The 53866-nt window shown below is 70.6% G+C and carries 58 protein-coding genes and 1 tRNA gene (1 of these 59 cut by a window edge); 29 read left to right on the top strand and 30 right to left on the bottom strand.

Annotated elements, in window-relative coordinates; genetic code table 11:
- Nucleotides 1-12: 12 nt before the first annotated feature.
- Entirely contained in the window at nucleotides 13-2205 is a 2193-nt protein-coding gene (locus tag K6T50_RS12520) for an elongation factor EF-2 (RefSeq protein ID WP_222606921.1), read from the bottom strand.
- A 166-nt stretch (nucleotides 2206-2371) separates the two neighbouring features.
- Here K6T50_RS12520 and K6T50_RS12525 point away from each other — a divergent pair, with 166 nt between their 5' ends.
- A complete protein-coding gene (locus tag K6T50_RS12525; protein WP_222606922.1) occupies nucleotides 2372-3136 on the top strand; it encodes a DUF5781 family protein in 765 nt (254 codons plus the stop codon).
- Between the two features lie 195 nt (nucleotides 3137-3331).
- Here K6T50_RS12525 and K6T50_RS12530 read toward each other — a convergent pair whose 3' ends face one another.
- Nucleotides 3332-3988, bottom strand: a complete 657-nt coding sequence (locus K6T50_RS12530; protein WP_225935317.1) for a GNAT family N-acetyltransferase — start codon at nucleotides 3986-3988, stop codon at nucleotides 3332-3334.
- A gap of 138 nt (nucleotides 3989-4126) precedes the next feature.
- Here K6T50_RS12530 and K6T50_RS12535 point away from each other — a divergent pair, with 138 nt between their 5' ends.
- From K6T50_RS12535 to K6T50_RS12550, 4 genes are all read left to right on the top strand, one after another.
- Nucleotides 4127-4849, top strand: a complete 723-nt coding sequence (locus K6T50_RS12535) for a ribulose-1,5-bisphosphate 5-phosphatase (protein ID WP_222606923.1) — start codon at nucleotides 4127-4129, stop codon at nucleotides 4847-4849.
- Entirely contained in the window at nucleotides 4846-5502 is a 657-nt protein-coding gene (locus tag K6T50_RS12540) for a ribulose-1-phosphate aldolase (protein WP_222606924.1), read from the top strand. The genes K6T50_RS12535 and K6T50_RS12540 overlap by 4 nt, the downstream gene beginning before the upstream one ends.
- A 137-nt stretch (nucleotides 5503-5639) precedes the next feature.
- The gene (locus K6T50_RS12545) at nucleotides 5640-5789 is read left to right on the top strand and encodes a zinc ribbon-containing protein (protein ID WP_222606925.1); all 150 of its coding nucleotides are present in this window, start codon (nucleotides 5640-5642) and stop codon (nucleotides 5787-5789) included.
- Nucleotides 5790-5888: 99 nt separating this feature from the next.
- Nucleotides 5889-6224: a DUF7344 domain-containing protein gene (locus K6T50_RS12550; protein WP_222606926.1), complete on the top strand. Its 336-nt coding sequence runs from the start codon at nucleotides 5889-5891 to the stop codon at nucleotides 6222-6224.
- Nucleotides 6225-6316: 92 nt separating this feature from the next.
- Here K6T50_RS12550 and K6T50_RS12555 read toward each other — a convergent pair whose 3' ends face one another.
- The 9 genes from K6T50_RS12555 to K6T50_RS12595 all read right to left on the bottom strand — a co-directional run bounded on the left by K6T50_RS12555 (nucleotide 6317) and on the right by K6T50_RS12595 (nucleotide 16897).
- Nucleotides 6317-6955 (bottom strand): 30S ribosomal protein S7, encoded by a 639-nt coding sequence (locus tag K6T50_RS12555; RefSeq protein WP_222606927.1) that lies wholly within the window; start codon nucleotides 6953-6955, stop codon nucleotides 6317-6319.
- A complete protein-coding gene (locus K6T50_RS12560) occupies nucleotides 6955-7383 on the bottom strand; it encodes a 30S ribosomal protein S12 (protein ID WP_073306653.1) in 429 nt (142 codons plus the stop codon). The genes K6T50_RS12555 and K6T50_RS12560 overlap by 1 nt, the downstream gene beginning before the upstream one ends.
- Before the next feature lie 227 nt (nucleotides 7384-7610).
- On the bottom strand, nucleotides 7611-8567 hold the full coding sequence (locus K6T50_RS12565; protein WP_222606928.1) for a mechanosensitive ion channel family protein: 957 nt from the start codon (nucleotides 8565-8567) through the stop codon (nucleotides 7611-7613).
- An 82-nt stretch (nucleotides 8568-8649) separates the two neighbouring features.
- Entirely contained in the window at nucleotides 8650-9075 is a 426-nt protein-coding gene (locus tag K6T50_RS12570) for a NusA-like transcription termination signal-binding factor (RefSeq protein WP_222606929.1), read from the bottom strand.
- Nucleotides 9076-9077: 2 nt separating this feature from the next.
- A complete protein-coding gene (gene rpoA2, locus K6T50_RS12575; protein ID WP_222606930.1) occupies nucleotides 9078-10325 on the bottom strand; it encodes a DNA-directed RNA polymerase subunit A'' in 1248 nt (415 codons plus the stop codon).
- Nucleotides 10318-13269 carry a DNA-directed RNA polymerase subunit A' gene (locus K6T50_RS12580; RefSeq protein WP_222606931.1) on the bottom strand — a complete coding sequence of 984 codons (2952 nt, stop codon included), beginning with the start codon at nucleotides 13267-13269 and terminating at the stop codon, nucleotides 10318-10320. The genes rpoA2 and K6T50_RS12580 overlap by 8 nt, the downstream gene beginning before the upstream one ends.
- A gap of 2 nt (nucleotides 13270-13271) precedes the next feature.
- Nucleotides 13272-15101, bottom strand: coding sequence for a DNA-directed RNA polymerase subunit B (gene rpoB, locus K6T50_RS12585; protein ID WP_222606932.1), 1830 nt, complete (start codon nucleotides 15099-15101; stop codon nucleotides 13272-13274).
- Nucleotides 15102-15104: 3 nt separating this feature from the next.
- Nucleotides 15105-16670, bottom strand: coding sequence for a DNA-directed RNA polymerase subunit B'' (locus tag K6T50_RS12590; protein WP_222606933.1), 1566 nt, complete (start codon nucleotides 16668-16670; stop codon nucleotides 15105-15107).
- Complete coding sequence (locus K6T50_RS12595; RefSeq protein WP_222606934.1) at nucleotides 16667-16897, bottom strand: DNA-directed RNA polymerase subunit H; 231 nt, start codon at nucleotides 16895-16897, stop codon at nucleotides 16667-16669. The genes K6T50_RS12590 and K6T50_RS12595 overlap by 4 nt, the downstream gene beginning before the upstream one ends.
- Before the next feature lie 290 nt (nucleotides 16898-17187).
- Here K6T50_RS12595 and K6T50_RS12600 point away from each other — a divergent pair.
- From K6T50_RS12600 to K6T50_RS12610, 3 genes are all read left to right on the top strand, one after another.
- Nucleotides 17188-17260, top strand: a tRNA-Asp gene (locus K6T50_RS12600).
- A gap of 256 nt (nucleotides 17261-17516) precedes the next feature.
- Nucleotides 17517-17948: a group I intron-associated PD-(D/E)XK endonuclease gene (locus tag K6T50_RS12605; protein ID WP_225935318.1), complete on the top strand. Its 432-nt coding sequence runs from the start codon at nucleotides 17517-17519 to the stop codon at nucleotides 17946-17948.
- 77 nt (nucleotides 17949-18025) lie between these two features.
- Nucleotides 18026-18982 (top strand): GAF domain-containing protein, encoded by a 957-nt coding sequence (locus K6T50_RS12610; RefSeq protein WP_222606935.1) that lies wholly within the window; start codon nucleotides 18026-18028, stop codon nucleotides 18980-18982.
- A 42-nt stretch (nucleotides 18983-19024) separates the two neighbouring features.
- Here the strand turns inward: K6T50_RS12610 and K6T50_RS12615 are convergent, their stop codons facing one another.
- Together K6T50_RS12615 and K6T50_RS12620 are read right to left on the bottom strand one after the other, a co-directional pair.
- Entirely contained in the window at nucleotides 19025-19162 is a 138-nt protein-coding gene (locus tag K6T50_RS12615) for a hypothetical protein (protein WP_222606936.1), read from the bottom strand.
- Between the two features lie 49 nt (nucleotides 19163-19211).
- The gene (locus K6T50_RS12620) at nucleotides 19212-20372 is read right to left on the bottom strand and encodes an ATP-binding protein (RefSeq protein WP_425601386.1); all 1161 of its coding nucleotides are present in this window, start codon (nucleotides 20370-20372) and stop codon (nucleotides 19212-19214) included.
- A gap of 123 nt (nucleotides 20373-20495) precedes the next feature.
- Here K6T50_RS12620 and K6T50_RS12625 point away from each other — a divergent pair, with 123 nt between their 5' ends.
- Nucleotides 20496-20969 carry an Ig-like domain-containing protein gene (locus tag K6T50_RS12625; RefSeq protein WP_222608919.1) on the top strand — a complete coding sequence of 158 codons (474 nt, stop codon included), beginning with the start codon at nucleotides 20496-20498 and terminating at the stop codon, nucleotides 20967-20969.
- A gap of 114 nt (nucleotides 20970-21083) precedes the next feature.
- On the top strand, nucleotides 21084-21998 hold the full coding sequence (locus K6T50_RS12630; protein WP_222606937.1) for a hypothetical protein: 915 nt from the start codon (nucleotides 21084-21086) through the stop codon (nucleotides 21996-21998).
- Nucleotides 21999-22013: 15 nt separating this feature from the next.
- On the opposite strand, the gene K6T50_RS12635 is transcribed toward K6T50_RS12630, so the two are convergent.
- Entirely contained in the window at nucleotides 22014-22319 is a 306-nt protein-coding gene (locus K6T50_RS12635; RefSeq protein WP_222606938.1) for a HalOD1 output domain-containing protein, read from the bottom strand.
- Between the two features lie 341 nt (nucleotides 22320-22660).
- On the opposite strand from K6T50_RS12635, the gene K6T50_RS12640 reads away from it, so the two are divergent.
- Complete coding sequence (locus K6T50_RS12640) at nucleotides 22661-23686, top strand: VOC family protein (protein WP_222606939.1); 1026 nt, start codon at nucleotides 22661-22663, stop codon at nucleotides 23684-23686.
- Complete coding sequence (locus K6T50_RS12645; RefSeq protein WP_222606940.1) at nucleotides 23686-24357, top strand: alpha/beta hydrolase; 672 nt, start codon at nucleotides 23686-23688, stop codon at nucleotides 24355-24357. Before K6T50_RS12640 ends, K6T50_RS12645 begins: the two co-directional genes overlap by 1 nt.
- Before the next feature lie 28 nt (nucleotides 24358-24385).
- On the opposite strand, the gene K6T50_RS12650 is transcribed toward K6T50_RS12645, so the two are convergent.
- Both K6T50_RS12650 and K6T50_RS12655 read right to left on the bottom strand, forming a co-directional pair.
- The gene (locus tag K6T50_RS12650) at nucleotides 24386-24562 is read right to left on the bottom strand and encodes a hypothetical protein (RefSeq protein WP_222606941.1); all 177 of its coding nucleotides are present in this window, start codon (nucleotides 24560-24562) and stop codon (nucleotides 24386-24388) included.
- 149 nt (nucleotides 24563-24711) lie between these two features.
- Nucleotides 24712-25350: a helix-turn-helix domain-containing protein gene (locus tag K6T50_RS12655; RefSeq protein WP_222606942.1), complete on the bottom strand. Its 639-nt coding sequence runs from the start codon at nucleotides 25348-25350 to the stop codon at nucleotides 24712-24714.
- A gap of 95 nt (nucleotides 25351-25445) precedes the next feature.
- Here K6T50_RS12655 and K6T50_RS12660 point away from each other — a divergent pair, with 95 nt between their 5' ends.
- From K6T50_RS12660 to K6T50_RS12685, 6 genes are all read left to right on the top strand, one after another.
- The gene (locus tag K6T50_RS12660) at nucleotides 25446-26384 is read left to right on the top strand and encodes a Phenylacetic acid catabolic protein (RefSeq protein ID WP_222606943.1); all 939 of its coding nucleotides are present in this window, start codon (nucleotides 25446-25448) and stop codon (nucleotides 26382-26384) included.
- Between the two features lie 2 nt (nucleotides 26385-26386).
- Nucleotides 26387-26728, top strand: a complete 342-nt coding sequence (gene paaB / locus K6T50_RS12665) for a 1,2-phenylacetyl-CoA epoxidase subunit PaaB (protein WP_222606944.1) — start codon at nucleotides 26387-26389, stop codon at nucleotides 26726-26728.
- A complete protein-coding gene (paaC, locus tag K6T50_RS12670; RefSeq protein WP_222606945.1) occupies nucleotides 26725-27591 on the top strand; it encodes a 1,2-phenylacetyl-CoA epoxidase subunit PaaC in 867 nt (288 codons plus the stop codon). The genes paaB and paaC overlap by 4 nt, the downstream gene beginning before the upstream one ends.
- Entirely contained in the window at nucleotides 27592-28089 is a 498-nt protein-coding gene (gene paaD / locus K6T50_RS12675; RefSeq protein ID WP_225935319.1) for a 1,2-phenylacetyl-CoA epoxidase subunit PaaD, read from the top strand.
- Nucleotides 28089-28277, top strand: a complete 189-nt coding sequence (gene paaE, locus K6T50_RS12680) for a 1,2-phenylacetyl-CoA epoxidase subunit PaaE (protein WP_222606946.1) — start codon at nucleotides 28089-28091, stop codon at nucleotides 28275-28277. Before paaD ends, paaE begins: the two co-directional genes overlap by 1 nt.
- A 76-nt stretch (nucleotides 28278-28353) precedes the next feature.
- On the top strand, nucleotides 28354-28611 hold the full coding sequence (locus tag K6T50_RS12685) for a hypothetical protein (RefSeq protein ID WP_222606947.1): 258 nt from the start codon (nucleotides 28354-28356) through the stop codon (nucleotides 28609-28611).
- Nucleotides 28612-28651: 40 nt separating this feature from the next.
- On the opposite strand, the gene K6T50_RS12690 is transcribed toward K6T50_RS12685, so the two are convergent.
- The 4 genes from K6T50_RS12690 to K6T50_RS12705 all read right to left on the bottom strand — a co-directional run bounded on the left by K6T50_RS12690 (nucleotide 28652) and on the right by K6T50_RS12705 (nucleotide 32531).
- A complete protein-coding gene (locus K6T50_RS12690; protein ID WP_222606948.1) occupies nucleotides 28652-29242 on the bottom strand; it encodes a flavin reductase family protein in 591 nt (196 codons plus the stop codon).
- 112 nt (nucleotides 29243-29354) lie between these two features.
- The gene (locus tag K6T50_RS12695) at nucleotides 29355-29837 is read right to left on the bottom strand and encodes a MaoC family dehydratase (RefSeq protein WP_222606949.1); all 483 of its coding nucleotides are present in this window, start codon (nucleotides 29835-29837) and stop codon (nucleotides 29355-29357) included.
- 106 nt (nucleotides 29838-29943) lie between these two features.
- The gene (locus K6T50_RS12700) at nucleotides 29944-31677 is read right to left on the bottom strand and encodes an alpha-amylase family glycosyl hydrolase (protein ID WP_222606950.1); all 1734 of its coding nucleotides are present in this window, start codon (nucleotides 31675-31677) and stop codon (nucleotides 29944-29946) included.
- A gap of 80 nt (nucleotides 31678-31757) precedes the next feature.
- On the bottom strand, nucleotides 31758-32531 hold the full coding sequence (locus K6T50_RS12705; protein WP_225935320.1) for a protein-L-isoaspartate O-methyltransferase family protein: 774 nt from the start codon (nucleotides 32529-32531) through the stop codon (nucleotides 31758-31760).
- Nucleotides 32532-32690: 159 nt separating this feature from the next.
- Here K6T50_RS12705 and K6T50_RS12710 point away from each other — a divergent pair, with 159 nt between their 5' ends.
- Nucleotides 32691-32984 carry a MarR family transcriptional regulator gene (locus tag K6T50_RS12710; RefSeq protein ID WP_222606951.1) on the top strand — a complete coding sequence of 98 codons (294 nt, stop codon included), beginning with the start codon at nucleotides 32691-32693 and terminating at the stop codon, nucleotides 32982-32984.
- Nucleotides 32985-33072: 88 nt separating this feature from the next.
- On the opposite strand, the gene K6T50_RS12715 is transcribed toward K6T50_RS12710, so the two are convergent.
- The 4 genes from K6T50_RS12715 to K6T50_RS12730 form a co-directional block, all read right to left on the bottom strand.
- On the bottom strand, nucleotides 33073-33396 hold the full coding sequence (locus K6T50_RS12715; protein ID WP_222606952.1) for a hypothetical protein: 324 nt from the start codon (nucleotides 33394-33396) through the stop codon (nucleotides 33073-33075).
- Between the two features lie 92 nt (nucleotides 33397-33488).
- Nucleotides 33489-34805, bottom strand: coding sequence for an oligopeptide/dipeptide ABC transporter ATP-binding protein (locus K6T50_RS12720; RefSeq protein WP_222606953.1), 1317 nt, complete (start codon nucleotides 34803-34805; stop codon nucleotides 33489-33491).
- The gene (locus tag K6T50_RS12725) at nucleotides 34802-36022 is read right to left on the bottom strand and encodes an ABC transporter ATP-binding protein (RefSeq protein WP_222606954.1); all 1221 of its coding nucleotides are present in this window, start codon (nucleotides 36020-36022) and stop codon (nucleotides 34802-34804) included. Before K6T50_RS12725 ends, K6T50_RS12720 begins: the two co-directional genes overlap by 4 nt.
- The gene (locus K6T50_RS12730) at nucleotides 36019-37215 is read right to left on the bottom strand and encodes an ABC transporter permease (protein ID WP_222606955.1); all 1197 of its coding nucleotides are present in this window, start codon (nucleotides 37213-37215) and stop codon (nucleotides 36019-36021) included. The genes K6T50_RS12725 and K6T50_RS12730 overlap by 4 nt, the downstream gene beginning before the upstream one ends.
- Nucleotides 37216-37573: 358 nt before the next feature.
- Between K6T50_RS12730 and K6T50_RS12735 the strand changes: the two genes are divergently transcribed.
- Nucleotides 37574-38527, top strand: coding sequence for an ABC transporter permease (locus tag K6T50_RS12735; RefSeq protein WP_222606956.1), 954 nt, complete (start codon nucleotides 37574-37576; stop codon nucleotides 38525-38527).
- A 48-nt stretch (nucleotides 38528-38575) separates the two neighbouring features.
- Here the strand turns inward: K6T50_RS12735 and K6T50_RS12740 are convergent, their stop codons facing one another.
- From K6T50_RS12740 to K6T50_RS12755, 4 genes are all read right to left on the bottom strand, one after another.
- Nucleotides 38576-39514 carry a class I SAM-dependent methyltransferase gene (locus K6T50_RS12740; protein WP_222606957.1) on the bottom strand — a complete coding sequence of 313 codons (939 nt, stop codon included), beginning with the start codon at nucleotides 39512-39514 and terminating at the stop codon, nucleotides 38576-38578.
- 98 nt (nucleotides 39515-39612) lie between these two features.
- Nucleotides 39613-40269: a protein-L-isoaspartate(D-aspartate) O-methyltransferase gene (locus tag K6T50_RS12745; protein WP_222606958.1), complete on the bottom strand. Its 657-nt coding sequence runs from the start codon at nucleotides 40267-40269 to the stop codon at nucleotides 39613-39615.
- A 57-nt stretch (nucleotides 40270-40326) separates the two neighbouring features.
- The gene (locus tag K6T50_RS12750) at nucleotides 40327-41403 is read right to left on the bottom strand and encodes a hypothetical protein (protein ID WP_222606959.1); all 1077 of its coding nucleotides are present in this window, start codon (nucleotides 41401-41403) and stop codon (nucleotides 40327-40329) included.
- A gap of 143 nt (nucleotides 41404-41546) precedes the next feature.
- Nucleotides 41547-42200 (bottom strand): HVO_0476 family zinc finger protein, encoded by a 654-nt coding sequence (locus K6T50_RS12755; protein WP_222606960.1) that lies wholly within the window; start codon nucleotides 42198-42200, stop codon nucleotides 41547-41549.
- Between the two features lie 183 nt (nucleotides 42201-42383).
- Between K6T50_RS12755 and K6T50_RS12760 the strand changes: the two genes are divergently transcribed.
- Nucleotides 42384-43328 carry an ATP-grasp domain-containing protein gene (locus K6T50_RS12760; RefSeq protein WP_222606961.1) on the top strand — a complete coding sequence of 315 codons (945 nt, stop codon included), beginning with the start codon at nucleotides 42384-42386 and terminating at the stop codon, nucleotides 43326-43328.
- A 64-nt stretch (nucleotides 43329-43392) separates the two neighbouring features.
- On the opposite strand, the gene K6T50_RS12765 is transcribed toward K6T50_RS12760, so the two are convergent.
- A complete protein-coding gene (locus K6T50_RS12765; protein ID WP_222606962.1) occupies nucleotides 43393-43770 on the bottom strand; it encodes an Hsp20/alpha crystallin family protein in 378 nt (125 codons plus the stop codon).
- Between the two features lie 104 nt (nucleotides 43771-43874).
- On the opposite strand from K6T50_RS12765, the gene K6T50_RS12770 reads away from it, so the two are divergent.
- From K6T50_RS12770 to K6T50_RS12795, 6 genes are all read left to right on the top strand, one after another.
- Entirely contained in the window at nucleotides 43875-44510 is a 636-nt protein-coding gene (locus tag K6T50_RS12770; RefSeq protein WP_222606963.1) for an IS6 family transposase, read from the top strand.
- Nucleotides 44511-44608: 98 nt separating this feature from the next.
- Nucleotides 44609-46525 (top strand): histidine kinase N-terminal 7TM domain-containing protein, encoded by a 1917-nt coding sequence (locus K6T50_RS12775; RefSeq protein ID WP_222606964.1) that lies wholly within the window; start codon nucleotides 44609-44611, stop codon nucleotides 46523-46525.
- An 88-nt stretch (nucleotides 46526-46613) separates the two neighbouring features.
- Nucleotides 46614-47672 carry a type I glyceraldehyde-3-phosphate dehydrogenase gene (gene gap, locus K6T50_RS12780; protein WP_222606965.1) on the top strand — a complete coding sequence of 353 codons (1059 nt, stop codon included), beginning with the start codon at nucleotides 46614-46616 and terminating at the stop codon, nucleotides 47670-47672.
- Nucleotides 47673-47830: 158 nt separating this feature from the next.
- Entirely contained in the window at nucleotides 47831-48955 is a 1125-nt protein-coding gene (gcvT, locus tag K6T50_RS12785) for a glycine cleavage system aminomethyltransferase GcvT (RefSeq protein ID WP_222606966.1), read from the top strand.
- A gap of 194 nt (nucleotides 48956-49149) precedes the next feature.
- On the top strand, nucleotides 49150-49524 hold the full coding sequence (gcvH, locus tag K6T50_RS12790) for a glycine cleavage system protein GcvH (RefSeq protein WP_222606967.1): 375 nt from the start codon (nucleotides 49150-49152) through the stop codon (nucleotides 49522-49524).
- A 136-nt stretch (nucleotides 49525-49660) separates the two neighbouring features.
- Nucleotides 49661-50689 carry a hypothetical protein gene (locus K6T50_RS12795; RefSeq protein ID WP_222606968.1) on the top strand — a complete coding sequence of 343 codons (1029 nt, stop codon included), beginning with the start codon at nucleotides 49661-49663 and terminating at the stop codon, nucleotides 50687-50689.
- 9 nt (nucleotides 50690-50698) lie between these two features.
- Here K6T50_RS12795 and K6T50_RS12800 read toward each other — a convergent pair whose 3' ends face one another.
- Nucleotides 50699-50896 carry a hypothetical protein gene (locus K6T50_RS12800; RefSeq protein ID WP_222606969.1) on the bottom strand — a complete coding sequence of 66 codons (198 nt, stop codon included), beginning with the start codon at nucleotides 50894-50896 and terminating at the stop codon, nucleotides 50699-50701.
- 197 nt (nucleotides 50897-51093) lie between these two features.
- Between K6T50_RS12800 and gcvPA the strand changes: the two genes are divergently transcribed.
- Together gcvPA and gcvPB are read left to right on the top strand one after the other, a co-directional pair.
- Complete coding sequence (gene gcvPA, locus K6T50_RS12805) at nucleotides 51094-52434, top strand: aminomethyl-transferring glycine dehydrogenase subunit GcvPA (protein ID WP_222606970.1); 1341 nt, start codon at nucleotides 51094-51096, stop codon at nucleotides 52432-52434.
- Nucleotides 52431-53866: the 5' portion of an aminomethyl-transferring glycine dehydrogenase subunit GcvPB gene (gene gcvPB, locus K6T50_RS12810; RefSeq protein WP_222606971.1), read on the top strand. The gene runs 127 nt beyond the window's last position; 1436 of the gene's 1563 nt are visible here — the first part of the coding sequence; its start codon is at nucleotides 52431-52433; the stop codon falls past the right edge of the window. Before gcvPA ends, gcvPB begins: the two co-directional genes overlap by 4 nt.

Below are 53866 nucleotides of genomic sequence, written 5' to 3' on the forward strand. Positions count from 1 at the left end.
GTCGGCGCTAGCTCAGATGTAGTCGATCGACTGCGGCAGCTCGAGCTTCATGCCCTTGCGCTCGCGGATCTCCATGATCTTCTCGCGCTGGAGGTTGTCCACGAGTACGCGAAAGCCCGCGTTCTCCGTGTTCCAGGAGGCGCGGCCCTCGGTGGCCGAGCGGATGTCGCTGGAGAAGCCGATCATCTCCTCGACGGGCGCGATGCCCTCGATGACCATGAGGTCGCCCTCCTGGTACATGTCGTCGACGCGGCCGCGGCGGCCCTGGATCTCGCCGGAGGCGTCGCCCATGTGCTCGCTGGGCACGTCGATGCGGACGTCCTGGATCGGCTCCAGGAGGCGCACCTCGCCGTCGATGAGCGCGCGATGGACGGCGTCGCGGACGGCGGGGATGACCTGCGCCGGACCGCGGTGGATGGTGTCCTCGTGCAGCCGCGCGTCGTGCAGGCGAAGCAGCGCGCCCTGCACGGGCTCGGCGGCGAGGGGACCGTCGTCGAGCGCCTCCTCGAGGCCCTCGATGACCAGCTCCATCGTCTCGTTCAGGTGCTGGATCCCCTTCGTGTCGTCGATGAGGATGTTCGTCCCGTGGATGTGCTCGACGTTCTGGGACGTGTCCTTGTCCATGCCGGCCTCCTGCAGCGCCTCGCGGCGCTCCAGCTCGGGCATGCTCATCGACGCCTCGCCGAGCTGGATCGTCTCGACGATGTCGTCGGCCAGCGGCTCGACGGTGATGTAGAACTTGTTGTGGCGGTTCGGCGAGACGCCCTCGACCTCGCGGGAGGCCTCCTGCGGCTGCTCGCGGTAGACCACGATGGGCTCGCCGGTCTGGACCGGGATGCCCTGGTTCTTCTGGATGCGCTGGGTGATGACCTCGAGGTGGAGCTCGCCCTGCCCGGAGATGAGGTGCTCGCCGGTGTCCTCGTTGATCTCCACGCGGATGGTCGGGTCCTCCTTGGCGACCTGCTGGAGCGTCTTGATGAGCTTCGGCAGGTCGTCCATCGACTTCGCCTCCACGCTCTTGGTGATGACCGGCTCGGAGATGTGCTCGATCGACTCGAACGGCGTCATCTCCTTGTCGGAGATCGTAGAGCCCGCGATGGCGTCCTTCAGGCCGGTGACGGCCGCGATGTTCCCGGCGGGGACGCCGCGGTCGAGCTCCTCGCGCTCGCCGCCCATGTAGATCCCGACCGACTGGACGCGGTTCTTGCCCGCGGTGCCGGAGACGTACAGCTCCTGGCCCTTCTCGAGCGTGCCCGAGAAGACGCGGCCCGTCGCGATCTCGCCGGCGTGGGGGTCCATCCCGATGTCGGTCGCCATGAACACGATGTCGCCGTCGCGGTTGACCGTCCGCATGTCCTCGGCGATGTCGGACTCGTCGTCGCCGCGCCAGATGCGCGGGATACGGAACGGCTGCGCCTTCAGCGGGTTCGGGAAGTGCTCGGCGACCATGTCGAGCACGACGTCCGAAAGCGGCGTCCGCTCGTGGAGCTCCTGGCGCTTGTGGTCCTGCTCAAGCTCGATGATGTCCGCGAACGACATGCCGGTGCGCTGCATCGACGGGAGCGAGACGCCCCACTTGTACAGCGCCGAGCCGAACCCGACGGTGCCCTCCTCGACGGAGACCGTCCAGTCCTCGTCGATGTCGTCCATCTCCTCGGTCATCCCGCGGATGAGCTCGTTCACGTCCGCGATGACGTCCTGGAGACGCTGCTGCATCTCCTCGGGCCCCTCCTGGAGCTCGGAGATGAGGCGGTCGACCTTGTTGATGAACAGCGCCGGCTTGACGCCCTCGCGGAGCGCCTGCCGGACGACCGTCTCCGTCTGGGGCATCGCGCCCTCGACGGCGTCGACCACGACGAGCGCGCCGTCGACGGCGCGCATCGCGCGGGTCACGTCCCCGCCGAAGTCGACGTGGCCCGGCGTGTCGATGAGGTTGATGAGATGGTTGTCCTCCTCGTACTCGTGGGTCATCGAGACGTTCGCCGCGTCGATGGTGATCCCGCGCTCCTGCTCGTCCTCCTCGGTGTCCATCACGAGCTGGGTCGCCTCGTCGGCGTCGGCGATCATGCCCGCGCCCGCGAGCAGGTTGTCCGTCAGTGTCGTCTTCCCGTGGTCGACGTGAGCAGCGATGGCGATGTTCCGGATCTGCTCCGGCTCGTCCATCAGTTCCTCACATTCCTGTACGATTTTCTTTCGTCGGCCCATTACCGACCGGTATTCTCCGCCCGGTCAAAAGGGTAGTGCTTTGCCGGCGCCGAAACCTCCGAATCCGGGGGCCACACCGCGTGGTACGCCGTCTCGTGGATCGGCTCACAGCCGGGGCCGAACCGGCACAAGAGTCAAACCGGTACACCCCGTGCCAACACTACACATGGACATCCGAGTCCGCGGCGCCGTCCCGCCCGACCCCTTTCTCGGGGCGGCAACGCTCTTCGAGACCGAACACGACCTCTCGCTCCCGGTCGAGGTCCAGGTTCGCGACAACCCCGAGGAACGAACGTGGGCGGCCCACTACGACGACCGCCACGTCCTCAACATCTCCCGGAAGGCGGCGACCTCGGCGATGGCGCGCGAGCTCGCCCTCCACGAGCTGTCGCACATGGCCCGGTACGAGGAGCCCCACCCCTCGCACCACCAGTCGACCGACGAGGCGCTGTTTCTCGCGCTGTCGGGGTCGTCGGTCGAGCGACGGAAGGTCCACCACTGCTACCAGATCGCGAACCACATGAAGGACGTGTACGCCGACGACATCACCCTCTCGGTCGGTCCGGGCGGGAAGCTCGTCACCTTCTTCGAGTCGCAGCTGGCCGCCGCGATCGCGGACCGTCCGCGCGATCACCCCCACCCGGACTCACAGCGAATGACGCCCGGCTCGGACCCGGACATCACGGCCGTCAACGCCGCGTTCGCGCTCGCGATGTGCGAGCGGCACGGGCTCGTCGGCGACGGGCACCGCCTGTACGACCTGGTTCACGCGGCCGCGGACGACGCCCCGGCGGTCGACGTGCAGGGATTCACGCGGCTGTTCCGGTCGCTCGCGGCCGACCCTTCGGAGTCGGAGTACCGGAAGGCGCTGGTCGACGCCGCCCGGCTGTACGCCGTCAACGCGGGCGGCGGATCCGCCGCGGCCGACTGATCACCAGCGCCGGCGTACCGCCGGGCAGCACCGCGCGAGGGACCCCGCCTGGCCGGGGCGTTCCACGGGCCGTCGACCACGGGGACCGGGTGGCTCGCGAGCCGGACGGGCGCGGCCCATCGCCCGTGGTCCCGCTGGTGCCGGCTTCGTATTTGAACGCTCGCCCGCCGTGACCGGCCGGCATCGCCGGGCGCGTCACACCGATCCGTCGGGGTACCGAACCGGTGTTCGGGCGCCGTCGGCCGCGCGCCACTCCTCGCGACTCACCGAGAACCGGTGGTGGTCGGCGGGCTCGTCGTACCGGCCGGCGTGATTGCGGAGGAGGCCCTCGTAGCGCCCGCCGTGGCGGTCGACGTACCGTTCGACGGCGCGGCGGGATCGCTCGTTGTCGCCGTGGATCGGGACCGCGGCGACGCCCACGTCCAGTCGGTCGAACGCCACCGCCAGCAGCGCGTCGGCGCGCTCGCCCGAGTAGCCCCTCCCCCAGAACGGCTTTCGCAGCCAGATCGCGAGCAGCGCGAGGTCGCGGTCCCACCGGCAGATGAGCCCGGCCGTCCCGGCGAACTCGCCGGCGCCCGGCTCGTCGCCCCGCGGACGGACGACCCACTCCGCCCGCTCGCGCTCCTCCCACTGTCGCTCGAACTCGGCGAGGCGGTCCTCGGCGCCGGCGAGCGTGTCGAGCGGCGACCACGGGAGGTACTCCGTCTCCTCGTCGATCGTCGGGCTGTCGTCGGATGCGGCGTCGTACAGCGCTCGCGCGGAGACGCGCTCGCGCGAGCACCGTTCGAGCCGCAGGCGCTCCGTCTCGATGACCTCCGGGAACACGTCCCCGGCGTCGCCGGCCGTGGACAAAGCCGTTCCCCCGGTTCGACACCGCGTCGCGAACGCGGCTCGGCGGCTCGGCGCCACCGCCGACGCTCGGGACTGCTCCGTCGGCACGACCGATCGACACGACCGAACACCTATGCGGCGGGGGGCCGAGCGCCCGACATGGCCGTCGACGCCGTGTTGTTCGATCTGGACGACACCCTCTACCCGTACGATCCGTGCAACGAGGCGGGCACGCGCGCCGCCTTCGAGACGTACCGCGACCGCGGCGGCGACCTCGACGCCGAGGCGTTCGAGGCGCGACGCGCCCGCGCTCGCCGCGCGACGAAACGCGAGGTCCCCGCGACCGCCAGCAGCCACAGCCGCCACATCTACTACACGCGGCTGGTCGCCGACCTCCCGGGCCCGTTCGACGCCGACCTCGCCCGTGCGCTGGGCGACGCCTACTGGGACGCGTACCTCGCGGAGATGGCGGCGTTCGATGACGCCCTCGACACGCTCGCGACGCTCCGCGAGGCGAACGTCGACGTGGCGGTCGTGACGAACCTCACGACGCACGTCCAACTGCGCAAGCTCGCGGAACTCGGCGTCGACGCGCACCTCGACGCGTTCGTCACCAGCGAGGAGGTCGGCCGCGAGAAGCCCGCCGCGCCCGTGTTCACCGCGGCGCTGGCGAGACTCGACCGGGCACCGTCGGAGGCGCTCGTCGTCGGCAACTCCCCCGCCAACGACATCGAGGGCGGCAACGCGCTCGGCATGGAGACGGCGCTGTTCAACGGACCCGAGGAGGGCGAGGACGTAGGGGACGCCGGCGACCCGGACAGTCTCCGGACGCCGGACCATCGCCTCGACTCCCTGACCGCGGTGACGGAGGTGGCGCTGTGAGCGACGACGCGAGCCCGTCGGTCCTCCGCGAGGCCCGCGAGGCCGTGGTCGAGCACGCTCCCGAGCTCGCGCGGCTCACGCCCGGGCGCACCGGGAACCTCAGCGTCCGCGACGGCGACCGCTTCGCCGTCACGCCGACGGGAGTCGCCTACGACGCGTTCGACACCGGGGACGTTCCGGTGGTCGACCTCGACGGCGAGCGCGTCGCCGGGCGGATGAAACCCTCCAGCGAGGTGCCGATGCACCGACACATCTACCGCGGCTACGGCTCCGACGCCATCGTCCACACCCACTCGCCGTGGGCGACGTCGATGGCCGTGCTCCACCGGGAGCTGCCCCCGATCCACTACATGATCGTCACGGTCGGCAAGCGCGTCCCCGTCGCCGAGTACGCCCCCTACGGCACCGAGGAACTAGCCGCGAACGTCGTCGCCGCCATGGAGGAGGCGAACGCGACGGCCTCCTTCATCGAGAACCACGGCCTCGTCGTCACCGCCGACGACATCGAGACCGCCCTGGAGCACACCACCCACGTCGAGGACCTCTCGCGGCTGTACCTCCAGTCGTCGGCCGTCGGCGAGCCGACCGAACTGCCCGAGGCGGAGCTCGACACCGCCATCGAACAGTTCGAGGGCTACGGACAGGGCGACTGACCGTCGCCAATCGGTCGCCGCCGGCGTCGCCGCGATCGGTCGCCGATGGCGTCGCCGTGGCGTCTCGGCGTCTCCACAGCCGGATGCGACTCCTCCCCTCGGTAAGGACTATGCGCACGGACGCCGTATCATCCCCCATGCCGCCGGCGAGCGTACTCACCTGCGACGGCTGCGGCTTCGAGGCACCGACGGGGGACGACGCGTGGGAGCACGTCACCGATCCGAGGCTCGGGAGACTCACCCGGTGTCCCGAGTGCGGGAGCACGAACGTTCACAACCGTGGCTGACCCGGCGACCGTCGACCGGTGATCGCTCGGCGCGATCCCGTCGCGTCGACTCCCGGGACAGCCGAAACGACAAAGTAGTCAGAATGTAATCTCGGAATCATGTCCGAGGACGCTCGCGTGTCGCCGGAGACGTACGACACGTGGTTCGAACTCCTCGCCGACGAACTTCGGCGACGGCTCCTCTTCGAGTTGGCGGACCGGTCGTCCTCGGGGGCCATCGTGTCGGTCCCCGACGACATCGTCAGACCGAACGAGGACGCCGACACGTTGTCGGTCCACCTCCGCCACGTCCACCTCCCGAAGCTCGCCGACTCGAACGTCATCGACTGGAACCGAGACGCGGGGACCGTCTCTCAGGGCCTCGCGTTCGACCGGATCCGACCGGTCATCCGGTCGGTCCGATCGATCGACGACATCGGTCGACCCGAGCGCTGAGCACGCGGCGAACGCCGTCGCTCGCGGTCGGCGATCGGAACGAACGCGAGAAACGCCGCGGGGGCGCCGCGATCGTCGGTGCCGTGGCGCGGTTAGCGCGCGGCGGCGGCGACGCGTTCCGTCTCCTCCTTCTGGGAGATGGAGTACGTCTGCACGTCGTAGCGGGCGGCGCCGATGAGCTGGTCGGCGAGCGCGTCGGCGGCGCTGGTCGTCGTCTTGTAGCTGGCGCCCTGGACGCCCGCGGCGATGAACTTCAGCGACTGGTCGACGCGGCGCTGGGGGGCCACGTCGACGGCCTTCGGGACGGAGATGCCGCCGTACTTCAGTCGGACGGTCTCCTCGCGCGGGGCGGCGTTCTCGACGGCCTCGACGAGCACCTGCACCGGGTTGTCCTCGGTGCGCGAGTGGATCGTGTCGAAGGCGTCGCGGACGATGCGCTGAGCCTGCTGCTTCTTGCCGGTGTTCTCCTCGGTCTGCATCAGACGGTTGATGAGCCGCTCGACGAGGGAGATCTCGGACTTCTGGAACTGCTTGGACGCGTGACGCCCCTGCGTGTGCGCGATGGGGGTCACGTTCATGTACTTCCGGGTGGACGGGTCGGAGTACTCGATCTCCGAGACGTCCCACTCGCCGAACAGCAGGGCGTTCTCCGCGGCCTGCTCGGAGTCGGCGGGCGCGTCCGGGTCCGGTGCCTCGGCCTCGTCGTCGACGTCTTGTTCTGACTCGCTCATTATCGGACGGGCTTCTCCGCGTTGCCGCGAACGAGTTCGATCATCGACACGCCGTTCACCTTCTCGACCTTGTAGTTGACGCCGGAGAGGTCGCCCATGGCGCGACCCTTCGCGCCGCCGATCCCCGCGATGGTGACCTCGTCGTGCTCGTCGATGAACGAGATGGCGCCGTCGCCGGGACAGAACGCCGTGACCTGTTTCCCGTTCTTGATGAGCTGGACCCGGACGCACTTCCGGATCGCCGAGTTGGGCTGCTTCGCCTCGATGCCCACCTTCTCCAGGACGATACCGCGACCCTGGGGGGCGCCCTCGAGGGGGTCGGACTTCTCGGAGAGACCGCGCTCGCGTCGCGCGTACTCCGAGTCGGACCACCGCCGCTTCTGGCGGTCCTTCTTGAGCTTCCGCGCGGCGTATTTGCCGTTGGCCATCGTACACCCCCGTTTTCGGCCGTGCTACGTAAGGGTTCCCTTTCGATCTCGGCGAGACGGACGGAGAATCGATTAGCGGTGCCTCTCGCGGGATCTGAGCGCGTCTCGTGGTTGCCTCTCGCGGCCGTAGCGGCGGTTTCGGCGCGCGTCGGTCGCTCTCCGGGCGTCGCTGGTCGCCGCAGCGACGCGGCGACACCGAGCGGCCTCACCCTGGACTCGCGTTCCGTTCACTCCGCGGGTCCCGTGGCTCCGTCGCTGCCGCGGTCTTCGTCGCCGCCGCGGTCTCCGCCGGCGCCGCGATTCCCGTCGCCGTCGGCGACCGTCACGCCGACGTGGCCGGACAGCTCCCGGTCGCTGGCGGGACCGAGGGTGATCCCGGCCTCCTCGAAGCGGTCGATCACTCGGGCGCGAAACCGCGACCGGATCCCGAGGAGGTCGCCGTCGGCGGGCTCGCGCACGAGGAACTCCGCGCGCAGCGCGACGGTCCCCTCGCCCAGGTCGGCCACGCGCGCCTCCGGGGCCGGGTCGGGGAGCGCCCGTGGCTCGGCCTCGGCAGCCTCGACGATCAGCTCGCGGGCTCGGTCGATGTCGTCGTCGTACGCGAGGTGAACCGTCTCGGTGACCCGGAAGCGGTCGCGGCCGTACGGACGGGTGATCGTGTTGCCCGTCAGCTCCGTGTTCGGGACGGTGAGCGTCTCGTAATCGAGCGTCCGGATCCGGGTCACGCGGAAGTCGACCGCCTCGACGACGCCCTCGCCGCCGGACCACCGGATCCAGTCGCCGACGTTGAAGTCCGGGTCGGCGACGAGGAACAGCCCGCTGACGAGCGACCCGAGCACGTCGCGGCCGGCGGTGCCGACCGCGAAGGTGAGCGCCGCGATGAGCAGCGCCGACTCGGAGAACACGGCGCCGTACCCGGCCGCGAGCATGCCCGCCACCGTCGCCATTGCGGCGAGCAGCACCGCCAGATACGTCTCGGTCGCCGACTGGATCGTCGGGTTGTTGCGGTTTCGCGACCGGACCGCCCGGACCGCCAGCGGGAACACCGTCGCCCGCGCGAGGAGGTACACCGCGACGGTCACGGCCGCGAACACGACGACGTCGACGAGCGCGCCCCCCGACGCGAGCAGGTCCTCGGGCACCGGGATCGGCGGGACTCCCGTCTGTAGCGGCGTTGACAGCATGCCCGACTCGACGGGAGAGTCGGTGAAGAACGTGTGGTCGGACGCGCCCGACCGTCGAGGGAAGCGGAGCCGATCGACCGGGTCAGGCCAACTGCACGTCGTCGATGTCGAAGTGGCGCCTCGCGAGCGCGCGCGCCACATCGATATTTCGTCCGTCCGCGCCGATTGCGACGCCGCGGTCGGCGTCGACGACCTCGACGTACGCGACGACGTCGTTCTGCCGGCTGATCGTCACGCCCCGCACCGCCGCCGGCGCGAGCGCGTTCGCGACGAACGCCTCGGGCGTGTCGGCGTCCTCGACCAGCTCGACGGCGGCGCCGAGCCGCTCCTCGACGCGCTCGACGGTCTTCCCGCCGGGGCCGACCGCGTCGGCCATCTCCCCTGCGGGGATGAGGAAGACGACCCGGTCGCCGTCCTCGAACACGAGACAGTCCGTCGGCGCGACGCCGACGAGCTCGTCGAACGTCCCGATGTACCGCCGTGCCTCGTCGGTGATCTCCACGCGCACCGTCAGTCGTCCGCGGACGGTGCCGGGTCGGGCGCCGAGCCCATCCGCAGGTCCACGTCGCCGGTGCCGATCGACACCGGCTTCCCGACGATGACGTTCTCGATGACGCCGTTGAGGTCGTCGGCCTCGCCGTGGATCGCCGCGTCGAGCAGGTGGTTCACCGTCACCTCGAACGCCGCGCGCGCGAGCACGGAGTCCTTCGACCCGGAGATGCCGTGGCGACCGATCGACTCGACGGTGCCGCGGTTCGTCATGATGTCCGAGACGAGCATCAGGTGGCGGATGTTCACGTCGTCGAGCCCCTGCTCTTCGAGCGTCTCCATCGTCTCGTCGATGATGGTCTCGCGGGCCGCCTCGACGCCGAGCGTCCGGTAGATCTCGTGGATGTTGTTACACGTGGTCCGGGAGGCGTCGACGCCCTCGATCTCCAGGGCGTCGGCGAACGCCGACCCCTCGGTGTAGAGGACGTACTCCTCCTCGCCGTCGTCGACCTCCTCCTTGCGGATGACGACGCGGGAGACCTCCTCGATCCCCTTGAACACGATGTCCCGGAGCTCCTCGACCAGCTGGAGCAGCTCGCGGTAGCTCGGCTCGTCGGGGCCGAACTCGATCGTCGTCCCCGAGTGGCGCGTGGAGACGCCCAGCGAGTCCTCGATGATGTCGGCGACGATGCCGGCGACCTCCGTCGGCTCCTCGTGGGTGGGCCACCGCTCCAGCAGCGTCTCCTCGTTGAGGTCGACGCGCACGATCATGTCCGCGACGTTCGTGGACACGTCGCCGAGCGCGAGGATCTTCGTCGCCTCCAGCTGCCAGACGACCTCGTGGGCCTTCTCGCGGTCGGTCGCGTGTTCGTCGTCCAGGTGGACGACCATGATCGGCGTGTCCGGGGTCTTGCGGGCGTCCACCAGCTCGATGAGCCGGGGGAGCCCCTGGGTCACGTCCATCTCCGCGACGCCCGCGTAGTGGAAGGTGTTCATAGTCATCTGCGTCCCCGGCTCCCCGATGGACTGCGCGGAGACGGTCCCCACGGGGTCCAGCGGGTCGACGCGCGTGTCGAGGTAGCGCGACTCGGCGGCCTGGGCGATCTCGTTGGCCTGCTCGGGCGTCACGCCGCCGCGGCCGTCGATGTTCTCGTAGATCTCGTCCTTCAGGCGTCGCGGCAGTTCGGTGTCCTCGACGACCAGCGCGATGTCCTCGGTGACCGTCTCGTGGGCGTCGACGAAGCGGTCGACGGAGCCGCCGTCAGTCATCGCCCACCCCCACGCCGCCGGCCTTGTCAAGCCCGGGGCCGGCGTACTCCGACAGGTTCGTCGGCGCCTCGCGGCGGCCGAGGAAGCGCTCCTTCTCCTCCTCGGAGCCGAACTCGGCGTCGACGATGCGGTCGGTGATCTGCTCGATGTCGATGGGGGTGTCCTCGTTGGAGGAGACCTTCACCGGCGAAGTGCCGTCCTCGCCGAACTCGAACTGGACGATGGTGCCGGAGGTGTCCCGCACCGTGCCGTCGTACTGCGTCTCGAGCTCGGAGAGGGCGTTGATGAGGCGACGCTGCAGGTACCCGGACTTGGAGGTCCGGACCGCAGTGTCGACCAGCCCCTCGCGGCCGCCCATCGCGTGGAAGAAGAACTCCTCGGGCGTCAGCCCCGAGCGGTAGGAGTTCTCCACGAAGCCGTGGGCCTCCGCCGAGAGGTCGTCGGCCTCGTAGTGCGCGAGCGTGCGGTCCTCGTAGCCGCGGTTGATCCGCTCGCCGCGAACCGCCTGCTGGCCGACGCAGCCGGTCATCTGGGTCAGGTTCAGCATCGACCCGCGGGCGCCCGAGCGCGCCATGATGACCGCCGGGTTGTCGTCGGCGAAGTGGTCCTCGGCGATCTCGCCCGCGCTGTCGCGGGCCTTGCCGAGCGTCTGCATGATCTTCATCTCCAGCGTCTCGTCGATCGTGCGGCCCGGTAGGCTCTCGAGGTCGCCGCGCTCGTACGTCTCGATGAGCTCCTGGACGCGCTCGTAGGCGGAGTCGATCGCCTCGTCGACCTGCTCGGTCGCCTCCGGCGGGATCGACTCGTCGTCGATGCCCAGCGAGAACCCGAAGTGCATGATCGAGCGCATCGCCAGCGACGCCACCTCGTTGATGAACACGCGGGCGCGCGTCTTCGAGTACACCTTGGTGAGCGTGTCGACGATCTCGCCGCCGAAGCCGCCCACGGCGTCCTCGTCGATCGTCCCCTCGACCAGCTGGCCGTTCTCGATGCGCACCATGTCACCCGTCGAGGAGGTGAACTCCAGGTTCAGGTCGTCGGGCAGCAGCTCCGAGAACACGGTCTGGCCCGTCCAGATCGGCTCGTCGGCGTCGTTCGTGCCGTCGGGCTCGGGCAGCTCGTCGACCGAGGTCGCCCGAAGCAGGTCCAGCGCCTGCGTCTCGGTGAACTCGGGGTTGTCGTGCGTGAGCAGATAGGTGCCCGAGATGTGGTCCTGGATGGCCCCGATGATGTTCTCGCCGAAGCGGGGACTCAGGATCTGCTCTTGCACGCGCATGAGGACGCGTGCCTCCGCGCGGGCCTCCTCGTTCTGGAGCGCGTGCATGTTCATCTCGTCGCCGTCGAAGTCGGCGTTGTACGGCGGACAGACGACGGTGTTCAGGCGGAACGTCTTGTACGGCATGACCACGACCTCGTGGGCCATGATCGACATCCGGTGCAGCGAGGGCTGTCGGTTGAAGATCACGATGTCGCCGTCGACGAGGTGACGGTTCACCTCCCAACCGGGCTCGACCTTCTCGGCCAGCTCCTCGCAGTTCTTCTCGGTTACCTTCAGCCGGCGGCCGTCGGGCCGCTTGACGTAGTTGGCGCCGGGGTGGGCCTCGGGCCCGTTGCGGACGTACTGCCGGGCGCGGTCGATGTTGCGCTCGGCGACGTTCATCACCTGCGTCATCTCCTCGGCGACCCGCTCGGGGACGCCGACCTCGTTCAGCGAGAGGGTGGGGTCGGGGCTGATGACGGTCCGCGCGGAGAAGTTCACGCGCTTGCCCGACAGCGAGCCGCGGAAGCGACCCTCCTTGCCCTTGAGGCGCTGGGAGAGCGTCTTCAGCGGGCGGCCCGAGCGGTGACGCGCGGGCGGCGTGCCGGAGATCTCGTTGTCCACGAACGTGGTGACGTGGTACTGGAGCAGCTCCCACAGGTCCTCGATGATGAGCTGCGGGGCGCCGGCCTCGCGGTTCTCCATGAACCGCTGGTTGATCCGGATGATGTCGACCAGCTTGTGTGTGAGGTCGTCCTCGGAGCGCTGGCCGTTGTCCAGCGTGATCGAGGGGCGCGTCGTGACCGGCGGGACCGGCAGCACGGTCAGGATCATCCACTCCGGCCGGGACTTCTGCGGGTGGATGCCGAGCGGTTCGAGGTCCTCGTCCGGGATGTCCTCGAACCAGTCGCGGATGTCGCTCGGCATCAGCTTGTTCATGTCCTCGACGGTGAGGTCGATGCCGAGCGCCTTCTCGATCGCCTTGCGGTCCTCCTTGCGCGGGCGGAACTCGCCCGAGAGGATCTCGTTGATGCGGTCGAGCGCGATGCCCGTCTCGTCGGCCAGATCCATCGGGGAGATCGCCTCGCTCTCGTCGACCTCCTCCTCCTCGTCCTCGGGCTCGTCCGGCTGCATCGCGCGGGTGATGAGCTCGGAGTAGTCCCCCGAGAGCACGTCCTGCACCTCGTAGTAGGTGGTCGGCTTCTCGTGTTTGATGTCCGCCTGCGGCTCGCCGCAGTGCGGGCACGTGCTGGCCTTGCGGGCCTGCCGGACGGCCGATTTCAGCACGTCGGTGGGGTCGCCGCCGAGGTCCTTCGTCCGCTTGAGCTTCTCCTTGTACTCCTCTTTCTCCTCGGCGGTGAGCGCGAGGCGGCCGCAGTTGCGGCACGTCGCGCGCAGCAGCCGACGGATCAGTTTCGTGAAGCCGACGTGGATGACGGGGGCGGCCAGCTCGATGTGGCCGAAGTGCCCGTTACACGACCCGGAGTGCTTGCCGCAGGTGCGACACTCCAGCCCGGGGTCGATGACGCCCAGGCGCGGGTCCATCAGCCCCATGTCGATGGGGTAGCCGTCGTCGTCGTAGGTGTCCGCGGTGATGACCTTCGTCGCGGACATGTCCCGATACGTCTCCGGGTCCATCAGCCCGAAGTTGATGCCGCCGATCTCTTTGGGTGTCTGGCCTGCCATTGTTAGACTGCGTCCTCAAGTTCGAGGGTCGGTCGAATGCCGAGCGCCTTCATCTCGTCGAGCAGCAGCTTGAACGCGTAGCTGATCTCCATCTCGTGGATGTCGTCCTCGTCGCCCGTGATGGGGTCGTAGATGCGACGCTGCTCCACGTCCTCGACGGCCACCATCCCCGTCTCCTCGGAGATGTACACCGTCTCCTTGTCGGAGGCGTCGAGCAGCCGCTCGTTCAGCGCCATCGCGGCGCCGTGCCCGATGAGCACCTCGCGCTCCATCTCGCCGACGCGGAGGCCGCCCTCGCGGGCGCGCCCCTCGGTCGGCTGCCGGGTGAGCACCTGCACCGGCCCGCGCGAGCGGGCGTGCAGCTTGTTGCTCACCATGTGGTACAGCTTGTGGTAGAAGATCGTCCCGACGAAGATCTCCGCCTCGATCTTCTCGCCGGTGACGCCCGAGTACATGACCTCCTTCCCGGAGGACTTGTACCCGTGTTCCTCCAGCGACGAGCGGAGCTTCTCCTCTCCCTCGCCCTGGAACGCCGTCCCGTCGACGCGGCGGCCCTCCAGCGAGCCGACCTTGCCGCCGAGCATCTCCAGCACGTGGCCCACCGTCATGCGCGACGGGAGCGCGTGCGGGTTCATCACGAGGTCGGGCACGAGCCCGTCCTCGGTAAAGGGCATGTCCTCCTGGGGCGCGAGGTGGCCCACGACGCCCTTCTGGCCGTGGCGGGACGCGAACTTGTCCCCGAGCTCGGGGATCCGCTCGTCGCGCACCGAGACCTTCGAGAGCTTCGAGCCGTCCTCGCCCTCCATCAGCGTCACCGTGTCGACGACGCCGGACTCGCCCGAGCGCATCGTGACGCTGGTCTCGCGTCGCTTCTGCGGGGAGAGGCCGCCCATGTCGTCGGGCTCCTCGAGGAACCGCGGCGGGCTCGTCTTCCCCAGCAGGACCGAGTTCTCGTCGACCTTCGTCTCGGGGTTGACGAGGCCGTCCTCGTCGAGGTGGGTGTACGCGTCCTCGCCGCGGGCGCCGCGCACGTCCTGGGAGGGGACCTCGAAGCGGTCCTCCTGGCCGCCGGGGTAGCGGCGCTCCTCGCCCTCGTAGGTGCGGAAGAAGTGCGAGCGCTGCATCGCGCGGTCGACGCTCCCCTTGTTCATGACGAGCGCGTCCTCGATGTTGAACCCCTCGTAGGACATGACCGCGACGACGAAGTTCTGTGCCGCGGGGCGCTCGTCGAACCCGATCTGTTCGGTGGTCTGCGTCTTGACCATCGACAGCTGCGGGTAGTGTAGGAGGTGCTGGCGGGTGTCCGGCCGGATGCGGTAGTTGGCCGAGGGAAGCCCGAGCGACTGCTTCATCATCCCCGCGCCCATGGTAATGCGCGGCGAGGCGTTGTGCTCGGGGTAGGGGATCATCCCCGCGCCGATGCCGAAGATGAGCTGCGGGTCGATCTCCAGGTGCGTCGTCCGGGAGTTGACGTCCTCCTCGTCGGTGGCGACGTAGATGTCCTCCTCCTCCTCGGCGTCGATGAACTCGACGATCCCGTGGTCGACGAGGTCCTCGAACTCGATCTCGTCGTTCTCCAGCGCCTCGATCGTCTCGTCGTCGAGGAGCGGCTCCCCGTTCTCCACGACGATGAGCGGGCGCCGGGCGCGCCCGGCGTCGGCGTTGACGATGACCTCGTTCGTCCGGTCCTTCACCGAGACGTTCACCATGTCGGAGACGTCGCCGCGGCGGCGCGCCTCCCGGATCTGTGACGCGAGCTGGTTGGGGTCCGGGTGGGTCCCCACCAGGCTCCCGTTGACGTAGACTTTCGCTTCTCGTTGTTGGCTTGCCATGTGTTAGTCGTCCGCGGATGCGCGGTCAACGCCCTCGATGCCGGGGATGCCCTCGACACCCATGGACGCGAGTTCTCGCTTCAGTCCCTGTTCGTCCTCGATGTTCTGGGAGAGCTCCATCGCCTGCGCGAAGTTCTTCACCAGCCCGCAGTTCGGGCCCTCGGGGGTCTCGGAGGGACAGATGCGACCCCACTGGGTCGCGTGCAGGTCGCGCGCCTCGAAGTGCGGCTGCGACCGCGAGAGCGGCGAGCGGAGGCGACGCAGGTGCGAGAGCACGCCCATGTAGTCCGTCCGGTCGACGAGCTGGGAGACGCCCGAGCGGCCGCCCACCCAGTTCCCCGTCGCGATGGGGTGTTCGAGGCGCTCTGTCAGCACGTCAGAGCGAACGACGGTGTTGACGGTGAGCTGCCGGTTACGCATGTTGGCGCGCTCCAGCTGGTACTTCACGTCGCGCGCCAGCTTGTTGAGCGCCGTCCGGAACAGGTCCGTCATCAGGTCGCCCGAGACCTTGAGGCGCTTGTTGGCGTAGTGGTCCTTGTCGTCGGACTCGCGGCGGTCGAGCGCGAGCTCGAAGCACGCCTCGGCCATCCGGCAGAGGTAGTACGCCTTGTTGATGCGGACGTCCTCCTCGTCGACGCCCTCCTCGTGGAGGTGCGGCAGGAGGTAGCGGTCGATGACGTAGTTCGCCCGCTTGAGCTGGTAGTTCTTCCCCTGGCCCGAGGCGACGCGCTCGCCGAGGGTCTCGATGGCCTCCTCCTCGGTCTGCACGTCGGCCTCCTCCAGGTTCTCCAGCATGAACTTGACAATCTCCGGGTCGTCGGAGACGCGGTGGACGATCTCCTCGTCGGACTCCAGCCCGAGCGCACGCACGAGCGTGACGAAGTTGACCGAGCCGGACACCGAGGGGAAGCTCACTTCGAGCAGCCCCTCGCGGTTGCGCTCACAGAGGACGAGCGCACGGTAGCCGCGCCGTTGGGAGAACGTCTTGGCGACCTGGATCTCGTCGCCGTACTTCGAGTCGTACTCGGCGAGGATCTTGTTGGGCGCGAGGTCCTCGCTGGTCATGAGCACGCGCTCGGAGCCGTTGACGATGAAGTAGCCGCCGGGGTCGACGGGGTCCTCGCCGATCTCGATGAGTTCCTCGTCGGAGAAGCCGGAGATGTTACACTTGTTCGAGCCGACCATGATCGGCATGCGGCCGACCTTCGTCTCGGTCTGGTCGACGACCGTCTCGGGTTCCTCCTCGCCGCCGCGGATGATCTTCATCTCCATGAAGACCGGGGCGGCGTAGGTGATGTTCCGGAGGCGCGCCTCCTGCGGGTACAGCAGCTCCTCGGAGCCGTCGGCCTCGCGAACGCGGGGGGTCGTCATCCGCACGTCGCCGAGTTCGACGTAGACGGGCTCTTGCCCCTCCTTGTCGCCGATGTCCGTCTCGATCGTCTCCTTCTCGTCGACCACGCGCTGCATGCCGCGGTCGAGGAAGTTGTTGAACGAGCGGAAGTGGTGCTCCGCGAGCCGCTCCTGGGAGAAGTACTCCCGCGAAACGGAGCGGCGTGCCTCTCTGTTCATTCTACCACCAGGCGGTAGACGACCGCCGTGTCGGTGGTTCGCGAGTCCCGTTCGACGCGGACCACGTCGCCCGCCTCGGCCTCGTCGGGCATCGCGGGGTCGGTCCGCTTGATCTTGGGGAGATCGGTCCGTTTGACGTTGTACTCCTCGAGCACCTCCTCGAGTTCGCCTTCCTCCTCGAGGAGCGTGTGATCGGGTACGAGTTCGTGTTCGCTTACGTTTACCATGGCTTGGTGAGATTCGTGGTCGCGCGCGGCCGTGTTTGCTGGGGAGAAGTCTTCACGAGATACTACGGCGGTCTATACGACCCGGCCACATAACGCTTGTCAAACGACTTGGGGACCGGTCGCTGGTCACCACACCGCTTGCACGAATCATCGATCCCGCTCCGTGGATATGAACGTTACGGCGCACGGTATCGCGGGACACGGCGCGATCGGATGAGAAGTCTTAATTATGTACCCGGGAAAGGAATGGATGCGCAGAGGCGAGGTGGAAACCCGCCGACGCGATGCATGCCCGGATGGTGTAGTGGCCCATCATACAACCCTGTCACGGTTGTGACGCGGGTTCAAATCCCGCTCCGGGCGCTTTCTGACGACGCAACGACGGCGAGCGAAGCGAGCCGTCCGCGTCGTCGAAGTTTCCTCACGAGCGGATTTGAACCAGGGAGTGAAGCGAGCGTAGTGAGCGGAACGACCGCGGTTCAACTCCCGCTCCGGGCGCTTCTTCAACTCGCAACGTGAACGGGGAGCGTTGCGACACGTCCGTGTCACACTGGACACGCTTCTCGTTGTGGCGAGACCCCGTTCCAACTTTATATTCCAGAACAAGCTATCCCTGAATATGTCTCATGGGGCGGTGAACACCAAACAGGTAGGCGACGAAACCGAAGCCGACGCGCTTCGAACCCTGATATCCAACGGATATAACGTCTCGATCCCGTTCGGTGACAACGACGCGTACGACCTGGTGGTCGACAACGGAGACCGACTATTCCGAGTTCAGTGCAAGACCGCTTGGCAGAACAAGGCTGAGACGATACGGTTCAATACACACTCACAAACGACGCGGGATGGCGAGTATCACGAGACGACGTACGGCGGTTCGGTCGACGCGTTTCTCGTTCGATATCCCGAGACGGGAACGTTCTATTGGATCAGAGTCGATGACGCAACATCACAGAAGATGGAACTTCGGTTCTCAGCCGACATCGACCACCCTGCGATCAACTGGGCCGAAGAGTACGAGTTTGATGGGGCGATTCCCTGCGAATAACTACTCTCCGTGGATAGTAGAGAAACAGTCTGCTCGGCCAACAACCTATTAGCCCACGGCCTCCCGCCGTGAGACAGATGACCGCGAACCGCCTGCTGCACGTCGACGCCGACCGCGACCGTCGGCGGGTGCTCGCCGACCGCGTGGACGCGGACGGCCGGTTCGCGGCCGTGCCGGAGCCGTGCGGGGAGGCGGCGCTCGACACCCTCGGGCACGAGGCGTACGACGCGATCGCCGTCGGGCAGCCGCTTCCGAACGGGACCGCGGCGTTCGTCCGCCGCGTGCGCGGCGGTTATCCCGACCTCCCGATCGTCGCCTACGGCGACGGGGGATCCGCCGACGGGGAGACGCTCCGCGCGCTGTTTCGCGCCGGCATCACCGACCATATCGTGATCGACGACGCGACCGCCGACGGCGACAGCGTCGCGTCCGCCGACGGGGTCGGCGCCGCGACCGCCGCGCTGATCGACCGGCTGGACGACGCCGTCGAAGTGTTCCACGACCGCCAGCGCACGGACCGGGGCGCGGCCGCACTCCGTCGCCTCGGCGAGGCGATCGCCGGCGCGCCGACGGACCTGGACGGCGCCGTGGAGGGGCTGCTCGCCGCGGTTCGCGCGACCTACGAGGTCGACTACGCCGGGCTGGCCCGGATAGCCGGCGACGACTTCCGGTTCGTCGCCGGCGACGGCACCGAGGAGCTGTGTGCCGCCTTCGACCGAACCATCCCGCTGGAGGAGACGTACTGCGCGACCACCGTCGGCGAGCGGCGTACCATGGCGTCCGGCCCCGACGGGGGAATCGCCGATCGCGGCTGTCCTCCGATCGGTCGCCGGCTGGGGATCGAGTGTTACCTCGGAACGCCGGTGTCCGTCGAGGAGGAGCTGTTCGGGACGCTGTGCGTCGTCGACCGCTCCCGCAGGCAGGGGTTCGCGGGGTGGGAGCGGACCGGGATCGAACTCGCGGCCCGCTGGCTCGGCCGCGAGTTGTCCCACGACCGCGAGAAGACGCGACTCCTGGCTCGAAATCGCGAGTAGCCGGAGGACCGCGGGCGTTCGTTCGGAGGACGGTTCGGGAACTCAGAGGACGAACAGCAGGAACGCGAGCAGGAACCCGGCTGACATCAGCAGCATCAACACCACGAACACGCCGAGCACCGGCTTCTCGACGGCGCCGGCGACGAGCTTCTCGCTGATCGACCCGCCGTCGGCGCTCACGACCGCATCACGTCCATACCCACGCTTGGCGAGCGTCGCGGATAACGCTTCACTCCTGGCGGCACCCGTCGTGCGAGCGCTCGCACCCATCGAGCGGCCGATCGCTCGCACGGGGACTGGCGCCGCCGTCCGGCGTCCGACGCTCGCGCACGCGGACCGTGCTCGCGGTCTCGCTCGCGTCGTCGACGACGAGCGCCTCGCCCACGCCCGTCGGGAGCCGTTCGGCGAGGCCGTCGGCGACCGCGAGGGGTCTGGCCGCCGCGAGCGCGTCGATGTCGGCGCGGCTGTGGAGCCGATGCGCCACCAGCAGATCCGCCTGCGACACCGCGACCGCCGGCAGCGCCGCGGGCCGCTGGGTCGCACACGCGAGCGAGACGCCCGGGGCGCGCCCCCGGGTGAGGATCGTCGCCAGCGCGTCGCCGGCGACGCCGTCGAAGAAGGCGTGCGCCTCGTCGACGAACAGCCACGGGAGCCGGTCGACCGTCCCACGGACGCGCGCCTCGTAGAGCCCGCGGGCGACGGCAGCACACACCGCGCCGGCGGCCGGTGCCGGGAGTCCCGAGCAGTCGAGCACCGTCGGCTCGCCGGAGGCGAGCGCACGCGGCGTCAGCCCGTCGGGGTCGAACGCGTCCCACTCGGCCGCGAGCGCGAGGTGCGCGTCCGCGGCCCGGCGGGTCGCTCGCCCGGCGTCCGCGTCGGCGACGTACTCGCGCGCCCCTGCCACCGAGGGAGTCTCCGCCTCGGCGACCGCGCGCCACACGAGCGAGCCGACCGCACCCGCCGGGTCCAGGTCCAGCAGCCCCGGCCACGCCGCCGGCGGGACGGCGTTCGGTCGAACCCGCGGGCGACGGTGGACCGTGCCGCCGTCGACTGCGAGGCCGTCGAGCACGCCCATCGGATCGACAACCACGGGCGCGAGCCCGTCGGCGGCGGCGACGCCCTCGGCGAGTACCGCGAGGGTGTGGGTCTTCCCCGCGCCGCGCTTGCCGACGACGAGCGCCGCGTGCGGCCGGTCGATGTCGACGCCGACGCGCGCCCCGACGCTGTCGTCCGGGGCGCGATACCGGCCCAGCGGCGCGACCGGCCCGTCGGTCCGTCGCCCGCCCGCCCCGGATCCACAGGCCCCTCGGTTGCCCGCCCCGAACCCGCCGATATCTCCCGGTTTCTCCGGGAATCGGGCTCCTTCGCCCTCGTTGCCGATCACGTGCACGGCCGGGATGCCCCCGCCATCGAGGAAGAACCCTCGTGCGAGCGTTCAAGTACGAAACCGGAACCACCGGGACGTGTGTCACCCGACAGCTCCCGCCCGTTTCGAGGTGTCGTCCGCGGACGGATCCGTTCGCTCGCGGCGACCGAGCGCCGCCGATTCGCCGAACTCCGCCGCGACAACCGCGCCATCGAGGGACTCCCGGTCCGACTCGTCATCGCGCTCGTCGTCGGCGTCGCGAGCCTCAGCGTGATGTTGAACATGGTCAGCGGGGTGGAGGGGCTGGCCGTCTCGGAGCTCGACGTACGCCCGTCTCCGGAGGTCACGACGCCGGGCGAGCAGGAACTCGCGCTCACGGTCGTCGACCCGGACGGCCGACCCGTCGCCGGAGCGACCGTCGTCGTCGCCGGCGACACGGCCCGACTCGACGGCGTCGCGACCGGGCGAACCGGGGCGAACGGCACGGCGACGGTGACCGTCGCCCCGACGCTCGGACCGAACCGCGAACAGGGGACGCTCTCCGTCTCGATCAAGCCGCCGGCCGGCGGGCAGTACGCGGACAGACGGGGAAATACCCGCGTGCTCGTCGTGGCCGAGTGAGTGGGTGATCTCGAGTGAGCCCTGTGATCCCGAGTGAGCGCCGTGGATCCGGCGGGCCACGCCACGGCGGTCGCCGCCGCAAGGACTATCGCGTCGGATCGAGCACGGCCGCCCGTGCCCTCCATCACGACGCGCCTCTCCGACGGTCTCGACGACGCGCTCGCCCACCTCCCGCTCGCGCTGGTTCCGCTCGTCATCGCGATGTTGGACGCCGGCAAGATCCGGTCCGTGCTCGCGTTCGACGGCGTTCACGTCGGCATCCGGTTCACGCTCCCGGCGTCGGTGCTCTCGACCTGGAGCTTCGTCTCGGTTCCGAACGACGGAACCGTCTCCGCCGGCATCCCGCCGAGCGCGCTGGCGGAGCCGTCGGTTCTCGCGCTCGCGGTCGGCGGACTCCTCGTCTCGAGCGCGCTGGCGGCGGGGTACTTCGGGTCGCTGACGAACGCGCTCGCCGGCGAGCCGTACCGGTTCGCCGAGAACGTCCGCCGGTACCTGCCGGCGTTCCTCGTGTTCACCGTCGCGCCGGTCGTCGTGCTCTCGCCGCTAGTCCTCCTCGCGGGCGCGCCGTCGGCGCTCGGTATCGCCGTCATCGCGCTCGCGCTGGTGGCGATTCTGGTCGCGACGTACCTCCTCTACGCGACGCCGTACCTCCTCGTCCTTCGGGAGACCGACCTCCTCACGGCGGCGCGCGCGTCCTACGCCCTCGCCGTCGACGGCGGAGCGTACCTCTCGTACGCGCTCGGATTCGTGGCGGTCGTCGTCGTCGTCTCGCCGGTGCTCTCGGCGATCACGGTCTCGGTTCCGGTCGTCGGGCTCGCCGTCGGCGTCCCCGTCGGTGCGGTTCTCGGACTCGCCGGGAACCTCGCGACGATGCGGTTCGTCGCCGACATCGACCCCGAGAGCGACGGGTTCGACCGAGGCGAGGACGGGGCGGACGTCCACAGCGGCGGACGACCGGATGCGGGCGACGATGGCGAGGATAACACGCAGTCTCCGGGCGACGACGGCTCCTACCACGGAAAGAAGTAGGGGCGGGGCCGCCGCTCAGTCGTCCGCCAGGGGGATCACGGAGATGTGTCCGTCGGCGCGAACGCGGACCCGGTGGCGGAGGTACGTGAACTCGACGAGCGTATCGGCGTCGTCGCCGTGGCTGCAGAGCCGATCGAGCGCGTCCGGGTCGACAACCTCGAACAGCGGCGCGTGTCGCTCGGGGTCCTCCCGTCGGATCGCCGCGGTCGCCTCGACCACGGCGATGCTCGCGTCTATCGCGTCCGGGTCGAACGTGGCGCTGTACTCCCCCGTCTCCGGATCGTGGGAGACGAAGACGGATTCGGCGGGGTCGGGGTTCACTGACATCCCCCCGCGCTGCAGTGTCGGTGTCCACCGATCGGACCCGGCGGGTTGGGGGCGAGTCCGCAGCTAATTCGTCGCCGCCGATCTGCCGTACGGACGGGCGGGTCCCGACCGTGGCGGAGGGCGCTCCCCTGATCGACGTCGTCCTGGTCCATATCATATGAAACGCGCGACTGGTGATTTATTCTTTCGTTCGGTACAGCCGGCGCCGCCGAGGCGGTCCCGAGGCGTCATCGAACCGTTCCCGAGCCGTTCTCGGCCCGCGTCGGCTCGATCACGATCCGGATCTCCGACGCCGGGAGGGCTAACACGGCGGCCCGCGAACGAGGGGTGTTCGAATGCTCACCGACACACCCGGCATTCACCACGTCACGTCGATGGTCGGCGACGCGCGGGCGAACCTCGACTTCTACGTCGGGACGCTCGGGCTGCGGCTCGTGAAGCGAACGGTGAACCATCAGGACGTGCTCCGCCATCACCTCTACTACGGGAACGGCGCCGGCGATCTCGGCACCGTCTACACCTGCTTCCCGTACCCGAACGAGCCGCCCGGCCGCCGGGGGCGCCCACAGATCACCGCGGCGGCGTTTGCGGTCCCGGAGGGCTCGCTCGACTACTGGGACGACCGACTCGACGGTCGGAGCGTCGACGCCGAGCGCGTCGCCCGCTTCGACGAGGCGGCGCTCCGGTTCGAGGATCCCTCGGGAACCCGGCTAGAGCTCGTCGCGGCCGACCAGCCGGCCGACCCGTGGACCGACGGGTCGGTTCCCGAGTCCGCCGCGATCCGCGGGATCCACGGCGTGACCGCGCTGCCGACGAACCCGTTCGCGACCGCGAGCGTGCTGGACACGCTCGGGCTCGACCTCGTCGGCGAGGACGGCGACCGCGTCCGCTACCGCGCGGGCGGCGATCACGCGACGGTCGTCGACCTGCTGGACCGCGAGGCCGACTTCGCCCGCGAGGGGACCGGGAGCATCCATCACGTGGCGTTCCGTGTCGCCGACGAGGACGAGCTTCGCGAGTGGCACGACCTCTTCCGCGAGCGCGACGTCGACGTGTCGCGCATCCGCGACAGGTACTACTACAAGGCGATCTACGTCCGCGAGCCGGGCGGGATCCTGATCGAGCTGTCGACCGAGGGACCGGGGTTCGGGATCGACGAGGAGGAGGCGAACTTCGGCGAGTCGCTGGTGCTCCCGCCGTGGGCCGAGGAGGACCGCGAGATGATCGAGGGACAGCTCCCGACGCTCGACGGTTCGGCCTCGAACTCGGGCGGAGACGGCTACCGAGGCGTCGGCCGAGGCGCCGATGGCGCGGACGACGGCGCCAGCGACGGCGCCGGCGACGACGGAGATTTCGACTGATGTTCCCGGGCGGGACGCTGCCCGACGACCTCCCCGGCCCGCACGCCGGGCAGCCGGTCGTCACCGCGGGCGCGCCGCGGGGCGCGGCGGAAGCGGCGGTCGTGTGTCTCCACGGGCGCGGCGCGACCGCGCAGGGCGCGATCAACCTCTACGAGCCGGTCGCCGGCCACGGGGTCGCGTTCGTCGCGCCGCAGGGTGCGCGGAGCCGGTGGTTCCCGCACGCGGCCGACGAGCCGCGCGAGCGCAACGAGCCACACGTCCCATCCGCCGTGGCGGTCGTCGACACCGTCCTCGACCGGACGCGGGAGGCGCTCGGTCTCCCCCCAGAGGCGGTCGTCCTCACCGGGTTCTCCCAGGGCGCCGCCGTCGCCGCGGAGTACGCCGCCGGGACCGGCGGTCGTCACCCACTCGCGCTGCTCAGCGGCGGGCTGCTCGGGCCGACCGTCGACCCCGGGCAGTACGGCGGTGATCTCGGGGGGACGCCAGTGCTCGTCGCCGGCGGCGCGGACGACGAGCGCGTGCCCGTCGAGCGCCTCGCGGCGACGGCGAGGGCGTTCGAGTCGCTCGGCGGCGACGTGACCGAGCGCGTCTACGAGGGCGTCGGCCACGAGGTCACCGACGACGAGTTCGCGTGGCTGGCGGACCTGCTCGCGGAACTGACGGTCGAGTGAGCGCGAGAAGCAGATCGCGGCGGTCGCCTCACCGCATCGCGTCCAGCGAGCGGACCGTGTCGGACATCAGGTACGCCTCGGGACGCTGCTCGTCGCAGATCTCGAGGGCGTCGAACGTCTCTCGCCCGTCGTCGACGGTGATGCGGTAGGCGCGGCTCGAGAGGGAGACGGGGCGGTCGGCTGTATCGACGTCGGTGCGCGTCACACTCACGGTTTCGGTCGCGCGGGTATAACTGGCGCGATTCGAGCATCTCAGCCCCGAACGCGCCGCTTTACAGCGATTCGAGAATCGGCAGAAATCACCGAGTCGCCGCCCGGTTGCGATCGCGATCGGTCGCCGTGACCGCGGACCGTTCACTCGGCGAACAGATCACGATACAGCGTCGCTTCCGCGCGCCGGAGCCGTTCGAGGAACGCGCTCTTCGACAGCCCCAACTCGGCGGCCACTTCCTCGGAACTGGCCGCCCGCGGCACCGCGAAGTACCCCGCCTCGACTGCCGCGCGCAGCGCCTCCGTCTGCGGCGGCGTGAGCCCGAACCGGCCGGCGACCGGGGCGGGCTCCTCCCGGAGCGGATACGTCCGCGTCAGCTCCACCCCGACCGTCTCGCCGGCCGTCTCCATCACTCCCCGAAGCACCTCGTGGCCGACGACGGCGCCGGTCACCGTCGCGTCGCCGTCGCGGTAGGTCACCGCCTCGACGAGCAGCCCGGCCGAAACGAGTTCGTGGACGACACACGGCTGCTTCGAGAGACACCGGTAGGTGTCGCGCTCCCCCGACCGCGACCGGTGGAGGTAGCGGATCCGATCGTCGGCGTCGAGACGCGCGGCGAGGTCGTCGTCGCGCGGCGCGCCGAAGCGCAACAGGACGTTGCCGTCGGCGCGCAACTGCGGCGGCTCCGCCCGGACCGGCGTTCGCGTCGCCGCCGTCGCCTCCGCGAGCGGGCAGTCGTCGCCGCTCACGCGTACCTCCACGACCAGACACTCCGCGATCATCCGCGAACCATGCGGGATGGTAGCGCACCCTATACTTAAAACACGCGTATGTACGGGTGAACCGGTAAGCCGCACAACGCGAAGGATCGATCGTTATGGACATCGAGACGGTGAAGGAGCGCGCCGGGCCGCGGCAGTTCGGTCCGAGCGACGACATGCCCGAGGAGTACCGTCGGGCGGCGACGCGGATGATCCAGTTTCACGCCAACAGCGAGGTGATGGGCGGGTACCTCGACAAGGAGTTCACCCGCCACGCGCCGTCGCTGGACCGCAAGCTGGCGAACACCGCCAAGGTGCAAGACGAGATCGGCCACGCGCAGTTGCTCTACCGCGCCGCCGAGACGCTCGGCGTGAAGACGCGCGAGGAGATGCTCGACGAGCTGCAGAACGGCGAGGGGAAGTTCCTCAACTGCTTCCACTACCCGGTGGACTCGTGGTACGAGGCGCCGATGATCGACTTCTTCGTCGACGGGGGCGCGATGCGTCGACAGGCGACGCTGAAGTCGACGAGCTGGACGCCGTACGCCCACGCGATGGACAAGGTGTGCTTCGAGGAGGGGTTCCACGTGAAACACGGCGAGTCGATCCTGCGCGAGCTGATGCGGGGGTCGAAGGCGACCCGGGAGCGCACCCAGGAGACGTTCGAGGAGTGGTGGCCGCGCATCCTCCAGTTCTTCGGGCCGACGAACGACGAGTCCACCCACAACGACTTCGCCCAGGAGGTCGGGCTGAAGACGACCTCGAACGACGAACTCCGCAACTCGTTCCTCAACATGTACGTCCCGAAGGCCGAGAAGTACGGGCTGGAGATCCCCGAGTACCCGCGCATCTTCGAGCGCGACGACGGCACGATGGCGGTCCGCGAGGAGGACCTCGACTGGGACGAGTTCTGGACCATCGCGAAGAACGACTACGAGGGGAGCCACGAACAGATCGGCTCGCGCGCCCGCCGACAGGAGGCCGTCGCGTGGGTTCGCGAGAGTCTGGATAGCTGGGAGGGAAGCGCCGCGGGAACGCCGCAGGCGGCCGATTGACCATGATCTGGGAAGTGTTCAGACAGGAGAAGCCGGGCGACTACCATCGCCACGTCGGCAACGTCCACGCGCCCGACCGCGAGATGGCGAAGCTGTTCGCGCAGATCCAGCACGCCCGCCGGATGCAGACCAACTCGCTGTGGGTGGTCCCGCAGTCGGAGATCGGCGAGGTCGACGCCGAGGAGGCCGCCTTCGGCGGCCGCACGGACAAGTCCTACCGGTGGGCGATGACGTACAACGACATCGACGCCTCGTTCGCCAAGGAAGTGGAAGACAGCGAGGCCGAACAGCGCGAGGCGGCCAAGAAGCGCCGCGAGCAGCTGGAATCCGAGGGGGAAGCATGAGCGAGAGTGACGCCCCGGACGACGAACCCGCGGACGCGCCAGCGGCCGCCTCCCTCGACCGCGACGACCTCACCCCGGCACAGCAGGTCGCGCTGGAGGAACTCCTCTTCCGCCTCGCGGACGACGAGTTCGTCCACGCCGAGCGACTCACCGAGTGGCAGATCTTCGCGCCGACCATCGAGTCGGACCTCGCGCTCGCCAACGTCGCGCAGGACGAGTTCGGCCACGCGCGCCTGTGGTACGACCTCCTCCAGGAACTCGGCTACACCGAGGAGGAGTGCATCTGGCGCCGGCCGGCCGACGACTGGACCCACGCGACCCTGGTCGAGCGTCCGTTCGCCGACGACGGCTGGGACGACGCCATCGTCCGCACGTACCTGTACGACGTGGCCGAGCGAATTCGGCTCGAGGCGCTCGTCGACACCAGCTACGCCCCGTTGGCCGACCGCGTGGGCAAGGCGCTCGCCGAGGAGGAGTACCACCGCGAGCACGCGCTCAGTTGGCTCGAACGCCTCGCGAGCGACGACGACGCCCGCGAGCGTCTGCAGGCCGCCGTCGACGACCTGTTCCCGCACGCGCTGTCGGTGTTTTACCCCGGCGAGCGCGAGGACGCGATCCGCGCCGCCGGCTTCCGCAGGGAGTCGCTGGCGTCGATGCGCGAGGAGTGGCTCGACACCGTCGTCCCGACGCTGGAGGGGTACGGGCTCGTCGTCCCCGAGCCCGACGAGGTCGACCGCCCCGAGGCTCGCGGCCGCGACGGGAGCCACACCGACGAGTGGTTCGACCTGCGGGAGGCGTTCACCGAGACGCACCGCGAGGTCGACTTCGAGACGCCCGCACGCCTGCGCGGGGAGGAGGCGTAGATGCCGACCAACATGCCGACGGACGTGCCGGGAGGCTCCCCTGACGACGCCGCGGCCGATGCGCCCGACGGCACCGCCATAGACGACGGCACCGCCGCCGCAGCCGGCGCCGAGGCGTGCGCCTACACCGCCTACGAGAACGGCGAGGCGCCCGAGGAGTACCCGAAGACGGGCGCCGGCGCGACCGGCGTCGATGCCGGCGTGTGGGACGCGCTGTACGAGGTCGAGGACCCCGAGATGCCAGTCAGCGTGGTCGACCTCGGCCTGATCTACGACGTGGCCGTCGACGATGACGGGCGCTGCGAGGTGGCGATGACGCTCACGTACACCGGCTGTCCCGCCCGCGACATGCTCACGAACGACGTGCGCTGCGCCGCCGAGACGGCCCCGGGCGTCGAGGAGGCCGAGGTACGCCTGCGGTACTCGCCGGAGTGGACCGTGGCGATGGTGACCGACGCGGGGCGGGAGGCCCTGCGCGAGTTCGGGTTGAGCGTGTGATGCGCCGAAACGCGCCGGACCCGAGCGTCGCCGCGGGGGTCGCCGGGAGCGACGCGGACGACGACCCCGCGGAGTGCCCGTACTGCGGGTCGACCGACACCGAGCGCGAGCACCCGAAGGGGCCGGGGCTGTGCCGGTCGATGCACTTCTGCACCGAGTGCGGGGAGCCGTTCGAGCGGTTCGGGTAGTCACGGTCGCACCCGGCGGCGACCGCGCGCGCTCGTGGCAGAGATTTATGCCCATTTGGTGGCAAGACCGAACGCGATGTCCCTCCGGAACCCCGCCGGGCGGGTCCGCTACCCGCTCGCCCTCCTCGCGGTCGTGATCGGCGTGCTCCTCCTGGAGTTCCTCGTCGAGGTCACGCTGAACAGATACGTCGAAACGGGGACGACCTGGCTCCCGATGGTCGGGACGATCGGCGAGACGGCGACCGCGTACCTGCTCCCACTGAGCCTCCTCTCGACGTTCGTGGTCCCCGCCGTCGCCTTCTACCTGGGCGTTCGCTACGCCCGGTCGGCCTGACCGCCAGCATCGGCGCCGGCGTCCGCACTCCCCCGCGGGTTCAGAACTGTCGCTCGAACTCCGTGATATCGGAGACGGTGTAGTAGGGTCCGCCGAGGCGACCCACCGTCGGGAGCTTCCGCTGGTCGATCTTGCCCTCCGTGAGCACGTCGTCGTCGACGTGGACGTACTCGACCTCCCCGAGCACCATCAGCCGGTCGTGGACCTCCAGCGAGTCGTACAGCGAGCACTCCATGGTGACGGCCGCCTCGGCGACGCGCGGGGCGTCGATCCGGCGGCAGTCGGCGCGCGTCACGCCCACGGAGTCGAACTCGCTGTCCTCGGGGGGCAGCGACTCGGCGCTGTGGTCCATCCGCTCCAGCAGGGGCTCGGTGACGACGTTCACCGCGAACTCGCCGGTGTCGAGCGCGTTACGCGGGGTGTCCTTCAGGCCGCCGTTGGCCTCGTTGGGGGAGTTGAACAGCACCACCGGCTCCCGAGAGGAGACGTAGTTGTACGAGCTGAACGGCGCGAGGTTGTCGGCGCCGTCCTCGTCGACCGTGCTGGTCCACGCGATCGGACGCGGCGAGACGGCGGTCTTGATGATCCGTGCGATCTCCCGCGGCGTCCGGTCGGAGACGGCTGTTTCCATCGCCGTACCCTGGAACGACCCGGCACAAATACCCGCGGGTACGGGCGGTTGGCCCCGCTACCGCGTGCGGTTCGGCCCGCGACCGCGGGCGCTTCGCCCCGTTACCGACCGCTCACGCGTGCGGGTCGTCCGCTTCAGCGCGAGTCTTGATGAGGAACTTCATGTCGCCCTGCAGCACGACGGTGCCGTCCTGGTTGGTCACCTCGCAGTCGATGACGACGAGGCCGGCGTCGTCGCGGCTGGACACGTCCTTCGTCTCAGTCACCTCCATCTCCATCGAGATGGTGTCGCCGATGAAGACGGGGTTCGGGAGGTCCATGTAGTTCATCCCGAGGAACGCCAGCGCGGTGCGCTCGACGATGCCCGTCCGGTAGACGAACCCCGTCGCCTGCACGAACGTCATCGGGCCGTGGGCGATGCGCTCGCCGAAGGCGTTGTCCTCGGCGTACTCGGCGTTGGTGTGGAGCTCGGTCCAGTCGCCCGTCAGCGCCGAGTGCATCACGAAGTCGGACTCGGTGACGGTGCGCCCGACGCTCACGAACTCCTGTCCAGCCTCGAAGTCCTCGAAGTAGTGCGGCTCGTAGCTGTATGCCATGTCGGCGTGTCGCCGGATCGCGTGAAAGTCGTTTCGCGTGTCCGACTCGTGCCGCCGCCGCTACCGCCGCCGTCGACCCCCGTCTCGCCGCACCGCGTCCGCGTCGCTACCGCGTTCGCCGCTCGCCGCGGAGCCAGAGGTAGCCGCAGCCGTCGAGCGAGACCGCGACGCCGCCGTCGGCGACGCGATAGTCGGCGTCGCCGAGGACGCGCTCGGCGTCCGCCGGGTCGACGTCGAAGCCGGCGACGACCTCGCGGGACTCGCTCGCGAGGTTGTGAACCGCGAAGAGGACGCGGCCGTCGTGGTCGAAGCGATGGGCCCACACGTCGTCGGGGTCGACGTGGACGATCGAGCAGTCGCCGCGGGCGATCTCGGGGCACCGCTTTCGGGCGTCGACCGCGTCCGCGACGCGCTCGAACAGCGAACCCGGTTCGCCGCGCTGGCTCGCGGCGTCGGCCTGGAACACGCCCGGCCAGCCGGTGCCGTCGACCGGGATCACGAGGTCCCGGGGATCGGCCGTCGAGAAGCCCGCGTTCGGTTCGCTGTCGTCCCAGCGCATGGGCGTCCGGACCGCCTGTCGCTCCGGCAGGTCCAGGTCCGCGTGCATGCCGATCTCGTCGCCGGAGTTGACGATCGGCGTGCCCGGCAGCGACAGCAGGAGGCTGTGGGCCATCGCGATCCGGTCGTGGTCGCCGTCGTACAGGTCCGCCAGCCGGAGGCGGTGGCCGCGGCCGAAGATCCACGAGTCGCGGCCGTCGCCGCCCTGTCGGAACTCCTCGCGGGCGTGTTCCAGTGCCTCGTGAGGGAGCTTCAGGAGGTTCCACTCGTCGTGGTTGCGCAGGAAGTTCGCCCACCAGACGTGCCCGTCGGGCTCGGCGTCGGGGATCTGCTCGAACATGCGGTACAGCGGCCAGGTGTTCCCCACCCCGACGCCGTAGGTGACGTGGGAGTTGCCGACGAAGTTGAACAACGCGTCGAACCCGTCGCCGTCGGCGAAGTAGAAGTCCAGCCGGTCGGGCTCGTCGTCGGCCTCCGCCAGCAGCACGGCCTCGTCGTTCGCCGCGCGACAGCGCCGCTTCAGCTCGCGGAAGATCCACTGCGGGTCGTCCATCCGGTGGGCGTCGTGGCCCTTCGGCAGGATCATCGGGTGGGCCGCGTCGATGCGGAAGCCGTCGACGCCCCGTTCGAGCCAGAACTCCGCGACGGAGAACAGCTCCTCTTGCACGTCGGGGTTGGCGACGTTGAGGTCGGGCTGGTGGTGATAGAACTGATGGAAGTAGTGTTTGTCCGCGACCTCGTCGTACGACCAGACGCCGTCCTCGAACTCGGGGAAGATGTTGGAGGTGTTGTACGCCCGATCGACGTGGCTCGTCCACAGGTAGTAGTCGTGGTACTTCGACTCGGGGTCCTCGCGGGCGCGCCGGAACCACTCGTGGTCGGTCGAGGTGTGGTTGAGCACGAGGTCGACGATCAGCCGCATCCCGCGCGCGTCCAGTTCGTCGACGAGCGCGTCGAAGTCGTCGAGCGAGCCGAGCCGGTCGTCCACGTCGCGGTAGTCGGCCACGTCGTAGCCGTTGTCCCGCAGCGGGCTGGGGTAGAACGGCCGGATCCACAGGCAGTCGACCCCCAGCTCCTCCAGGTAGTCGAGGCGGTCGATCAGCCCGCGGAAGTCGCCCCAGCCGTCCCCGTCGCCGTCCCGGAACGTCTTCACGTCGAGGCTGTACACGACCGCGTCACGATACCACTCGGGGTGGCCGCCGTCGGCGAACACCTCGGCGGCGACACCCGCGCCCGCGTCCCGCCCCCCGCCCGGCTCGCCCGAACCCGCGTCGGCATCCATGGCTGTCGGTCGTCGGTGCGGGCGGGGGTAAAACCTCCCGGAGCCGGACGGCGGTCCCCGTCGTCGCCGGCGGTCGGAAGTCAGCGGTCGGTTCCGGTGAGCCGGTCGTCCCAGTCGATCCACTCGTGTTCCCAGCCGGTCTTCGCGAAGTAGCCCTGCTCGGAGAACTCGGCGTCCTCGCGGCGGGTCCGGTTCCGGACGCCGGCGCCGGCCTGCTCGCCCTCGACGAGCAGCGGCGACAGCGACACCGGCCCGGCCGTCCCGGCCTCGCGCAGCTCCCCCGACTCGTCTGGCTCGTAGGCGACGACGGTCTGGTCGGCGCCGCGGCCGCGCGGGAGCACGAGCCGGCCGTCGGGCGCGAGCTGGTCGACGAGGTCGCGCGGCGGCTCGACGGCCGCGGCCTCGACGAGGATCCGGTCGAAGGGGGCGTACGCGGGCAGGCCGCGCGCGCCGTCGGCGCGGTCGACCAGCACCGCGTCGTAGCCGGCCGCCGAGAGGTTCCGTCGCGCGTCGTACACCAGCCGGCGGGAGATGTCGACCGCGTGGACGTGTCTCGCGTCCACGACCTCCGCGAGCACCGCCGCGGTGTAGCCGACGCCGGCGCCGACGACGAGCGTCTCCTCGCCCGCCTCGGGGTCCAGCGCCGACAGCAGTCGCGCGACCGTCGCCGGCGCGAGCACCCGGGTGCCGCCCTGTTCGCCCGCGCGGTTCGCGTACGGCGCCTCCGCGACGAACTCCTCGCGGGGCACCGTCGCCATCGCCTCCCGAACCGCCGGCGCGATCGGCCGCCCGAGGGTGTGCTCGACCGAGTCGAGCATGTCCTCGCGCAGCAGCGCCGGATCGGGTCCGTCCATTGTCGAGGGAAGACGCTCGCGGAATATGAACCGCACGCTCGGCGCCGGCCGACCGACCGACCGCGTACGGTCGACGATTCACCAGGATCGGCAATCGGTTGTGCGCGACCCGCGCACCCGACGGCGAGCGTCTTTGCGGTGCCGACTGTGAACCGAACCATGAACTCGGACCTTCGCGAGGCAGTCGCCGATCTCCCGCCGAGCGCGAAGCTCGTCTTCGTCGTGCTGGAGAACCACGATCGCCTCACCCAGTCTGCGCTCGCCGAGGAGACCCTGCTCCCGCAGCGCACGGTGCGGTACGCGCTCGACGAGCTTCGCGACGCCGGCGTGCTCCACGAGGAGCTGAACATCATGGACGCCCGCCAGCGCTTCTACTCGCTCGCCGACGCCGAGGCGTCGGAGGACGACCCGTCCGTCGGTATCGCGCCCGAGCCCTCGGCGTCGGCCCGCTGAGGGGCCACGCCGTCGACGCTCCGGCTCGTCGATCCGCCGGGACGATCGCCGGTCGGGACGGCGACCAGGCCGGCGATCAGCGGGGAGATCAGGACGCCGATCGGAACGGCGATCCGACGCGGCTTCGTATCCAGTCCGCGACGGCGACGACCGCGACCGCCTCGACGTAGCAGCCGACGACGGCGAGCGCCCAGAACCCCGCGTCGCCGACGGCGACGCCGAGTTCGTTGGACAGCGCCGTGTCGAGCAGGAACGCCGCCGCGAGCGCCGGCCACGCGACGAGGCTCAGGGCGTCCGGCAGCGGCGTGAACCGTGCGACCCCGACGGCTGCCACCAGCGCGGCGGTCGCGAAGACCGTCCGGCGGGCGGTCGTCGCCGCTCGAACGGCGGGAGGGACGTGTCGAAAAGCCATTGGTTCGGCGTGGCTTCGAGGGGACAAAGCTGTGCCGGGGAGCGTTCTGCCGCCTCGGCAGCGGCGGTCCGTCGACCGGCAGAGCGCGCGGTTCACTCCGTCGGGAGATGACACGCCGAGACGTGCTCGCCGTCCTCGAGCTCGGGATGATCGCGGACGCACGGCGAGCCGAACGCCTCGCGGATCCGATCGGCCGCGGCCGCGTCGTCGCCGGCGACGGCGTCGTCGACGGCCGCCGCGAGCGCGCGTCCGGCGTCGCCGTCGGGGTCAGGGAGGTCGTATTCCGCCCGCAGCGCCCGCGCGAGCGAGTCCGGATCGGTCCCGTCGGCGCGCTCCCCGAGGTGGTCGAGGTCGACGTCTCCGGCGGCCAGGTCGACGCGGAGGTCGATCACGGCACCGTACTCGGCGCTCGTGAGGCCGCTCCCGTCCGGCGGGATCACCTCCGGGCACCTCGTGTGGAACCGACAGCTGTCGGGCGGGTCGGCGGGGTCGGGGACGGCCCCCGAGAGCGACCCCTCGGGGCGGCCGGCGCGGGGGTCCGGCGTCGGGACGGCCGCGGCGAGCGCGCGCGTGTACGGATGGGCGGGGTCGTCCAACACCGCCGCCGTCGGTCCCGCCTCGACCAGCTCGCCGGCGTACATCACCGCGACGCGGTCGCAGGCCCGGCGGACCACGCTCACGTCGTGGCTGATGAACAGCAGCGAGAGGTCGAACGCCTCCCGGAGCTCCCCGAGCAGGTCGAGGATCTCCGCCTGGACGGACACGTCGAGGGCGGCGGTCGGCTCGTCGAGCACGACGAACGCCGGGTCGAGCGCGAGCGCCCGGGCGATGCCGACGCGGCGCTTCTGTCCGCCCGAGAGCTCGTGGGGGTAGCGGTCGCGGTGGTCGGCGGACAGGCCGACGCGCTCGAACAGCGTCGCCACGCGCTCGCGTCGCCGCCGGCGGGCGACCCCGCGAACCCGCAGCGGCTCCGCGGCCGACTCGCCGGCGGTCAGTCGGGGGTCGAGGCTCGACGACGGGTCCTGAAACACCATCGCGGTTCGCCGGCGGAGCTCCTCGACGCCGTCGCCCCCGTCCCCGACGGGCGTGCCGTCGAAGCGGACCGTCCCGCCGGTCGGCTCCTGTAGGTGTAACAGCGTTTCCGCGACGGTGGACTTGCCGCTGCCCGACTCGCCGATGAGTCCCAGCGCCTCCCCCCGCCCGATCTCGAAGGAGACGCCGTCGACCGCGCGGACCGATCCGGTCCGCCGTCGCAACACCCCCGACCGGACGGGATAGTGCTTCTCCAGCCCGTCGACGACCACCAGCGGCTCCCGATCGGGGCCGCCGGCGACGCCGGCGCCGCCGGCGGTCCGGTTCGGATCGGCGTCGCCGGGCTCCCCGTCCGCGGGGTCGTCCGGCCGGCTCATCGGTTCCCCCCGTCCGCGTCGCTCGCCGACGCGTCGGGCTCGCGCGTCGCTCCGCGCGGAGCGCCGTCGGTCGTCGCCTCGGCCTCGGAGTTCGGTTCCGGGTCGGGATCTGATTCCTCGGTGTTCGATTCGGGATCCGAGTCGAGGACGGTCGGGTCGCGCACGCCGTCGTGGAACACGCAGGCGGCGTCGCCGCCGCCGTCGACGCCGTACAGCGGCGGTCCGTCGCCGCTCCGGCACTCCCCGACCGCGTGGGGACACCGGGGGTGGAACGGACATCCGGCAGGCTGGTTCAGAGGCTCTGGCGGCTCGCCGCCGATCCGTTCGCCGCCCCGCCCGGGAAGCGAGTCGAGCAGCCCGCGCGTGTACGGGTGGGCCGGCCGCTCGAACACCCGCGTCACCGGCCCGCGCTCCATCACCCGGCCGGCGTACATGACGACGACGCGGTCGGCGATGCCGGCGACGACGCCGAGGTCGTGGGTGACGAACAGCGTCGCGAGTCCCTCCTCGGCGCCGAGTTCGGCGAACAGGTCGAGGATCTCCGCCTGGATCGTCACGTCCAGCGCCGTCGTCGGCTCGTCGGCGATCAGGAGGTCGGGATCGCCCGCGAGCGCCGCCGCGATGGCGACGCGCTGTTTCATCCCGCCCGAGAGCTGGTGGGGGTAGTCGTCGGCACGCGAGGCCGGGTTCGGCAGGCCGACCCGGTCGAGCAGCTCGACGGCGCGCTCGCGCGCCGCACGCTTGCCCACGTCGTTGCGATCCCGCACCGCCTCGGCGACCTGCTCGCCGACGGTGTAGACGGGGTCGAGCGACCCATGCGGGTCCTGAAACACGTACGCGATGCGGTCGCCACGGACCGCGCGGAGCTCGCGCTCGGAGCGGTCGAGCAGGTCGCGGTCGTCGAACCGCACCTCGCCGTCGACGACCTCGCCGGGCGAGTCGACCAGCCGCGTGATCGACTCGCAGGCGACGGTCTTGCCCGAGCCCGACTCCCCGACGAGACACACCGTCTCGCCCGGGTACACGTCGAAGGAGGCGCCGTCGACCGCGCGGACGGTCCCCTCGGCGGTTGGGAACTGCGTCCGGAGGTCCCGCACCGACAACAGCGGGGGCGCGTCGGTGTCGCGTCCGGGGGCCGGGTGGTCGTCGTCGCGTCCGCGGTCCGGCCGACCGTCGCCGTCGCGTCCGGGGGCCGGGTGGTCGTCGCCGCGGCTCATCGTCGCACCTCCGCGGTCGGGTCGAGCACGTCGCGCAGCGCGTCGCCGAGCACGGACATGGCGGCGACCGTACACACCAGCGGGATCGCGGCGAAGAGGACCGTCCACCACAGCTCGGGGAACCGAGAGAAGCCGATCGCGATGGTCGACCCCCACGACTGCGCGAGGGGGTTGGTGAACCCGAGGTAGGCGATCCCCGCCTCGACGAGCACGAGCGTCGGCATCCGGTTCGCGACGGCGGCGACGACGGTGTCGGAGACGTTCGGGATCACGTGCCGGCGGACGATCTGCGGGTCGCTCACGCCGGCGTCGCGGGCGGCGCGGACGTACCCCGTGTCCACCCGCGAGGCGGCCGCGCTCCTGACGAGGCGGGCGGTGCCGTCCCAGTCGAACAGCCCGAACACGACGACGATCGTCACCAGGCTCCGGCTGAACGACTCCTGTACCAACAGGACGACGAACACCGCGGGGACGACCCGCTGGAGGTCGACGTACCGCATCAGGAGGGCGTCGACCCGGCCGCCGTAGTAGGCCGCGACCGTGCCGACGAGGACGGCCGCCGGGACGACGAGCGCGGCCGTGACCAGCGATACCTGGACGGCGACGCGGGCGCCCTCGACGATCAGGTGGATCATCCCGTGACCGTCGACGGTCGTCCCGAGCGGGAAGTGCCACGTTCCTGGGCACATGTCGCCGTCGCGCGACGCCAGGCAGTACGGAATCGTCGGCGACATCTCGATGCCGGTCCAGGCGGGCGGCTGGGCCGCCGGCACGCCGTAGGGGATGCCCTCGGTCGACTCGATCCCGAGCGCCGACAGCGTCCACACGCCGAACGTCGCGGCGTACCACAGGACCAGCAGGTACGCGGCCGACGCGAGCGCCGCCGGCTTCCGGCGGAGCCGCCGCCAGTAGCGCCGCCGCAGGTCGGGGCGACGCGCCAGCGGCGCCAGCGCCCAGCCGACGACCGCAAGCGACGCGTAGTAGAGGTACTCGATGATCCCGGTCGAGACGCCCCAGAAGGGGACGAGCCCGGTCGGGGTGACGAACGCTTCCCACAGCGCGGCGGCCGCGAGCACCGCCCAGACGGCGAACAGCGCGGCCGTCCGTGGGGAGATCGGGGCTCGGTCGGCGAGCCCGCGATCGCCGGCCTCGACGGCGAATCGGTCCTCGGAGGGGTCGCGCGTCTCGCTCACGGGGCTCCCCCCGTGTCGATCCGCACGTCGCGCCCGCGGGCCGTCGCCGCGGGCCGTCGGCGGGGTGTGACCATCGATATGTCGGCCCCACAGAGTGGGACAGTAAATGCGTAGCGGAGGATGAAACGGCCGTATCAGCCACGGTACAGTTATGCCCCTGTCGAGGGCATTCGCCCGATGTGCACGCACCGTCCCTCCAGGGGATGGCCCTGATCGTCCCCGGCTCGTGCCACGAACGCGTCGGTCCTCGGTCGGGTCACGAGCCCCGCCGTCGACGCCGCCGAGTCCGCCGAGTCCGCCGAGTCCGCCGAGTCCGCCGACGCCCCCAGACTGTCGGCCCGAACGGAGCTGGTCGTCCGTGAGCCGTCGCGACTTCCTCGTTCGTCGGATCGGTTGGGCGGTGTTCGTCGTCTGGGTCGTGATCACCGGGATGTTCCTCGCGCTCGTCGCCGCCCCGGACCACAACCTCAGCATCCTGCAGTACGGGCTCCCGCCGGACGAGGCGCGCCGCGTCGCCGAGCAGTACCGCGAGCGGATGCACTACGACGAGCCGTTGCTTCGGCGATACGCCCACTGGCTGTGGGAGCTGGGGACGTTCCAGTTCGGCCGGTCGTACGTCCAGGGCCGGCCGGTGAACGCCATCCTCGCGCCGGCGCTGCGGCTCACCCTCCTGTATCTCGTCCCGGGGGTCGCCCTCGCGTCGCTGGCGGGCGTCCTCGGCGGACTGGCCGCCTCGCTGTGGCGCGGCACCGTCGGCCGCGTCGCGAGCGCGTTCGGTCACCTCGGCGCCGCCTTCCCGGCGTTCCTCCTCGCGGAGGCGCTCGCGCTGCTGGCGGCCGGCGAGGCGGGCGCGATCGCGCGCTGGAACCCGGACGTCGGCGCGTTCGGGGGGTCGAACCCGACCGTCCTCGCAATCGCGGTCGGCGTCGTCGCGACGACGCTGGGGGCGACGCTCCTGCAGTATGCCGCCGCCGAGACCGACTCCGTGGCGGGGACGCCGTTCGTGAAGCGGCTCCGGGCCAACGGCGCGCCGCCGCGGCGGATCGCCGCGCACGTGCTCCGCAACGCCGCCCCGCCGCTGGTCGCGCTGTTCTCCATCCGCGTGCTCGCGGTCCTGCTGCTCGGGGTCTACCTCGTCGAGGCGGCGCTGGGGATCCCCGGGTTCGGCGAGGTGACGCTGACGGCGATCCGCGACCGCGACATCGCCGTCGTGCTCGCGGCCACACTGATCACGACGCTGCTCGGGGTGTTCGGCACGCTCGTGGAGGACGTGGTGACCGTGACGATCGACCCCCGTTCCGGGTCAGAGTGAACGGTCCGCGGTCGGGGCCGGGACCGGGAAGAGGATCGGGAGCCCTCCTCAGCCCATGCCGCCGTCGACGGCGTGGCGGTTCGTCCCGGGGATCGCCGACACCCGCACGTCGGACAGCCCGGCCTCGGTGAACCAGTCGCGGACGGCCTCGGGCGCGTGGGCGTCGCCGTGGCCGCTCGCGAGCCCGTGGGCCGCCGCCGCGACCGTCGCCTCGCCGCGGTCGTCGGCCGCGTCGCCGGCGTCGAACACGTCCGTCGCGACGACGGCGCCGTCGCCGTCGAGGAGGTCGGCGGCGACCGAGCAGGTCGCGCGCGCCTCCGCAGGGTCCATCGTCGAGAGCGCGTCGCCGAGGAACGCCACGTCGAAGCCGGGATCCAGCGTCGCGGGAACGCCCTCGTGGATCCGAACGTCGTCGCCGTGGACCCGGCCGAGTCGATCGGCCGTCGCCGGCGACGCGACCAGCGTCGCGTCGAGGCCGCGGGCGGCGAACTCCCGGGCGTGCACGCCCGACCCGCCGCACAGGTCGACGACGGACTCTGCGTCGGGGGCGGTCCGCACCGCCGCGGTGACGCACGCGCGGACGGTCGCCTCGTCGGTGGCGTAGTGGGCGCCGAGCGCGTTCGCCTCCCAGTCGTCGTGGCGCTCGGGCGGGACGCCCGTCTCCAGCGTCTCGGGCAGGCCCACCAGCTCGTCGAGGCGGTCGAGCTCGTGGGGGATCGACCCGATCGAGCGCACGTCGCGCTTGGCGAGCAGGCCGAGCGCGCGGTTCGTCGGCTCGTACTCGTCGCCGACGGCCTCGAAAAAGCCCAGGTCCGCGAGCGCCCCGACCAGTCGCCGCGCCTGCGGCTCGGCGACCTCGGTTTTCGCCGCGACCTCGGCCGGGGTTCCGGCGCTCGACAGCAACGCCTCCAGCGCCCCCGTTCGACGGGCCGCCCGCAGCAGCAGCAACGCCTCGGTCCCCGGCCCCCTCCGCTCGTCGGTCGGCATGACTCGTTCCCGATGCTTCGACGGCGAATATATAAGGGCGTCTCTCCGCCCGCCGCGGACGCGCTGGGCGCCCCGGCGCCGACGCGCCCGCCGCCGACTCAGCCCTCGCCGTCGCCCCCCCGCATCGGCACGAACCGGACGCCGCCGTGGTCCTCGCGCTCGACGCCGTCTCCGTCGACCCGCAGGGACACGAGCCGCTGGCCGCCGCCGAGCCGTCCGCCGTCGGCGTCGACGGGCGCGACGACCCGGCCGCCCTCGCGGACCTGATCGACCACGGGGTCGGGGATCTCCGGGGCCGCGCAGGTGAGATACGCCGCGTCGTAGGGCGCGTGCTCGGGCCACCCCTCCCGACCGTCGCCGACGCGGACGCGGACGGCGTCGTAGCCGAGCCGCGAGAGCCGGTCGCGCGCGTCCGCCGCCAGGTCAGGATCGTACTCGACGGAGTACACCCCGCCGGGGGCGACGAGTTCGGCCGTCACCGCGGCGTGGTAGCCGCAGCCGGTTCCGACCTCCACCACGTCGTCGCCCGCCTCGACCTCCAGCAGCGAGCACATCAGCCCCACTACCGACGGCGCGCTTGCGGTCTGCCCGTCGCCGATGGGCACGGGACGGTCGGCGTACGCCGCCTCGACGCCCTCGTCGGGAACGAACTCGTGGCGCGGTACGGCCCGCAGGGCCGCGAGGGCCGCCGAGTCGACGTCCGGTCGTCGGCCCAGCCGGTCGACCATGCGCTCGCGGGCTGTCTCGGGGTCCATACCGGTACTTCGGGCGCCGAACGCAAAATCGCTTGTCCGGCTCGGTGCTTCGGTGGACTACGGCTCCCGGAGGCCGTCGATCAGCTCTCGGAACGCCGCGCCGTCGAGGGATGCGGAGGCGCCGGCCCAGGCGGCGTACCGGACGCCCTCCTCGGCCCACAGCGCCTCCCACGCCCCGTGGTCCTCCGTGAGCGCGGCGTAGTACGCGTCGGTCCCGCGGAGGTCGATCCGCTCGCGCGTCTCGGCCGATTGGTCGGCCGGCTCCGGCGGGATATCGGGGGCGAGCGAGCTGTCGGGCGCGGCCGCGGTGATCCAGAGGTGGTCGCTCGCGTTCGCGCGGTTTCGGAACACCAGCTCGACGGCGTCGGCGTCGGGGAACGCGAGCGCCGAGTCGAGGACGACGGCGTCGCCGCCGGGAACCAGCGGCCTGACGGGCGGGTCGTGCGCGAGCGACGCCAACGAGACGGGACGGCTCCCGTCGTACGGTCGCGGCCCGGAGTAGTCCCACAGGCCGTGGGGAACGCCCGGCGGGCGGCAGCCGAAGCGGACCCAGTAGTTCAGCGCGTGAAACGGCGCCCCGCGGACCCCGGCGCTGGCGGCGGCGTCGGCGCACGCGAACCCGTCTAGGACCGCGGCGAGTTCGTCGTCACCGAAGTCGCCGACGGTGACCGACACCTCGATCTGGGCGCGCTCGCGCTGGAGGCACGCGCCCCGTCTGTCCTCGTAGTCGGTGCCGAGCCACCCGACCGCGTCGCCGCAGTCGACCGGGGCGGGGTCGGGCGTCCGCCACAGCGGCGCGACGCTCGCGGCCGGCGGCGCCCAGTCGTAGAGGAACTGCTTGATCCGGAACGCGCGGTCGTCGCCGCGGACGACGGCCCGGACGCTGGCGGGGTTGCCGTCGCTCCAGGGCGTCTGGCCCAGTTCCTCCGCGCTCACGCCGTCGGGGCGGCCCGGCGGCTGTTCGGGGCGGTAGGTCACCGTCTCAACGGCGCAGTCGTCGGGGAGCGTCGTCGGCTCGTGGACGACGAAGTTCGCGTGCGCGGCGGCCGCTGTGAACGTCGTCTCGCGTGGCGGGTCGGCCGCGTCGGCGTCGGTCAGGCGGGCGCTCGGGTCGGCGACGCGCCAGCCGCTCATCGTCGGCCCCCGCTGGGGGAGGGTCGGCGGGTTCGGGAACTGTCTCGCACGCTCCCGAGGTGAGCGAGACGGGTGAAAAGCGCTCGCTGAAGCTCGTTTCTATCGAGGATCCGAGGGGTGTCGCGAGGTCCGCGGCGCGCGACCTACCAGGCGGACCAGGCGGCGGTCTTCGTGTCGCGGGCGTACACGCGCTTCACGTCCTTCGCGTACACCATGTCGCCCTCGTGGTCGAACTTCTCGTGGCGGTAGGCGTCGGCGGCCTCGTCGCGCACCTGCACGCCCTCGATCTCGATCTCGTCGTCGCCGAAGGAGACCGTCTTCCCGACCGTGAACTCGTAGTCGCCGGGGACGTACACCTTCAGGCTCCGGGTCTCGTCGCGCCGGCCGTCTTTCGGGTGGACGGTGATGTTGACGGCGACGTTGTCGACGACGCGCGTCCAGACGGTCTCGGCGTGGTCGAGGTCGGACTGGTCGACGCGGCGGTCGCCCGACAGCTCGATGGAGGTGACGCGAACCTGCTGGATCGCCTCCTCGGTCTCGACGATGAACTCGTCGCCGACCGCGACCTCCTGTTCGGGTTCGCCGTCCAGCGTCGCGGTGTACGACTCGCCGTCCTGGGAGACGACCACGTCCACGTCGACGGTGGTCGGCTCGGGCACCTCGACCTTGTGGGTGTGGCCGCAGACCGTACACTGCACCGTGGCGTGACCGCCGGGCTTCAGCACCTCGTGGGGCGTCTCCTCGCCGCAGCCCGGGCACTCCGCGGGCACCTGCGAGGGAACGTCGGGATCGCTCATACCCTCGCTACCGCGTCGCGCCGTAAGAAGCCTCGTTTCTCCGGATGCGCGTGTGGGTCGCTGTCGCGGTGCCGCCGTCGTTCCCGCGGTCGGAGCGCCGTCGCGCGTTAGCCGTTCCGCCGTCCCCGACGCGTCCCGGAGCCGAACCGCTATACGCCGGGCGGCCCAGTTACCGGTAGCCAGATGACGACGCCTCCGGCCGACCCGGACCTCCGGCTCGCCGTCACGACGCGCGCGGAGACGTTCGAGCGCCTCCGCGACCGGCTCGCACCCCACGGCATCGCCGTCGAGCACGTCCGACCCGACGAGCGCGTGCTCCGGGTCGCCGGCGCGGACAGTGACGACCCCGACCGCGGGACCGACGACCGCGCCGGCGACGGGGACACCGACGAGTTCGCCGGCTTCGACGCCGGCTGGGTGTACCCGTCGCGACTGATGGAGGGCGCCGTGATCGACACCCGCCTCGGCGTTCCGTGGGTGAACGATCGGGAGGCGGTGCTCGCCTCACGCAACAAGGCGGGGTCGCTCGCGCGGCTCGCCGACGCCGGACTCCCGACCCCGGAGACGCGGCTCGTCTCCAACCCCGTCGACGACGACGCGGTGCTCGGGGCCGCCGCGGAGATCGGCTATCCGCTGGTGGTCAAGCCCAACTCGACGACGCGCGGCGTCGGGGTCGCGAAGGTCTCGGACCCCGACTCGCTGCTCGGCGTGACCGACTACCTCGACCTGGTCCACGACTACCGCGCGACCGGCGACAAGTCGTACCTGCTGCAGGCGTTCCTCCCCGACGCGACCGACTACCGGGCGATGGTGCTCGACGGCGAGTACGCCGGGGCCGTGGAGCGCCGGCTCCCGGAGGCGGCGCTGGCCGAGGGGAAGTGGAAGCACAACGTCCACCGCGGCGCCGTCGCGGAACGTGTCGACCTCCCCGAGGCGGCGCGTCGGCTCGCCGAGCGCGCGGCCGAGGCGCTCTCGATCCCGCTGCTCGGGGTCGACCTGCTGGAGGCGGACGGCCGGTTCGTCGTCTCCGAGACGAACGCCCGGCCGACGATCGACGCCGCCGAGAAGTACCGCGAGGGGTTCGACGCGGATCTGGCGGCGCTGGTCCGGCGGACGGCGACCCGGTAGCGTAACGGGACCGGAGACGGCGACCCGGGACGGTAACGGAGGCTCGGGAACCCCGCCCGGGGAGCTACTCCACGTCGATGTCGGCGGAGGGCTCCAGCGCGTCGAAGGCGACCTCGAGGACGCCGTTGTTGAACGACGCCGACGCGGAGTGCTCGTCGACGCGGACGGGAAGGCGGACGCGCTCGTCGAAGCGGCGGCCGGTGCCCTCCGCGGAGATCGTGAGCGTTCGGCCGTCGCACTGCAGGTCGATCCCCTCCTTGTCGACCCCGGGGAGGTCGGCGACGAGTCGGAGCGTCTCGCCCTCCTCGTACACCGACACGTGGGTCTCGTCGCCGAAGCCGGCGTCGCCGCCTGGCTCGCCGGCCGCGTCGGCCATCTCGCTCATCATCCGCTCGATCTCATCGAAGATGTCGCCGAACGGATCGTCGCGGTCGTCGCGCATGCTGGCCCGAGGTAGTTCGCTCCCCCGAATAAGCCTTCTCCCCCCGGCAGCGGCGGTGTTCAGATAAGGATGAAGAGTGAGGCGGAACGATATTTGAGTGGTTCATGCTCGAAATCGCCCGCCTCAACGGAGGTAGCGACTGCTTCGAGTTAGATTTTCTGGAGCGAGAGGCGACACCCGAGCCCGCGATGAAGCTCGGTATCCGACTCCATCTGGCTGGACTATCACTTTCGGATACCGTTTCGATTCTCGATAGGTTGGGTGTCAAGCGCTGTCGGACGACCGTCCATAACTGGGTGCAGAAGGCCGATCTACAGCCCCTCGATGGTGCGAACCCGGATCACGTCGCAGTTGACGAGACCGTGATCCAACTCAACGACGAACGCTTCTGGCTGTACGCTGCTGTCGATCCCAACACGAACCGATTGCTGCACGTCAAGCTCTCTCCGACGAGAAATCAAGCGATCACCGAGATGTTCCTCGCCGAACTCCGCGACAAACATCTCGTCGATAACGCGGTCTTTCTCGTCGATTCTGCACCGTGGCTGCAAGCAGCTCTCCACCGCCACAGCCTCGAGTACAGGTACGAGAAACACGGTACTCGGAACAGCGTCGAACGTGTCTTTCGAGAACTAAAACGCCGAACCAACCAGTTCTCAAACTGTTTCAGCCACGCCGAAGCAGAGACTGCCGAAAATTGGCTTCAAGCGTTCGCCTTCGCATGGAATCAGCTTATCTGAACACTACCCCGGCAGCGTCCGTCCGTCCGACAGCCCCGGTATCGTTCGTGATTTCGGGGGCGAACCGATTAACTCGGGACGGGATCGACTCCGACCGAATGAGTGTGGGGTTGGGGCTGTTCGCGGGGGCGGTACTCGCCGGTGTCGGCTCCGCGGCGCTGGTTCGGATGCTGCTCCGGTACCGGTCGCGGCCGGGAGCGACGTGGTTGGCCGTCGTGTTCGCGGGCCAGGCGGTGTTCTGTGCGGCGACGGCGGTCGGAATGGTGGTCCCCGACCGCGGCGTTCGGATGGCGATCGAGGCCGTGGCGTGGGTGGGGATCGCCGGGCTGGCGGTCCCGTTTCTCACGTTCGCGCTCGCCTACAGCGGCCGCGGCGCGCTGGTCAGGAGGCGAGCCTACCGGCTGTTGTGGCTGTTCCCGGCGACGATCGTCTCGCTGGCGGTCGCGACGCCCGCGACCGGGGCGCTGTGGCGCGGGTTCCGGACGGTCCCGACCGGCGCGTTCGTCACCGTCCGCTACGACCTCACGCCGGTCGGGGAGGCGGTGTGGCTCGCCGGCATCGGGATCATCGCGGCTGGCACGGTGGTGCTGCTCGACACCGCCCGTCGCTACGAGCTGTACCGCACGGAGATCACCGCGATCGTCGCCAGCACCGTCCCGCCGGTCGTCCCGGCGCTGCTGTGGGCGTTCGGTGTCGGCGATCTGCCGTACCTGAACCTCCTCGCGGTCGCGTTCGCCGCGCACGTCGCCGTCGACGCCTACGCGATCCGCGTCACGGACATGTTCGAGGTCGACCCGACCGCGCGGCGCCTCACCGAGGCGGCGACGCTCGATCACCTGGACTCGCCGGTCGTGCTCGTCGACGACGCCGGGCGGATCGTCCGGGTCAACCCGGCGGCGGCGTCCGCGTTCGACGTCGACCCGTCGGCGACGCTGAAGCGCGGGGTCGACGACGTGGTCGGCACCGATATCGATCCCCATCGCGACGACCAGACCGTCTCGGTTCACGCGGGCGACGGCCGGCGGACGTTCGCGGTGTCGCCGACGGCGGTTCGCGACGGAACCGGCGGCGTGGTCGGCTACAGCGTCGTCTTCCAGGACATCACCGCCCAACGGACCAGACAGCAACGGCTGGCGGTGTTGAACCGCGTGCTGCGTCACAACATCCGAAACGACCTCAACGTCGTGCTCGGCAACGTGCAGTTGGCGCGGGAGGCCGCGGCCGGCGACGACAGGGACAGTAACGACGGCAGCGACGACAGCGACGGCACCCACGGCACCGGCGGCACCGAGGGCATCGACGGCGACAGGTCCGGCCGCGCCGACCTCGCGGCCGCCGAGCGACGCGCGGCGGATCTCCTATCGGTCGCCGAGGACGCGCGGGTGGTCGACGAACTCGTCGGAGGAACCGACGATCCGGTCCCCGTGTCCGTCGCCGACGCGCTCGCCGACGCGGTCGCCGAGGCGGACGCCGAGCGATCGGTGACGGTGTCGGTCGAGTCGAACTGTCCGGCGGCGGCGGTCGACCCCGAGGCGCTTCGGACGGTCGTCGCCCGGACGGTGTCGGCGCTCGTCGACCGACTCGACGGGCGGATCGCGGTCGCGGCGGGCGCGGCCGGTCCCGACGCCGTCGCCGTCGCGTTCCGCGGCGACGGGAGCGTCCCCGCCCACGAGATCGACGCCCTCACGAACGGGAGGGAGACACCCCTCGAACACGCCGACGACCTCGATCTCTGGGTCGCCCGCTGGGGGGCCGACGCGATCGGCGCCTCGCTGTCGTTCGCCCCCGACGGCGGCTCCCGGACCGTCGCCGACGGCGGTCCCGCGGCCGCGACCGGCGGCGCCGATGGCGCGCGGGGTGACGGCGGTAGCGGCGGTAGCGGTGGTAGCGGCGATGTCGCCGATGGCGGCGGTGACGGCGGGTACGTCGACGCGGACGGTACCCCCGACGCGGTGCTGTCGCTCCCCCGAGCTTCCGGCGGGGACGGCGACGCGGGCGTCGGAGCCGGCGACTGAACCGGCGTCGCCGGCGACGGTCGACACGTCGGACCGCGGATCCGACGCACCCGCAAGCGATAAGGCCCCGGACAGCAGTAATTCGGATATGAGTAAATCATACCTCGACGCTGGCGCCGATGTCGACGAGCCGATCAGGGTGGGGCTGAACGGGTTCGGACGGATCGGCCGCAACGTCTTCCGCGCCGTCCTGGAGGACCCGCGGATCGAGCTGGCGGGCATCAACGACGTGATGGACGGCGAGGAGATGCGCTATCTCGCCGCCTACGACTCGGTGATGGGTCGCCTCGACGGCGTGAGCTACGACGCCGACGCCCGCGAGCTGTCCATCGGCGACACCGCCGTTCCGATCCTCGACGAGCAGGACCCCGCGGACCTCCCATGGGACGAACTGGACGTCGACGTTGCGCTGGAGTGTACCGGCGTCTTCCGGACGAAGGGCGACGCCGAGCGACACGTCGAGGCGGGCGCCGACGTGGCCGTCATCTCCGCGCCGCCGAAGGGCGACGAGCCGGTCAAACAGCTCGTGTACGGCGTCAACCACGAGGACGAGTACGAGGGCGAGTCGGTCGTCTCGAACGCCTCCTGTACGACCAACTCCGTGACGCCGGTCGCGAAGGTGCTCGACGAGGAGTTCGGCATCGCCTCGGGGACGCTGACGACCGTCCACGCGTACACGGGCAGCCAGAACCTCGTCGACGGTCCGAAGGCGAAGACCCGCCGCGGGCGCGCCGCCGCCGAGAACATCGTGCCCACGTCGACGGGCGCCGCGCAGGCGGCCACCGAGATCCTGCCGCAGTTGCAGGGCAAGCTCGACGGCATGGCGATGCGCGTGCCCGTCCCGAACGGCTCGATCACGGAGCTCGTCGTCGACCTGAAGGACGCGCCGTCGGCCGACGAGATCAACGCGGCGTTCCGCGAAGCCGCTGACTCGGGCCCGCTCGCGGGTGTGCTCGGCTACACCGACGACGAGGTCGTCAGCCGCGACATCCTCGGGCTGCCGTTCTCCTCGTACGTCGACCTGCGCTCGACGAACGTCGTCGGCGAGGACGACGAGGGCGTCGCGAAGATCCTGACGTGGTACGACAACGAGTACGGCTTCTCGAACCGCATGCTCGACGTGGCGGCGTACGTCGACGCCTACTGAGCCGACGGGGCGGCGGTCTCACGCGCCGCCGACCGCGGGATGAACGCCGTCGGCTCCGGACAGCGTTCTCGATCGCTACCCGGACCGGCCGTCGTGTTCGGCGTCGACAGTCACGGTGAATACCAAAGGATTACTCGGGAGCGACCGACGGGTCGGGTATGACGCTCCGGAACCCGCCGTTGCGCGAGGTCCATGCCGAGCGCGACGCGAAGTTCACCGAGTTCGGCGGGTGGGACATGCCCGTGGAGTTCGACTCGATCCGCGCCGAACACGCGGCGGTGCGCGAGGCAGCCGGCGTCTTCGACGTCTCGCACATGGGCGAGATCGAGGTCGCCGGCCCCGACGCGACGGCCCTCCTGAACCGCCTCACGACCAACGACGTAACCGCCCTCTCGCCGGGCGATGCCCAGTACGCCGCGATCACGCGCGAGGACGGCGTCATGCTCGACGACACCGTCGTCTACCGACTCCCCGACGAGGAGCGGACGGACGAGACCCCCGGGACGGTCCCCGCGTACCTGTTCATCCCGAACGCGGGCCACGACGCCGAGATGCACGAGCGGTGGGTCGACCACCGCGACCAGTGGGGCCTCGACTGCGAGGTGCGAAACGTCACCGAGGACTGGGCGATGTTCGCGGTGCAGGGCCCCGAGGCGCCCGACCTCGTCGCGGGCGCGGTCGACGACGGCGGCCCCGACGTGCTCGACCTCCCGAAGTTCTCGGCGACGTTCGCGCCGTTCGCTGGCGTCGAGTGCTGGGTCGCACGCACCGGCTACACCGGCGAGGACGGTTTCGAGGTGCTGTGCCCGTGGGCCGACGCCGAGGCGGTGTGGGCGCTGTTCGCCGACGACGCGACGCCGTGCGGGCTCGGCGCGCGCGACACGCTGCGCATCGAGCAGGGGTTCCTCCTCTCGGGGCAGGACTTCCACCCCGAGGAGGAGCCGCGGACCCCCTACGAGGCCGACATCGGGTTCGCGGTCGATCTGGACGCCGAGTTCGTCGGACGCGACGCGCTCGCGGCACAGGCGGAGGCGGGCGTCGAGGAGACGTTCGTCGGTATCGAACTGCTCGACCGCGGCGTCCCGCGCCACGGCTACGACGTGACAAACGAGGACGGCCACGTCGTCGGGACGGTCACCTCGGGGACGATGAGCCCGAGCCTGGACAAGCCGATCGCGCTCGGCTACCTCCCGGTCGACCTCACCGACCCCGGAACCGAGGTCAACGTGGTCGTCCGCGGGCGCGAGAAGCGCGCGAAGGTCGTCTCGGTCCCGTTCGAGTAGCGCTCCACTCCTTCGAGTACCGAGCCGAGTCGCCGCCGCGACCGGTGAGTGGCCGGCGCGGTCGGCGAGCGGCGGGGTCGCCGGCGGGGTGCCGGAGTCGCCGGGGCGGTGCCGGAGTCGCCCCGTCGTCCCCGGCGAACCCGCGCCGGTTCGGATACACCCAAGTACCCCCGCCCCGGCAACTCCGATAGACGATGAGCTTCGACGTTCCCGAGGACCTGCGCTACCGCGAGTCACACGAGTGGATCGACCCGGAGACGGGCCGCGTCGGCATCTCCGAGTTCGCACAGGACGAGCTCGGCGACGTGGTCTTCGTGGAGCTTCCGGGCGAGGGCGACGCCGTGGAGGCCGGCGGCGAGTTCGGCGTCGTCGAGTCGATCAAGGCCGTCTCGGACCTGTACGCGCCGGTCTCCGGCGAGGTCGTCGCCGTCAACGAGGCGTTGTTCGACGCGCCCGAACTCGTCAACGACGACCCCTTCGGCGACGGCTGGATGCTCGAACTCGACTTCGATGAGGGGGAACTCGACGACCTCCTCTCGGCCGACGAGTACCGCGACCAGATCGCCTGACGACCGCCGACCGTCGACTCCCGCGATCGGTCGTCGGCCCCGCGACCGACCGCCGCTCCGCGAGCTCCCGTCAGTCGCTACAATCGCGCTTTTCGCCTCCGGATACTTCTTGCCCGGCAGTCGTGTATCGGCGGCCATGCCACTCGACCGCCGGTCGTTCCTCGCGACGACGGCGACGCTGGCCGTGACCGCCACCGGCGGCTGCACCGGCTGTGCGCCCTCCCCGACCGCCTCGCTCCGCATGGCCGCAGCCGACGACGCCGGCATCGCCCGCGCGGCCCTCCACACGTTCGGCGCGGGCGACGGTGCCGACGACGACTCCGGGAACCCGGACGCGCTCGCCCGCGAGGTCGTCGAGAGCGGATCGGCGACCGTCGAGGACACCGACGAGCCCCTTCCGATCGACGAACCGGTCGTCGTCGACGACGGCGTCTATCGGTTCGACGCCGAACGGGTCGACTCCCGCGAGATGCGTTCGTTCGGCGTGACGATCAACCCGATCCGGGTCACGGAGGGCGAGGAGACGCCCGGCCCCAGCGAGCGGATCCGGTACGAGGACCTGCCGGCGGTGGACCGGGAGGTGCTGGCGGGCCGCGGCTACGACGACGGCCGCCCCGTCGGGATCGGGACGAGCCTGTCGTACCGCCCCGAGACCGTGCCCGACTCGGTGCTGGTTCCCGAGCCGGAGTACCCCGTGATCGTGTGGCCGGACGGCCCGGCGCGCTTCGAGGTCGACAGCGACAGCACGTACACGGTCTACACGTACGAGCTGACGGCCGAGCGCGTCTCCTCGGCGGCCGCCTTCGGCGCCGACGTGCGCGAGCGGTTCGGCTTCGAACTCGACGGGCTCCCCGCCGAGGAACGCGAGATCGTCGAGACGGCCACCGCTACCGGCACGGCCGACCCCGACGGCGGACCGCATCCCCGCGCGGGGACCGATTACCACGTCGCCCACGACGAGGAGCCGAGCGACGCGTTCCGGTCGCTGGTGGAGCGGTTCCGCGCTCACGACCGCGTCGTCGTTCACGACTGGCAGGAGGAGGCGTACGAGGAGTGGGAGGCCAGCGGCGACTACGTCGTCGCCCACGACGGGACGACCTACTGGACGCGGCTGGTCGTGGACGAGTCGGCCTTCACCGAGACGCCGACGGGCGGCGAGTCCTGACCGTCCGACCTACGCCCACCGGGCCAGCAGGAACCGCTCGCTCGCCTCGCGCCCGTGCTCGTCCACCCAGTCCTCGGCGTCGGGCTTCGAGCACCCGCGCGCCTCCATGACGCCGTGGACGAGGTCGGCGTACGGCCGCGGCGACACCGAGGCGTCGTCGTCCACGTCGAGCGGGTCGGTCCTCGGCGGGTCGACGGGGTCGGCCATGACGACGCTGGGGGTCGCGGCTGCAAACGTCTCACGGCCGCGACTACAACCGGCCGCATCACGTCACCCGCGCCGACAGCCGGCCGCACCGCCCGGGAACGAACGACTCTTGGTGGGTGCGTCGTAGGCACGTGTATGGACAGACGTGGACACGCGACGCCGTTCGCCCCGCACGGACGTGCCGAGGTGGTCCCCCGATGAGCGGACGCAGCGCGGGAGCGAGCGGCTCGCCGTTCGCCCCCCACACCGCCGACGAGACGGCGGCGATGCTCGACGCGCTCGGCGTCGACGAGGAGGCCGACCTGTTCGACATCCCCGACGAGGTCGCCTTCGACGGCGAGTTCGGCATCCCACAGCGCGGCGAGCGGGCGGTCGTCGGCGACCTCCGGGAGACGTTCGCGCGCAACGACGACCTCACCGAGTTCCTCGGTCGCGGGCACTACTCCCACTACGTCCCCGCGGTCGTCGACGACCTCTCCTCGCGCTCGGAGTTCCTCACGAGCTACACGCAGTACCAGCCGGAGATCACCCAGGGGTTCCTCCAGGCGCTGTTCGAGTACCAGTCGATCCTCGTCGAGCTGACGGGGCTGCCGGTCGCCAACTGCTCGATGTACGACGCCGCGACGGCGCTCGCGGAGGCGGCGCTGTTGTCCGACCGGGTTCGCTCGACCTCCGGTTCGACCGTGCTCGTCCCCGGGGACCTGCGCGACGGCAAGCGCGCCACGTTGGACAACTACGTCGACGGCTCGGACCTCTCGGTCGAGACGTACCCCTACGACGACAACACGGCCGACCTCGACGCGCTCGCGGAGCTGGTCGGCGAGGACACCGCGTTCGTCTACGCGGAGACGCCGACCGTAACGGGCGCCATCGAGCCCGACCTGGCGGCCGTCGGCGACCTCGCCGACGAGCACGACGCGCTCTTTTGCGTCGGCTCGGACCCGGTCGCGCTGTCGCTGCTGGAGGAACCGGCATCCGTCGGCGCCGACGTGGTCGTCGGCGAGGCGGGCGTGCTCGGCCTGCCCGCGAGCTACGGGATGGGCCTCGGGCTGTTCGCCTGTCGCGAGGAGTACCTGCGGCAGGTGCCCGGCCGGCTCGTCGGCGAGAGCGAGGACGCCGACGACCGCCGGGCGTTCACGCTGACGCTGCAGACCAGAGAACAGCACATCCGCAAGGAGCGGGCCACCTCGAACATCTGCACGAACCAGGCGTGGGTGGCGCTGCGGGCGGCGATGCACGCGGCGTACCTCGGCCCAGACGGACTTGTCGATCTGGCCGAGGACTGCGTCCGCGACGCCGCCTCGGTTGCGGCCTCGCTCGACGCGCTCGACGGCGTCGAGGCGCCGCTCGACGACCGCCATCACTTCCGTGAGTTCACGGTCGGCGTGGACGACGCGCCCGGCGTCGCTGCTGGGCTCGAAGAACACGGCTTCGCCGTCCACACACTCGACGACGAGACGCTGCAGGTGTGCGTGACCGACCTGAACGTCGACGCGGCCGACGACCTGGTCGCCGCGTTCGCGGAGGTGACAGCATGAACTATGACCAGGCCCGCTACGGCGACGACGACCGCAACGAGCCGCTGTTGTCGGAGAAGGACTCGACCGAGGTCGACCCCGGCGAGGGCTCCGCGCTCCCGGACGAGCTGACGCGCGACTCGCTGGAGCTGCCCGGGCTGTCGGAGCCGGAGCTGGCGCGCCACTACACCCGCCTGTCGCAGATGAACTGGAGCGTCGAGGCGGGGCCGTACCCGCTGGGCTCGTGTACGATGAAGTACAACCCCTCGTTCGCCGACGACGTTGCGGCCGACCCGAACGCGGCAGTCCACCCGGACCGCGACCCCGAGACGGTGCAGGGGAATCTCGAACTCCTCTACGGGCTCCAGGAGTACCTCGCGACCATCGGCGGGATGGACGCGGTGACGCTCCAGCCGCCCGCGGGCGCCGCCGGCGAGTTCACCGGCATCGCCGTCGCGAAGGCGTACCACGAGCGCAACGGCAACGACCGCAGCGAGGTGATCGTCCCGGCCTCGGCCCACGGCACCAACTTCGCCACCGCGGCGATGGCCGGCTACGACGTGGTCGAACTCCCCTCCGGCGAGGACGGCCGCGTCGACGTGGAGGCGCTGGAGGCGGCCGTGAGCGACGACACCGCCGCGCTGATGCTCACCAACCCCAACACGGTGGGGCTGTTCGAGCGCGACATCGTCGAGATAGCCGAGATCGTCCACGACGCGGGCGGGCTGCTCTACTACGACGGCGCGAACCTCAACGCGCTGCTCGGGCGCGCCCGTCCCGGCGACATGGGCTTCGACATCATGCACTACAACGTCCACAAGACGTTCGCCACGCCCCACGGCGGCGGCGGTCCCGGCGCCGGGCCGGTCGGCGTCGTCGATGAACTGGCGGAGTTCCTGCCGCGGCCCAGAGTTCGGAAAGCCGGCGAGGCGGGACGGATCGGCGCCGCCGACGGATCCGATACCGCCACCGCCGCCGACGGCGGCGCGCTGGCGGGTCACGACCACGACCACGGCAACGCGGACGACAACGAAGAGGGGGACTCGTACGAGCTGTTCGACCCCGAGCACTCCATCGGCAAGGTACACGGCTTCTCGGGCAACTGGCTCGTGTTGATCCGGGCGTACGCGTACATCCGCCGGCTCGGCGACGAGGGACTGCTCGACGCCTCCGCGAAGGCGGTACTCAACGCCAACTACCTCGCGGACCTGCTCGACCTGGAGGTGCCGTACGGGCCGTTCCACCACGAGTTCGCCGCCACCGCGGGCGAGCGCGACGCCGCCGACGTGGCGAAGGGGATGCTCGATTACGGCGTCCACCCGCCGACGACGAAGTGGCCCGAGATGGTGCCCGAGGCGATGCTGACGGAACCGACCGAGGTCGAGAACAAGCGCTCGCTGGAGGACCTGGCGAACGCCTTCAACGAGGCGTTCGCCGACACCGACGAGGAGCT

Origin of the sequence: Halobaculum magnesiiphilum, assembly GCF_019823105.1 — an archaeon.
GTDB classification, from domain to species: Archaea; Halobacteriota; Halobacteria; order Halobacteriales; family Haloferacaceae; genus Halobaculum; species Halobaculum magnesiiphilum.

Excerpts from the sequence above, each read along its gene's own strand:
- K6T50_RS12520 (WP_222606921.1), bottom strand. The coding sequence starts at position 2,205 with ATGGGCCGACGAAAGAAAATCGTACAGGAATGTGAGGAACTGATGGAC.
- K6T50_RS12525 (WP_222606922.1), top strand. The coding sequence starts at position 2,372 with ATGGACATCCGAGTCCGCGGCGCCGTCCCGCCCGACCCCTTTCTCGGG.
- K6T50_RS12535 (WP_222606923.1), top strand. The coding sequence starts at position 4,127 with ATGGCCGTCGACGCCGTGTTGTTCGATCTGGACGACACCCTCTACCCG.
- K6T50_RS12545 (WP_222606925.1), top strand. The coding sequence starts at position 5,640 with ATGCCGCCGGCGAGCGTACTCACCTGCGACGGCTGCGGCTTCGAGGCA.
- K6T50_RS12550 (WP_222606926.1), top strand. The coding sequence starts at position 5,889 with ATGTCCGAGGACGCTCGCGTGTCGCCGGAGACGTACGACACGTGGTTC.
- K6T50_RS12555 (WP_222606927.1), bottom strand. The coding sequence starts at position 6,955 with ATGAGCGAGTCAGAACAAGACGTCGACGACGAGGCCGAGGCACCGGAC.
- K6T50_RS12560 (WP_073306653.1), bottom strand. The coding sequence starts at position 7,383 with ATGGCCAACGGCAAATACGCCGCGCGGAAGCTCAAGAAGGACCGCCAG.
- K6T50_RS12565 (WP_222606928.1), bottom strand. The coding sequence starts at position 8,567 with ATGCTGTCAACGCCGCTACAGACGGGAGTCCCGCCGATCCCGGTGCCC.
- rpoA2 (WP_222606930.1), bottom strand. The coding sequence starts at position 10,325 with ATGACTGACGGCGGCTCCGTCGACCGCTTCGTCGACGCCCACGAGACG.
- K6T50_RS12580 (WP_222606931.1), bottom strand. The coding sequence starts at position 13,269 with ATGGCAGGCCAGACACCCAAAGAGATCGGCGGCATCAACTTCGGGCTG.
- rpoB (WP_222606932.1), bottom strand. The coding sequence starts at position 15,101 with ATGGCAAGCCAACAACGAGAAGCGAAAGTCTACGTCAACGGGAGCCTG.
- K6T50_RS12590 (WP_222606933.1), bottom strand. The coding sequence starts at position 16,670 with ATGAACAGAGAGGCACGCCGCTCCGTTTCGCGGGAGTACTTCTCCCAG.
- K6T50_RS12595 (WP_222606934.1), bottom strand. The coding sequence starts at position 16,897 with ATGGTAAACGTAAGCGAACACGAACTCGTACCCGATCACACGCTCCTC.
- K6T50_RS12605 (WP_225935318.1), top strand. The coding sequence starts at position 17,517 with ATGTCTCATGGGGCGGTGAACACCAAACAGGTAGGCGACGAAACCGAA.
- K6T50_RS12610 (WP_222606935.1), top strand. The coding sequence starts at position 18,026 with ATGACCGCGAACCGCCTGCTGCACGTCGACGCCGACCGCGACCGTCGG.
- K6T50_RS12640 (WP_222606939.1), top strand. The coding sequence starts at position 22,661 with ATGCTCACCGACACACCCGGCATTCACCACGTCACGTCGATGGTCGGC.
- K6T50_RS12645 (WP_222606940.1), top strand. The coding sequence starts at position 23,686 with ATGTTCCCGGGCGGGACGCTGCCCGACGACCTCCCCGGCCCGCACGCC.
- K6T50_RS12655 (WP_222606942.1), bottom strand. The coding sequence starts at position 25,350 with ATGATCGCGGAGTGTCTGGTCGTGGAGGTACGCGTGAGCGGCGACGAC.
- K6T50_RS12660 (WP_222606943.1), top strand. The coding sequence starts at position 25,446 with ATGGACATCGAGACGGTGAAGGAGCGCGCCGGGCCGCGGCAGTTCGGT.
- paaB (WP_222606944.1), top strand. The coding sequence starts at position 26,387 with ATGATCTGGGAAGTGTTCAGACAGGAGAAGCCGGGCGACTACCATCGC.
- paaC (WP_222606945.1), top strand. The coding sequence starts at position 26,725 with ATGAGCGAGAGTGACGCCCCGGACGACGAACCCGCGGACGCGCCAGCG.
- paaD (WP_225935319.1), top strand. The coding sequence starts at position 27,592 with ATGCCGACCAACATGCCGACGGACGTGCCGGGAGGCTCCCCTGACGAC.
- paaE (WP_222606946.1), top strand. The coding sequence starts at position 28,089 with ATGCGCCGAAACGCGCCGGACCCGAGCGTCGCCGCGGGGGTCGCCGGG.
- K6T50_RS12685 (WP_222606947.1), top strand. The coding sequence starts at position 28,354 with ATGTCCCTCCGGAACCCCGCCGGGCGGGTCCGCTACCCGCTCGCCCTC.
- K6T50_RS12690 (WP_222606948.1), bottom strand. The coding sequence starts at position 29,242 with ATGGAAACAGCCGTCTCCGACCGGACGCCGCGGGAGATCGCACGGATC.
- K6T50_RS12695 (WP_222606949.1), bottom strand. The coding sequence starts at position 29,837 with ATGGCATACAGCTACGAGCCGCACTACTTCGAGGACTTCGAGGCTGGA.
- K6T50_RS12700 (WP_222606950.1), bottom strand. The coding sequence starts at position 31,677 with ATGGATGCCGACGCGGGTTCGGGCGAGCCGGGCGGGGGGCGGGACGCG.
- K6T50_RS12705 (WP_225935320.1), bottom strand. The coding sequence starts at position 32,531 with ATGGACGGACCCGATCCGGCGCTGCTGCGCGAGGACATGCTCGACTCG.
- K6T50_RS12710 (WP_222606951.1), top strand. The coding sequence starts at position 32,691 with ATGAACTCGGACCTTCGCGAGGCAGTCGCCGATCTCCCGCCGAGCGCG.
- K6T50_RS12715 (WP_222606952.1), bottom strand. The coding sequence starts at position 33,396 with ATGGCTTTTCGACACGTCCCTCCCGCCGTTCGAGCGGCGACGACCGCC.
- K6T50_RS12720 (WP_222606953.1), bottom strand. The coding sequence starts at position 34,805 with ATGAGCCGGCCGGACGACCCCGCGGACGGGGAGCCCGGCGACGCCGAT.
- K6T50_RS12725 (WP_222606954.1), bottom strand. The coding sequence starts at position 36,022 with ATGAGCCGCGGCGACGACCACCCGGCCCCCGGACGCGACGGCGACGGT.
- K6T50_RS12740 (WP_222606957.1), bottom strand. The coding sequence starts at position 39,514 with ATGCCGACCGACGAGCGGAGGGGGCCGGGGACCGAGGCGTTGCTGCTG.
- K6T50_RS12745 (WP_222606958.1), bottom strand. The coding sequence starts at position 40,269 with ATGGACCCCGAGACAGCCCGCGAGCGCATGGTCGACCGGCTGGGCCGA.
- K6T50_RS12750 (WP_222606959.1), bottom strand. The coding sequence starts at position 41,403 with ATGAGCGGCTGGCGCGTCGCCGACCCGAGCGCCCGCCTGACCGACGCC.
- K6T50_RS12755 (WP_222606960.1), bottom strand. The coding sequence starts at position 42,200 with ATGAGCGATCCCGACGTTCCCTCGCAGGTGCCCGCGGAGTGCCCGGGC.
- K6T50_RS12760 (WP_222606961.1), top strand. The coding sequence starts at position 42,384 with ATGACGACGCCTCCGGCCGACCCGGACCTCCGGCTCGCCGTCACGACG.
- K6T50_RS12765 (WP_222606962.1), bottom strand. The coding sequence starts at position 43,770 with ATGCGCGACGACCGCGACGATCCGTTCGGCGACATCTTCGATGAGATC.
- K6T50_RS12770 (WP_222606963.1), top strand. The coding sequence starts at position 43,875 with ATGCTCGAAATCGCCCGCCTCAACGGAGGTAGCGACTGCTTCGAGTTA.
- K6T50_RS12775 (WP_222606964.1), top strand. The coding sequence starts at position 44,609 with ATGAGTGTGGGGTTGGGGCTGTTCGCGGGGGCGGTACTCGCCGGTGTC.
- gap (WP_222606965.1), top strand. The coding sequence starts at position 46,614 with ATGAGTAAATCATACCTCGACGCTGGCGCCGATGTCGACGAGCCGATC.
- gcvT (WP_222606966.1), top strand. The coding sequence starts at position 47,831 with ATGACGCTCCGGAACCCGCCGTTGCGCGAGGTCCATGCCGAGCGCGAC.
- gcvH (WP_222606967.1), top strand. The coding sequence starts at position 49,150 with ATGAGCTTCGACGTTCCCGAGGACCTGCGCTACCGCGAGTCACACGAG.
- K6T50_RS12795 (WP_222606968.1), top strand. The coding sequence starts at position 49,661 with ATGCCACTCGACCGCCGGTCGTTCCTCGCGACGACGGCGACGCTGGCC.
- K6T50_RS12800 (WP_222606969.1), bottom strand. The coding sequence starts at position 50,896 with ATGGCCGACCCCGTCGACCCGCCGAGGACCGACCCGCTCGACGTGGAC.
- gcvPA (WP_222606970.1), top strand. The coding sequence starts at position 51,094 with ATGAGCGGACGCAGCGCGGGAGCGAGCGGCTCGCCGTTCGCCCCCCAC.